Annotated in this window: 57 protein-coding genes (2 of these 57 only partly in view); 31 read left to right on the top strand and 26 right to left on the bottom strand. The window is 69.1% G+C overall.

Annotated features, from left to right (window positions below):
- The 3 genes in view from ACFYY8_RS29155 to ACFYY8_RS29145 are tightly spaced (at most 25 nt apart) and all read right to left on the bottom strand, a layout consistent with a single transcriptional unit that may run on beyond the window.
- Positions 1-1,519, bottom strand: partial view of an FAD-dependent oxidoreductase gene (locus tag ACFYY8_RS29155; RefSeq protein WP_390046339.1) — the 5' portion only. It extends 251 nt beyond the left edge of the window; 1,519 of the gene's 1,770 nt are visible here — the first part of the coding sequence; the start codon lies at positions 1,517-1,519; the stop codon falls past the left edge of the window.
- 24 nt (positions 1,520-1,543) lie between these two features.
- Positions 1,544-2,404 carry a VOC family protein gene (locus ACFYY8_RS29150; protein ID WP_390046337.1) on the bottom strand — a complete coding sequence of 287 codons (861 nt, stop codon included), beginning with the start codon at positions 2,402-2,404 and terminating at the stop codon, positions 1,544-1,546.
- 25 nt (positions 2,405-2,429) lie between these two features.
- The gene (locus ACFYY8_RS29145) at positions 2,430-3,218 is read right to left on the bottom strand and encodes an alpha/beta fold hydrolase (protein WP_390046335.1); all 789 of its coding nucleotides are present in this window, start codon (positions 3,216-3,218) and stop codon (positions 2,430-2,432) included.
- 282 nt (positions 3,219-3,500) lie between these two features.
- On the opposite strand from ACFYY8_RS29145, the gene ACFYY8_RS29140 reads away from it, so the two are divergent.
- The 3 genes from ACFYY8_RS29140 to ACFYY8_RS29130 all read left to right on the top strand — a co-directional run bounded on the left by ACFYY8_RS29140 (position 3,501) and on the right by ACFYY8_RS29130 (position 6,144).
- Positions 3,501-4,661 (top strand): PucR family transcriptional regulator, encoded by a 1,161-nt coding sequence (locus tag ACFYY8_RS29140; RefSeq protein WP_390046333.1) that lies wholly within the window; start codon positions 3,501-3,503, stop codon positions 4,659-4,661.
- A 274-nt stretch (positions 4,662-4,935) separates the two neighbouring features.
- Positions 4,936-5,640, top strand: a complete 705-nt coding sequence (locus ACFYY8_RS29135; RefSeq protein WP_390046331.1) for a hypothetical protein — start codon at positions 4,936-4,938, stop codon at positions 5,638-5,640.
- A 51-nt stretch (positions 5,641-5,691) separates the two neighbouring features.
- Entirely contained in the window at positions 5,692-6,144 is a 453-nt protein-coding gene (locus ACFYY8_RS29130) for an ester cyclase (RefSeq protein ID WP_390046329.1), read from the top strand.
- 18 nt (positions 6,145-6,162) lie between these two features.
- On the opposite strand, the gene ACFYY8_RS29125 is transcribed toward ACFYY8_RS29130, so the two are convergent.
- The 3 genes from ACFYY8_RS29125 to ACFYY8_RS29115 all read right to left on the bottom strand — a co-directional run bounded on the left by ACFYY8_RS29125 (position 6,163) and on the right by ACFYY8_RS29115 (position 9,015).
- Positions 6,163-7,509, bottom strand: a complete 1,347-nt coding sequence (locus tag ACFYY8_RS29125) for a DMT family transporter (protein WP_390046327.1) — start codon at positions 7,507-7,509, stop codon at positions 6,163-6,165.
- Positions 7,510-7,891: 382 nt separating this feature from the next.
- On the bottom strand, positions 7,892-8,467 hold the full coding sequence (locus ACFYY8_RS29120) for a hypothetical protein (protein WP_390046325.1): 576 nt from the start codon (positions 8,465-8,467) through the stop codon (positions 7,892-7,894).
- The gene (locus tag ACFYY8_RS29115) at positions 8,464-9,015 is read right to left on the bottom strand and encodes an RNA polymerase sigma factor (protein ID WP_390046323.1); all 552 of its coding nucleotides are present in this window, start codon (positions 9,013-9,015) and stop codon (positions 8,464-8,466) included. Before ACFYY8_RS29115 ends, ACFYY8_RS29120 begins: the two co-directional genes overlap by 4 nt.
- A 124-nt stretch (positions 9,016-9,139) precedes the next feature.
- Here ACFYY8_RS29115 and ACFYY8_RS29110 point away from each other — a divergent pair, with 124 nt between their 5' ends.
- From ACFYY8_RS29110 to ACFYY8_RS29080, 7 genes are all read left to right on the top strand, one after another.
- Positions 9,140-11,323: an NACHT domain-containing protein gene (locus ACFYY8_RS29110; protein WP_390046321.1), complete on the top strand. Its 2,184-nt coding sequence runs from the start codon at positions 9,140-9,142 to the stop codon at positions 11,321-11,323.
- Between the two features lie 27 nt (positions 11,324-11,350).
- Positions 11,351-12,814, top strand: coding sequence for a hypothetical protein (locus ACFYY8_RS29105; RefSeq protein WP_390046319.1), 1,464 nt, complete (start codon positions 11,351-11,353; stop codon positions 12,812-12,814).
- Positions 12,815-13,121: 307 nt separating this feature from the next.
- Entirely contained in the window at positions 13,122-13,610 is a 489-nt protein-coding gene (locus ACFYY8_RS29100; RefSeq protein WP_390046317.1) for a hypothetical protein, read from the top strand.
- Between the two features lie 165 nt (positions 13,611-13,775).
- Entirely contained in the window at positions 13,776-14,771 is a 996-nt protein-coding gene (locus ACFYY8_RS29095; RefSeq protein ID WP_390046315.1) for a helix-turn-helix domain-containing protein, read from the top strand.
- Positions 14,772-15,068: 297 nt separating this feature from the next.
- The gene (locus ACFYY8_RS29090) at positions 15,069-15,503 is read left to right on the top strand and encodes a hypothetical protein (protein ID WP_390046313.1); all 435 of its coding nucleotides are present in this window, start codon (positions 15,069-15,071) and stop codon (positions 15,501-15,503) included.
- Positions 15,504-16,301: 798 nt separating this feature from the next.
- Complete coding sequence (locus ACFYY8_RS29085; protein ID WP_390046311.1) at positions 16,302-17,282, top strand: RDD family protein; 981 nt, start codon at positions 16,302-16,304, stop codon at positions 17,280-17,282.
- Between the two features lie 48 nt (positions 17,283-17,330).
- Complete coding sequence (locus ACFYY8_RS29080) at positions 17,331-18,272, top strand: NAD(P)/FAD-dependent oxidoreductase (protein WP_390046309.1); 942 nt, start codon at positions 17,331-17,333, stop codon at positions 18,270-18,272.
- A 184-nt stretch (positions 18,273-18,456) separates the two neighbouring features.
- Here ACFYY8_RS29080 and ACFYY8_RS29075 read toward each other — a convergent pair whose 3' ends face one another.
- Both ACFYY8_RS29075 and ACFYY8_RS29070 read right to left on the bottom strand, forming a co-directional pair.
- Positions 18,457-18,831 carry a DUF1801 domain-containing protein gene (locus ACFYY8_RS29075; protein WP_390046307.1) on the bottom strand — a complete coding sequence of 125 codons (375 nt, stop codon included), beginning with the start codon at positions 18,829-18,831 and terminating at the stop codon, positions 18,457-18,459.
- Positions 18,832-18,863: 32 nt separating this feature from the next.
- Positions 18,864-19,247 (bottom strand): DUF1761 domain-containing protein, encoded by a 384-nt coding sequence (locus ACFYY8_RS29070; protein WP_390046305.1) that lies wholly within the window; start codon positions 19,245-19,247, stop codon positions 18,864-18,866.
- A gap of 95 nt (positions 19,248-19,342) precedes the next feature.
- Between ACFYY8_RS29070 and ACFYY8_RS29065 the strand changes: the two genes are divergently transcribed.
- On the top strand, positions 19,343-19,978 hold the full coding sequence (locus ACFYY8_RS29065) for a TetR/AcrR family transcriptional regulator (protein ID WP_390046303.1): 636 nt from the start codon (positions 19,343-19,345) through the stop codon (positions 19,976-19,978).
- A 212-nt stretch (positions 19,979-20,190) separates the two neighbouring features.
- On the opposite strand, the gene ACFYY8_RS29060 is transcribed toward ACFYY8_RS29065, so the two are convergent.
- Both ACFYY8_RS29060 and ACFYY8_RS29055 read right to left on the bottom strand, forming a co-directional pair.
- The gene (locus tag ACFYY8_RS29060) at positions 20,191-21,321 is read right to left on the bottom strand and encodes a serine hydrolase domain-containing protein (protein WP_390046301.1); all 1,131 of its coding nucleotides are present in this window, start codon (positions 21,319-21,321) and stop codon (positions 20,191-20,193) included.
- Positions 21,322-21,383: 62 nt separating this feature from the next.
- Positions 21,384-22,055 (bottom strand): DUF4097 family beta strand repeat-containing protein, encoded by a 672-nt coding sequence (locus ACFYY8_RS29055; RefSeq protein WP_390046299.1) that lies wholly within the window; start codon positions 22,053-22,055, stop codon positions 21,384-21,386.
- A 221-nt stretch (positions 22,056-22,276) separates the two neighbouring features.
- Between ACFYY8_RS29055 and ACFYY8_RS29050 the strand changes: the two genes are divergently transcribed.
- Positions 22,277-23,008, top strand: coding sequence for a helix-turn-helix domain-containing protein (locus ACFYY8_RS29050; RefSeq protein ID WP_390046297.1), 732 nt, complete (start codon positions 22,277-22,279; stop codon positions 23,006-23,008).
- Positions 23,009-23,122: 114 nt separating this feature from the next.
- Here the strand turns inward: ACFYY8_RS29050 and ACFYY8_RS29045 are convergent, their stop codons facing one another.
- The 4 genes from ACFYY8_RS29045 to ACFYY8_RS29030 form a co-directional block, all read right to left on the bottom strand.
- A complete protein-coding gene (locus ACFYY8_RS29045) occupies positions 23,123-23,779 on the bottom strand; it encodes a hypothetical protein (RefSeq protein WP_390046295.1) in 657 nt (218 codons plus the stop codon).
- Positions 23,780-24,122: 343 nt separating this feature from the next.
- Positions 24,123-24,347 (bottom strand): BldC family transcriptional regulator, encoded by a 225-nt coding sequence (locus ACFYY8_RS29040; protein WP_352014798.1) that lies wholly within the window; start codon positions 24,345-24,347, stop codon positions 24,123-24,125.
- A gap of 19 nt (positions 24,348-24,366) precedes the next feature.
- A complete protein-coding gene (locus ACFYY8_RS29035) occupies positions 24,367-24,600 on the bottom strand; it encodes a hypothetical protein (RefSeq protein ID WP_390046292.1) in 234 nt (77 codons plus the stop codon).
- Positions 24,601-25,067: 467 nt separating this feature from the next.
- A complete protein-coding gene (locus tag ACFYY8_RS29030; RefSeq protein WP_390046290.1) occupies positions 25,068-26,171 on the bottom strand; it encodes an MFS transporter in 1,104 nt (367 codons plus the stop codon).
- Between the two features lie 614 nt (positions 26,172-26,785).
- Here ACFYY8_RS29030 and ACFYY8_RS29025 point away from each other — a divergent pair.
- On the top strand, positions 26,786-27,364 hold the full coding sequence (locus ACFYY8_RS29025; protein WP_390046288.1) for a hypothetical protein: 579 nt from the start codon (positions 26,786-26,788) through the stop codon (positions 27,362-27,364).
- A gap of 115 nt (positions 27,365-27,479) precedes the next feature.
- Here ACFYY8_RS29025 and ACFYY8_RS29020 read toward each other — a convergent pair whose 3' ends face one another.
- The 4 genes from ACFYY8_RS29020 to ACFYY8_RS29005 are packed head-to-tail and all read right to left on the bottom strand — an operon-like array spanning position 27,480 to position 29,373.
- Positions 27,480-28,181 carry a rhomboid family intramembrane serine protease gene (locus tag ACFYY8_RS29020; RefSeq protein ID WP_390046286.1) on the bottom strand — a complete coding sequence of 234 codons (702 nt, stop codon included), beginning with the start codon at positions 28,179-28,181 and terminating at the stop codon, positions 27,480-27,482.
- 58 nt (positions 28,182-28,239) lie between these two features.
- Positions 28,240-28,722, bottom strand: a complete 483-nt coding sequence (locus ACFYY8_RS29015; protein WP_390046284.1) for a cytidine deaminase family protein — start codon at positions 28,720-28,722, stop codon at positions 28,240-28,242.
- The gene (locus ACFYY8_RS29010; protein WP_390046281.1) at positions 28,712-29,251 is read right to left on the bottom strand and encodes an NUDIX hydrolase; all 540 of its coding nucleotides are present in this window, start codon (positions 29,249-29,251) and stop codon (positions 28,712-28,714) included. The genes ACFYY8_RS29015 and ACFYY8_RS29010 overlap by 11 nt, the downstream gene beginning before the upstream one ends.
- On the bottom strand, positions 29,239-29,373 hold the full coding sequence (locus ACFYY8_RS29005; RefSeq protein ID WP_390046278.1) for a hypothetical protein: 135 nt from the start codon (positions 29,371-29,373) through the stop codon (positions 29,239-29,241). The genes ACFYY8_RS29010 and ACFYY8_RS29005 overlap by 13 nt, the downstream gene beginning before the upstream one ends.
- 240 nt (positions 29,374-29,613) lie before the next feature.
- Between ACFYY8_RS29005 and ACFYY8_RS29000 the strand changes: the two genes are divergently transcribed.
- From ACFYY8_RS29000 to ACFYY8_RS28985, 4 genes are all read left to right on the top strand, one after another.
- Positions 29,614-30,216, top strand: a complete 603-nt coding sequence (locus ACFYY8_RS29000; protein ID WP_390046276.1) for an NAD(P)-dependent oxidoreductase — start codon at positions 29,614-29,616, stop codon at positions 30,214-30,216.
- A gap of 328 nt (positions 30,217-30,544) precedes the next feature.
- On the top strand, positions 30,545-32,155 hold the full coding sequence (locus ACFYY8_RS28995; protein ID WP_390046273.1) for an ABC-F family ATP-binding cassette domain-containing protein: 1,611 nt from the start codon (positions 30,545-30,547) through the stop codon (positions 32,153-32,155).
- A gap of 117 nt (positions 32,156-32,272) precedes the next feature.
- Positions 32,273-33,076, top strand: coding sequence for a hypothetical protein (locus ACFYY8_RS28990; RefSeq protein ID WP_390046271.1), 804 nt, complete (start codon positions 32,273-32,275; stop codon positions 33,074-33,076).
- A gap of 399 nt (positions 33,077-33,475) precedes the next feature.
- A complete protein-coding gene (locus ACFYY8_RS28985; protein WP_390046269.1) occupies positions 33,476-34,534 on the top strand; it encodes an NlpC/P60 family protein in 1,059 nt (352 codons plus the stop codon).
- 34 nt (positions 34,535-34,568) lie between these two features.
- On the opposite strand, the gene ACFYY8_RS28980 is transcribed toward ACFYY8_RS28985, so the two are convergent.
- Complete coding sequence (locus ACFYY8_RS28980) at positions 34,569-35,063, bottom strand: inorganic diphosphatase (RefSeq protein ID WP_352014786.1); 495 nt, start codon at positions 35,061-35,063, stop codon at positions 34,569-34,571.
- Between the two features lie 107 nt (positions 35,064-35,170).
- Between ACFYY8_RS28980 and dacB the strand changes: the two genes are divergently transcribed.
- The 7 genes from dacB to ACFYY8_RS28945 all read left to right on the top strand — a co-directional run bounded on the left by dacB (position 35,171) and on the right by ACFYY8_RS28945 (position 43,351).
- Positions 35,171-36,535, top strand: coding sequence for a D-alanyl-D-alanine carboxypeptidase/D-alanyl-D-alanine-endopeptidase (gene dacB, locus ACFYY8_RS28975; protein ID WP_390046267.1), 1,365 nt, complete (start codon positions 35,171-35,173; stop codon positions 36,533-36,535).
- A 51-nt stretch (positions 36,536-36,586) separates the two neighbouring features.
- Complete coding sequence (locus ACFYY8_RS28970; protein WP_390046265.1) at positions 36,587-37,705, top strand: zinc-dependent metalloprotease; 1,119 nt, start codon at positions 36,587-36,589, stop codon at positions 37,703-37,705.
- A gap of 90 nt (positions 37,706-37,795) precedes the next feature.
- Positions 37,796-38,830 (top strand): tRNA lysidine(34) synthetase TilS, encoded by a 1,035-nt coding sequence (tilS, locus tag ACFYY8_RS28965; RefSeq protein WP_390046263.1) that lies wholly within the window; start codon positions 37,796-37,798, stop codon positions 38,828-38,830.
- Positions 38,831-38,843: 13 nt separating this feature from the next.
- Positions 38,844-39,401, top strand: coding sequence for a hypoxanthine phosphoribosyltransferase (gene hpt, locus ACFYY8_RS28960; RefSeq protein ID WP_390046261.1), 558 nt, complete (start codon positions 38,844-38,846; stop codon positions 39,399-39,401).
- 285 nt (positions 39,402-39,686) lie between these two features.
- Positions 39,687-41,660 (top strand): ATP-dependent zinc metalloprotease FtsH, encoded by a 1,974-nt coding sequence (gene ftsH / locus ACFYY8_RS28955; RefSeq protein ID WP_390046259.1) that lies wholly within the window; start codon positions 39,687-39,689, stop codon positions 41,658-41,660.
- Positions 41,661-41,662: 2 nt separating this feature from the next.
- Positions 41,663-42,244, top strand: coding sequence for a GTP cyclohydrolase I FolE (gene folE / locus ACFYY8_RS28950; protein WP_390046257.1), 582 nt, complete (start codon positions 41,663-41,665; stop codon positions 42,242-42,244).
- A gap of 330 nt (positions 42,245-42,574) precedes the next feature.
- Positions 42,575-43,351, top strand: a complete 777-nt coding sequence (locus ACFYY8_RS28945; protein ID WP_390046255.1) for an SDR family oxidoreductase — start codon at positions 42,575-42,577, stop codon at positions 43,349-43,351.
- Between the two features lie 144 nt (positions 43,352-43,495).
- On the opposite strand, the gene ACFYY8_RS28940 is transcribed toward ACFYY8_RS28945, so the two are convergent.
- Both ACFYY8_RS28940 and ACFYY8_RS28935 read right to left on the bottom strand, forming a co-directional pair.
- On the bottom strand, positions 43,496-44,122 hold the full coding sequence (locus ACFYY8_RS28940; RefSeq protein ID WP_390046251.1) for a class I SAM-dependent methyltransferase: 627 nt from the start codon (positions 44,120-44,122) through the stop codon (positions 43,496-43,498).
- Between the two features lie 12 nt (positions 44,123-44,134).
- The gene (locus ACFYY8_RS28935) at positions 44,135-45,112 is read right to left on the bottom strand and encodes a helix-turn-helix transcriptional regulator (RefSeq protein ID WP_390046249.1); all 978 of its coding nucleotides are present in this window, start codon (positions 45,110-45,112) and stop codon (positions 44,135-44,137) included.
- 95 nt (positions 45,113-45,207) lie between these two features.
- On the opposite strand from ACFYY8_RS28935, the gene ACFYY8_RS28930 reads away from it, so the two are divergent.
- The gene (locus ACFYY8_RS28930) at positions 45,208-45,816 is read left to right on the top strand and encodes a TIGR03086 family metal-binding protein (protein WP_390046247.1); all 609 of its coding nucleotides are present in this window, start codon (positions 45,208-45,210) and stop codon (positions 45,814-45,816) included.
- Positions 45,817-45,861: 45 nt separating this feature from the next.
- Positions 45,862-46,974: a winged helix DNA-binding domain-containing protein gene (locus ACFYY8_RS28925; protein ID WP_390046245.1), complete on the top strand. Its 1,113-nt coding sequence runs from the start codon at positions 45,862-45,864 to the stop codon at positions 46,972-46,974.
- 7 nt (positions 46,975-46,981) lie between these two features.
- Here the strand turns inward: ACFYY8_RS28925 and ACFYY8_RS28920 are convergent, their stop codons facing one another.
- The gene (locus ACFYY8_RS28920) at positions 46,982-47,365 is read right to left on the bottom strand and encodes a peptidase inhibitor family I36 protein (RefSeq protein ID WP_390046243.1); all 384 of its coding nucleotides are present in this window, start codon (positions 47,363-47,365) and stop codon (positions 46,982-46,984) included.
- A 124-nt stretch (positions 47,366-47,489) separates the two neighbouring features.
- Positions 47,490-48,260, bottom strand: coding sequence for an aminoglycoside adenylyltransferase family protein (locus tag ACFYY8_RS28915; protein WP_390046242.1), 771 nt, complete (start codon positions 48,258-48,260; stop codon positions 47,490-47,492).
- A 76-nt stretch (positions 48,261-48,336) separates the two neighbouring features.
- Between ACFYY8_RS28915 and ACFYY8_RS28910 the strand changes: the two genes are divergently transcribed.
- Positions 48,337-48,864 carry an RNA polymerase sigma factor gene (locus tag ACFYY8_RS28910; RefSeq protein WP_352014773.1) on the top strand — a complete coding sequence of 176 codons (528 nt, stop codon included), beginning with the start codon at positions 48,337-48,339 and terminating at the stop codon, positions 48,862-48,864.
- A 39-nt stretch (positions 48,865-48,903) separates the two neighbouring features.
- Positions 48,904-49,365: a peroxiredoxin family protein gene (locus ACFYY8_RS28905; RefSeq protein WP_390046239.1), complete on the top strand. Its 462-nt coding sequence runs from the start codon at positions 48,904-48,906 to the stop codon at positions 49,363-49,365.
- Positions 49,366-49,463: 98 nt separating this feature from the next.
- Here the strand turns inward: ACFYY8_RS28905 and ACFYY8_RS28900 are convergent, their stop codons facing one another.
- Positions 49,464-50,465: a helix-turn-helix transcriptional regulator gene (locus ACFYY8_RS28900; RefSeq protein ID WP_390046237.1), complete on the bottom strand. Its 1,002-nt coding sequence runs from the start codon at positions 50,463-50,465 to the stop codon at positions 49,464-49,466.
- Positions 50,466-50,517: 52 nt separating this feature from the next.
- Here ACFYY8_RS28900 and ACFYY8_RS28895 point away from each other — a divergent pair, with 52 nt between their 5' ends.
- Positions 50,518-51,663, top strand: a complete 1,146-nt coding sequence (locus ACFYY8_RS28895) for an epoxide hydrolase family protein (protein ID WP_390046235.1) — start codon at positions 50,518-50,520, stop codon at positions 51,661-51,663.
- A gap of 50 nt (positions 51,664-51,713) precedes the next feature.
- Here ACFYY8_RS28895 and ACFYY8_RS28890 read toward each other — a convergent pair whose 3' ends face one another.
- The gene (locus ACFYY8_RS28890; RefSeq protein WP_390046233.1) at positions 51,714-52,691 is read right to left on the bottom strand and encodes a GlxA family transcriptional regulator; all 978 of its coding nucleotides are present in this window, start codon (positions 52,689-52,691) and stop codon (positions 51,714-51,716) included.
- A gap of 72 nt (positions 52,692-52,763) precedes the next feature.
- Between ACFYY8_RS28890 and ACFYY8_RS28885 the strand changes: the two genes are divergently transcribed.
- The gene (locus ACFYY8_RS28885; protein ID WP_390046231.1) at positions 52,764-53,969 is read left to right on the top strand and encodes an MFS transporter; all 1,206 of its coding nucleotides are present in this window, start codon (positions 52,764-52,766) and stop codon (positions 53,967-53,969) included.
- A 132-nt stretch (positions 53,970-54,101) separates the two neighbouring features.
- Here the strand turns inward: ACFYY8_RS28885 and ACFYY8_RS28880 are convergent, their stop codons facing one another.
- A complete protein-coding gene (locus tag ACFYY8_RS28880) occupies positions 54,102-54,305 on the bottom strand; it encodes a DUF397 domain-containing protein (RefSeq protein ID WP_390046229.1) in 204 nt (67 codons plus the stop codon).
- A gap of 223 nt (positions 54,306-54,528) precedes the next feature.
- Between ACFYY8_RS28880 and dnaE the strand changes: the two genes are divergently transcribed.
- A protein-coding gene (gene dnaE, locus ACFYY8_RS28875) for a DNA polymerase III subunit alpha (protein WP_390046227.1) crosses the window boundary here: on the top strand, positions 54,529-55,547 show its beginning. Its footprint extends 2,575 nt past the window's final position; only the first 1,019 of its 3,594 coding nucleotides appear in the window; its start codon is at positions 54,529-54,531; its stop codon lies beyond the right edge, outside the window.

The following is a 55,547-nucleotide window of genomic DNA, read 5'->3' as shown; positions in this document are numbered from 1 at the left end:
AGGCGGCGCCGTTGATGCCGGTGAGCAGGGTGAACCGGCCCCGGCCACACAGGTCGAAGGTGGAGACGCGCCGCTGGTCCTTGGTCAGCCACACGTGCGGCAGGTGGCGTCCCGGACGGGTCGAGGCGAAGTAGTAGATCTCCTCGTCACGCGGCGCGGGCTGCTCGGGGGTGCCGTCGGGCACGATCGCGGCGGACGTGTAGTGCTGGTTGGTCTCGACGCCGTGCGTGTTGAAGCACATGATCGTGTTCTGCAGCGCGGTGTCGAACTCCTGCCGCAGCCGGCCGCCCTCGGCCGTCGGCTGCAGCAGGGCGTCGAGGGCGTCGTGCAGTTCCTGCGCGCCGGAGGCGGGCGGCAGGCGCAGCGCCATGAAGATCATGGGCAGCAGTCCGTCGCTGCGCTTGGCGCGCTGGACGATCTGCTTGGCGACCGGCAGCCGCTCGTCGCGGTAACTGTCGAGCAGCGTGGGTGCGGCTTCGCCGCGCAACACCATCGCGAGCTTCCAGCACAGGTTGTAGCTGTCCTGGATGGAGGTGTTAGAACCGAGGCCGTTCATGGGCGAGTGCCGGTGTACGGCGTCGCCGACGCAGATGACCCGGCCGACCACGTTGTCGGTCGCGTAGACGTCGTTGACCGCCCAGGTGGAGATCGACTCGACCTTCACCGGCACCTGGTCGTCGCCGATCAGCTGGTGCGCGATGCGGACGCCGTCCTCCTCGGTGAGCGAGGGCTGCCCGGCGTTGACGTCGTAACCCCACACGCCGACCCACTTGTTCCACGGACGCACCATGCGCAGCACGCCGATGCCGTTGCCGTCGTGGCCGACGCCCGGCTGAACGAACCAGTACATGTCGCCCGGGCGGTGCTCGACGAAGCGGGTGAGGTCCGCCTCGAACACCACGTTGATCGAGCCTCCGAGCCCCATCTTGCCGACCAGGGGCAGGCCCGCCTGCGCGGCGACCGTCGAGTTGCCGCCGTCCGCGCCGATCAGGTACTTGCTGCGGATGCCGTACTCCTGGCCGGTCAGCCTGTCCCTGACCAGGGCGGTCACGCCGTCGTCGTCCTGCGTGAACGTCAGCAGTTCGGTGTTGAAGCGGACGGACGACCCCCGCGAGGCGGCGGCGTTGACCAGGATGGGCTCCAGCACGTGCTGCGGCAGGTCGCACACGGAGCACGGGCTGGCGAGGTCGTGCTCGGCCTTGAAGTGGGGGTGGGTGTACCACGTGCGCAGCCGGCCGAGCTCGTGCCCGGCGAGGCTCGTGGCGTACACGTGCTCGCCCATCAGGTGCTGCGGAGTCGCGTTCTTGACCACCTCCCCTTCCAGCCCGAGGTCACGCAGTACCTCGACGCCGCGCTGGTTGGTGATGTGCGCGCGGGGCGTGTTCGAGACCCCGGGGTACTTGTTGAGCACCACGTTGGGGATGCCGTACGTCGAGAGCAGCGCCGCGGCGGTGGCTCCCGCCGGGCCGGTCCCGACGATCAGTACTTCCGTCTCCACGAAGGGGGTGAGGGTATCCATGTCATGGCTCCAAAAAGGGTGAGGTCAGTGCCGGTGGCCCCAGAGGTCGGGGCCGGGGATCTCGGTGACCTGCCAGGTCTCGTCGTCGATGAGGACGCCGCCGCTGCCGAACTCGGTGTGCACGCCGACGGGAGACTCGGCGTAGAAGGAGAACATCTGGTCGTTGCTGTGCCGTCCGAGCGTCATGGTGACCGGGACGTCGCGGTCGAGCACGAGGTCGTAGGTCCGGCCGACCTGGTCCATGTCGGGGACCTCAAGCATGAAGTGGTGCAGGAACGGGTGGTCGATGCCGAAGAACGGGCCGTCCACGAAGGCGATGCTGTGGTGGCGCGGGTTCGTGTGCAGGAACGTCGCCTGGAACGGCACCCGCATCGTGTCGCTGATCTTGAAGCCCAGGACGTCGGTGTAGAACCGCTGCTGGGCCGCCACGTCCGGGCTGGCGAGTACGACATGGCCCAGGCCGAGGTCACCCGTGACGAACCGCTCGATGTCCCGTGCCGAGGTGAACGATCCCTCACCCTGTGAGGCCCCGTGGAACAGCTCGACCCGGTTGCCCGCGGGGTCGAGGAAGTGCGCCATGCCGGCCACGCGCCGGATCTCCAGCTCGCGCTGCGTCGCCTCACGGGCCACGACGCCGTGGTCGCTCAGCTCGTTGAGCGCGGCGCTCAACGCGTCGCCGTCGGCGACCTCCCAGCCGTAGTAGGCGCCGCCGTCCTGCTCTCCCTCCTCGACGGTGATGCGGTGGTGCACGTCGTCGATGCGGAAGTGAGTGGCGCCGTCCTCTCCCTCGACCCGCTGCATGCCGAGGATGTCGGTGGCGTAGGTGGTGAAGGCGTCCGGCTCACGCGCGGACAGGCCAAGGTAGCCGAGCTGCTTGATGTCCATGCTGTGCTCTCCTAGTCGTACGGGGTCAGAACGCGTCGGTGAGGAAGCCGCGCAGCAGCGCCGCGTACTGGGCGGTGCGCTCGATCTGCACCCAGTGACCGCACTTCGGGAAGACGTGCAGCTGCGCGTTGGGCAGGTGCTGCTGCAGGAAGACGCTGGAGTCGGGGGTGACGAAGCGGTCCTCGCGGCCGTGCACGATGAGGAACGGATGCGGCATCCGGCGCAGCGCGGACGGTGGTACGGCCATCTCGGCGGGGGAGGAGGAGAAGAAGCGCTCGAAGGAACGTCGCGCCTCGGGCCGCATGACCTCCTTGTAACGCGTCTCGGTGATCTCCGAGATCGACCTGCCCAGGGCGTCCTCGTCGTAGACGAACCACCTGGTGAGGTTCTCCAGCGCACTGATCGTCGGGTCCTTGTAGAAGGACACCATCCGCATGACCTCAGGCGTCGGCTGTGAGTGCCCGCCCGCGCTGCCCATCAGGGAAATCCGGGCGAAACGGTCCGGCGCCGTCATCACCAGGTGCATGGCGAGGGCGCCGCCCATCGAGTTGCCGACCAGGTGTGCCCGCTCGACACCGAGGACGTCCATCAGGGCGAGCACCTGCTCGACCCGCATGCGCATCCATCCGGTCAGGCTGCCCGGCATGTCCTCGGGGTGGTCGGTGCGGCCGTAGCCGACGAGGTCGGGGGCGACCACGTGATAGTCGTCGCTCAGCGCGGGAATGAAGCTGCTCCAGTTCGATCCCGCGTTGGCGCCGGGGCCGCCGCCGTGCAGAAGAATTACGGTCTCGTGGCTCTCCTCACCGCTTTCCAAGAAGAAAGTGGAATAGCCATTGGTTTCGACGGTGCGCTCGGTCACTGGAATGGGCTCCTTCCTGTCACGCACGGGCATTGCTCAGGATGGTGCGTTGATCGGTAAACGGCCGGGATCGGGCCTGCCAGGCGACGGCGGGACTTGCCTCTTTCGCCCCTGGTATTGCTAGCTTGTGCGTTGTCGCACCACCGTAGACAGACACCACGTTGATGCGCTTCGTACGATGTGTCGTTAGTTGTCGGTGTTGATCCGACGTTGTGTCGCAGGAGAGGAGCAACCCCTGTGAGCCTTGATGACGCCGTCCAGGACCTGGCTGACCGCCTCGGCGTGGCGCTGGTGGTGCTCGACCACGACCTGAAGATCGCGGCGTTCAGCGTCCACGACACCGACGCCCGGCTCGCCCGGCTCGCCCGGTTGCTCGCGGGCTCGATGGCGCCGGTGACGAATTCGCTGGTGGAAGGGCAGCGGCTACGCTACGTGAAGCACGGTGTGCGGGTGCCTCATGCCGACGGAGAGCTGGTCGTCCTGCCGTTGCGTCACGAGCAGCAGCTGCTCGGCTACGTCTACTACGTCGAGGATCGGGAGACGCCGCGCGTCGACGATCTCGAAGTCCTGGAATCCGCCGCGCCGGAAATGGGCGCGCTGCTCTCGCTGCGGATCTCCGAGCGGAGGCACGACAAGGAGAATTCGAAGAATCTGCTCGCGGCATTGCTCGGAGAATCGCCGAGGGCCCGCTCCGAGGCGGCGGAAACCCTCGTTCGGGAAAACCTCATCGACGATGTCGAGAATTACTCGGTTCTCGTCCTCCAGGCCCCTGAGTCGTCCTCAAGGTCGGTGACGAGACTCGCCGTCGAGGCGACCCTCGAATTCACCATGAGATCGACGACCGTGAAGATCGTCGGCGCCGTTCTCGGAGCCGAGGGAATCGTCCTCTTTCCGCGTCCGGTCAACCACGACAGGCTTGAACGCGCCCTCGCCGACCACGATCTGGAGGAGGTCGTGGCAGGCGTGGGCAGCGTGAAACCGTCGTTGCCGGAGGCGGTCGACTCCTACCACGAGGCCCGGCTCGCCCTCCGCGCCTCCCGGCTGGACAGGCGTCGTTACGGCAGGCGGGTCTTCTGGGAGGACCTCGGCATCGACCGTCTGTTCCTGCAGCTGCCGCTCGACCGGCTGACACCGAGCCAGCTCCCCGCCGGAGTGCGACGCCTGCTGAGCGCGCCCCAGGGTGCCGAACTCGCGACGATACTGGAGGGCTACCTCGACAGCGGCGGCGAGATCCAGGGTACGGCGCGGCGTCTGCGCATCCACCGCAGCACGCTCTACTACCGGCTTGACCGCATCCGCGAGATCATCGACTGCGACATCACGGACGGGGCGACCCGCCTGGAACTGCACGCAGGCCTCCGCGTCGCCCGCCTCGCCGGCCTGTGGCCGAACAAGTGAGTCTCCGGCGTCCGCGTCGCGACCGGCTCCTGGTGGAGGAGCCGAGTTTCACGGAGTGGTCTCCGCGTTTTGCGGCGCGCCCTTTTCCGCACCGGTGAGCCGTACCACCACTCCACATGCCGGGCCTGGAACCGCGCTCAGATCGACATGTTTCTGGCGGAGCCAGAGCACTTCACCTCGCGTTGGACGTTCAGGGCCATGGCGACCCAAGAGAGATCGGCGGTCTGACAGTTCACATCCCGCTTATCCGGCATTCGCGCAATAGCCTCCGAGCATGGACACGTCATCTGATCTCGACCATGCGTTAGAGAGGCTTTACGCGGCCTTCTCCTCGTATCCGCTTCCAAAGAAGATCGACGTGTGCCACCACTGCGTGTCCGACGAACGGGTGCGCGCGACGCGTGCGGCACCCCTGCGGACGCTCACCGCGTCCGTGTTGGAACCGTACGCCGACAACGCCATGTCCACCTGGGGGGAAGAAGGCGAGTTCAAGCACTTCCTCCCTCGGCTCCTTGAGCTGCTCGTCATGGAAGAACTCAACGGCTTTTTCTACGCGGACATCACGATGATGAGAATCGGCAACGCGTGGAAAAGCTGGAGGCGGCCGGAGCGGGAGGCGATCGTCGCCGTCGGCGACGCCTGGTGGCGTCACACCCTGAACCACTATCCGCGCGGCGTCGACGTCATGATGATGATCGAGATCCTCGCCGATAGACTGGGATTGGACCTGGCTCCGTACCTGGCCGAGTGGGAGTCGAACAGCACCGAGGCCGCGGCCCGCCACATGGCGTGGCTCGTGAACGACTTCACCAGCAGCGTCGCCCACGACATCGAGTGGTACACGCTCCTGACCGACTGGATCACCGGGCCGACACCTGCGGCGATCATGGAACGCGCGTTCTTCGCCACCGGCTCGCCCGAAGTGCTCCAGGAGCTCTTCGACGGACTCGAAAACCACCGCCTCTGGCGCGGGCGCTGAGGCAAGCGGCTCGGGTACGGATTCGAGCCACGATCGGGCATCGTCCACCCCGTGTCACGGACCGACCACCAGGGCCTGTCGGCCAAGAAGAAAGAGAGCACCTTTGAACAGCGACGTCACCATGCGGGCCCGGCAGGCCGTGAGCCGGTACTTCGAGATGTGAACACGGGTGACTCCTCGATGGCCGCCGAAATCCTGAGCCCCGACTGGACCGACCACGCCCATCCGGAGGTGGTCGGCGTCCAGGGAGTGCGCGAGGCGATCGAGCGGATCCGCACGGCACAGCCCGACCTGAGATTCCAGATCAACGCCGTTCTCGGCGAGGGCGACCTCGTCGCCGCCGTTGGAGGCGTCGACGGGGCCGCACCCGGGTTGATCTGGCTTGTCCGGACGCACGACGGCAAGCTCGTCGAGATGTGGACCTACCGCGACAGCGGTGACCGGGGAAGGTCCGAACACCCTGAACCTCTCGAAGAAGAGCCGGCGTCCCGGCCCTCGCCGTGAGCCTGATTCCGTCGGCGGTCAGTCGGAGGGCGAACCGTTCGGCGTTCGACGGAAACGTCTCAGGTCCCTGCGGCCGTAGCGGTAGCGCAGGGTCGCTCGGTCGCCGTTGAGGATCAACGTCACATGCCTGATCAACGGGCCGCCGTGGCCGGGACGCAGGCGCAGGCGCAGCGTCCTCATGCGAAGGATCGGCCAGATCGGCCCGTTGCTCACGACCGCCTCCCACGCGGCCACCAGAACCGGCCGTATCTCCTCGAAACCTGGCAGGGGCCGTACCTCGCAGTACGTGTGGGGAAAGTCGTCACCGGTCACCTCCAACTCCGCGACCGGCCGGCGTCCTCGCAGCAGCACGAAAACCGTCATCGGGAATCCTCCAGACTCAAGCTCTCCCGCACGAGTGACGACCATCCGCCGGGATTCTGCCTCTTCGGGGCGATCGTGCCTCGTGACGGCCAGGACGACCACCGTCGAGAGCAGTACGGCCCCGCCGAACAGGGCGAGGGTCGTGAGGCGCTCACCGAGGAGGCACACCGCGATGACGGCCGCCGCCAGCGGCTCCACAAGCGTGATGATCGAGGCCGTGGTCGCGGGCACCGTCCGCAGCCCCGTGAAGAACAACCCGTACGCCAGGGCGCTGGGGAACAGCCCCAGGTAGGCCAGGAGGGCGCCGACCGTCATGGGGGCGCCACGTTCGGGCAGGATCCCCAGGGCCAGCGCGAAGGGCAGCAGGCACACCGACCCGATGGCGAATCCGATCAGCGCGTTACCGACAGGGTCGTCGCCGCCCTCCTCGGATCCGATCACCTGGCTGAGCAGTGTGGTGCCCGCGTATCCGACGGCGGACAGCAGCGCCAGCCCCACGCCGAGGAGAGGGGCGCGGGCGGTCGAGCCGGTGGCCGGGTCCCCTCCGAACACCAGTGCCGTCAGGCCGGCCAGCGCCACGACGATGACCAGGATCTTTCGGCCGCCGAGGCGCTCGGCCAGCCACAGCCGGGCGCCCAGGGCGACGAGAACCGGTCCGAATCCCAGGGTCACCACGGTGGCGACGGCGACACCGGCGAAGTTCACGGAGGCGAAGTAGGCCGTCTGGTAGACGGCCATTCCGGCGCCGGTCACGGTGAACCGCCACAGGCCTGACCTCAACCGGCCGACGAGTGAGGGGACACCCGGGGGGCGCGTCAGCGGCCAGGCCAGGGCGAGCGCGGCGGTGCCGCCGAAGAAGCGCCAGAACGACACCGTCAGCGGGTCGAGCCCGCTGGTCGAGTGGAGCACGGCGGCGACGACGCCGCCCGTTCCCCACGCGACGGCCGCCACGGCGATGGAGAACACGGCTCTGCCGATGGGCAGAGGACCTGAGTGAAGCACGATCATCTCCAGGGATCGCTGTCTCGACGGAATCCTCGGTCGCGGACAGCGAAGAAACACCCGGGTGTGATCAGCCGGGTGTGGAGACGCCGCCCGCTAGTGGGCGGGCGGCGGGGAGACGGTCAAGCGCATACCGGTGACTCTAACGCCTGCCGGTCAGCGAGCCGACGGGGCGGTTCGCGTCCGATGACCACGGGTCGCCGACGCCGCACGGCTGACTGCCCGCGTCGTGGTGGGCCGGTGGTCCGTATCCGGTGACAACGGATCGGATACGGACCACCGCGAAATGTGAACAGGTCAGGGCGTGGGGCGTCGCCTGGGACAGCCTCACGACCAGCCTCGCCGTACAGGGATCCGTGACGGCTCGGCTATCGCGGGTGCGTCAGTTCGCGACGCGGCCCTCCCAGGTGGGGTCGTCGACCGGGACGCACGGTCCGACCTGGCCGGTGACCAGGGAGGCGGTCAGGCGCCACAGCATCTCGTACTTCTTCGTCTCGGCCGTCTCCTCCTGGTCGCCGGTGAACTCCAGCAGCAGGGTCTGGTCCTGGCCGATGAGCAGGGGGTCGATGTCCAGGCCGCCCTTGACGATGCGGGCGGCCGCGTCGGCACCCGGCCCCATGGCCTTACCGCCGACCTTGCCCCTGCCCTTCTCACACTGCTTGCCCGGGGGCAGGTAGCTGACGTCGGCCCGGACACCGGCCGCGTTCAGGTCCCGCTCCAGCTGGTCGACGTCCTTGAACTCGTGGATCTGCACGTTGACCGTGCCGTCGGCCTTCTTGTTCACGGCGTAGGCGGGTGTTCCCGTCCCGGTCAGCACGGGGATCGCGACCGCCGCCGCTCCGGCGACGAGAACCGCCGCACCGCCGGCGAACAACCGGCGGGTGAGGCGGCGGCGCCGTTCGGCGCGGTCCATGATCTCGGCCTTGAGGTCCATAAGCAGCTGCTCCTCGTATCTCATCCTGATGCTCCACTCATGACGAAGGGCAGGTTCCGCAGTGTCCGGCGGGCTCGGTGCAGGCGCACCTTGGCGGTGCTCAACCGGATGCCGAGGGCGAGCGCGGCCTCCGTGACCGTGAGCTGGTCGACGACGACCAGCTCCAGTACCGCGCGCTCCCCCTTCGGCAACCCGGCCATGGCCGTGAACATCCGCCTGGCGTCCCGCTCCGCGTCTATGCGTTCCTCCAACTCGGCGACGTCGTCGCCGTCCAGCTCACGACGTCCGCCGACCCGGTCCGTCAGCCGGTGCTGCCTGTACGCCCGGCGTCGTTCGGCTGAGATCGTCTTGCGGGCCACCCCGTACAGCCAGGCGATCTCGGAACCCAGGTCGGCCCGGTAGGTGTGGGCCGAGTCGAGGACGGCCACGAACACCTCGGCCACGAGATCGGCCACGGTGTGCGGGTCGTCGACGCGACGGGCGAGGAAGCGGGTGACCGCATCGACATGTCGCCGATAGAAGGCGTCGAACGCCACAGGATCTGTGGCGATCTTCGCCTGTTTGCGAAGCACCGGTCATGCTCCCTTCGTCGATTCGTCCCTGCTTGGTGAGAATCGAGAAGAAGGGTTACATCCGCAGGTCACAGACTCGCCGAACCTCCTCTCGTCGATCTTGCCGGGGCGTGACGATGAGGTCATGCGGAGACGTGTCCTCACCCAGGCGGGCCTCGTCCTGTTCGTCGGCGCCATGGCGGGCATGCTCCTCTACTTCTGGCGGACCGACCTGGAGACGGCCGACCGGCGGGCCAGTGTGCTCGGTGTGTTCGTCGCCGTGGCCGGTCTCGCCCTGACGGTCCACGGGACGCTCCGCGACCGCCGTCCCCCGGTGACCTCGCTGGTCAGCGGGGAGACCGTCCGGGCGGCCAGGGAGGCGCTCGGGCTGCTGGTCGCCGAGCAGTGGCGCGAGGAGTCGCGGGTCCGCTCGCTGAGTGACCCGCACCCGATCCCCGTCCGCTGGCGGCTGACCGAGGACGCCGGGCTGATGGACCATCCGCACCTGGTCGGGCCGGTGCCGCTGCGGTTCACCGTCTCCAGCGGCCAGGGGGCCGAACTGGCCCAGGCCTTCAGGAAACTGCACCGGCGGCGGCTGGTCATCACCGGCGGGCCGGGCAGCGGCAAGACCACCCTGGCCGTGCGGCTGCTGCTGGAGCTGATCGACTCCGCCGTCGCCGGGGAGCCGGTGCCGGTGCTGGTGACCCTCACCGGCTGGGACCCCGCCGAGCATCCCCGGCTGCACGATTGGCTCGCCGTACGGCTGGCACGGGACTACCCCGCGCTGACCTCGGCGTTCGGCGGCGGCGTCACCGGGGCACTGGCCGGACAGGGACACGTGCTGCCCGTCCTGGACGGGTTGGACGAGCTGACCGGGGAGCACCGGGGCGCGGTGATCAGGGCGTTGAACGCCTCACTGGCCGACCGGGACGGGTTCGTGCTGACCAGCAGGGCCGACGAACTGGCCGAGGCCGTGGCGGAGGTCGGGAACGTGCTCACCGCCGCGGCCGTGATCGCCCCCCGGCCGCTCTCCCCGTCCGTGGTCGCCGGGTACCTACGCGCCTGTCTGCCGCCGCGCCCCCGGCACAGCTGGTCCCCGGTCTTCGCCGCGCTGGCCGGGGGTACGGCGCCGGGCCTGACGGAGGTCGCCTCGACCGCGCTCGGCCTGTGGCTGGTCCGCGCGGGCTACGTCGCCCCCGCCGCCGACCCCGCTCCGCTCACCGGCGATCTCGCCCAGGACCCCGAACGCCTGCGGGCGCACCTGCTGGACCGGCTGATCCCCGCCGCCGTCGCCTCCCGGCTGACCAGTCGCGACCCGGCCGAGCACTTCCGTCCTCGCAGGGCCTGGGAGGCCGAACGGATGCGCGCCCACCTGGCCTACCTGGCCCGGTTGATGACCGCCGCCGACACCCGTGACCTGGCCTGGTGGCAGCTCGCCCGGCACACCGGCGCCGGACGGCTCCGTACGGGCTTCCTGGCCGGGGTCGTGACCGCGACGGCCGCGTGGGTGGTGGTCGGGTTCCTCGGCCGGTTGGTCTACGGCGTCGTGTCCGGGGAGCCGGACTGGCTGACCTACAACGGCCGGGGGTGGTTCCTGTCCGGCGTCTGGTTCGGGCTGCTGTTCGGGATCGTGTACGCGTTCAAGATCAAAAAATGGTGTCGTGAGACACCGGGCTCCCTGTCCGGCGGGACCAGGCCTCGCGGCGGGCGCCGCGGGGGCGGGACGTTCAGAGGGGCCGCGGTCGGATTCGCGCTCGGGGTGGCCGTCGGGCTCGGATACGGCTCGGCCTCCGGCGCCCCGGCCCTGGCCATGGCGCTGTTCGGGCTCGTCATCGGCCTTCTTTTCGGCCTCGCGTCCGGCCTGGTGTACGGGCTCTCGTCCGCGATCGCCGTACGGCTTGAGACGCCGACGGCCGGTACGGCGGGCACTCCGTTGTCGAGTCTGCGGGACGACCGCGCTCTCAACCTCGTCCGCCTCGTCGTGCTCGACCTCGTGTTCACCCTGCTGTTCGGGCTCGCCTACGCGTTCCTGCCCGGGACCGTCCCCGTGGTGGAGCACAGGATCGTGGTCGGGGTCGTGAGCACGGTGGGGGTGGCGCTCATGTTCGGGCTGCTGTTCGCGGCCTCGGTGGGGGAGCACCACGGGTGGCCGGCCTATCTGGTCGCCACCCACCGGCTCGCCCGCCGCCGTCTGTTGCCCCGCGACCTGATGTCCTTTCTCGACGACGCCCACCGGCTCGGCCTGCTACGCACGGTGGGCCCGATCTATCAGTTCCGCCACGCCGCCCTCCAGGACCACCTCGCTTTGTCGGCTGATAGTCAGAAATGACGTTTTTGTCGCCAATATCATTTTCTGATGGATGTGCTGATCCTGGGGATACTGTTCGTCTTCGTATTCGCTCCCGCGTTCGGCTCTGCCAGGTTCGCCGCACGGTCAGCCCCGAACGGTCGTCACGCCCGTATGCTCCGGGTTCCTCTGGGCCGGGGGTCCGCCCTGTCGGCGTTCAACCTCGCGGTGCTGGTGTACGTCGCGTGGTGGACTCACGAGGATCGGCACTACGACGACTTCGCGGCGGGGACGACCATCCTGCTGGCCGTGACGAGCGCGTCGGTGCTCTTCCTCGGTCTCGGCCCGCTCATCTCCTGGCTGCTGGGAGTCCTGGTACGGCGCACGGTACGGCTGCCGCCCCTGATGCGTCTGGCGGTTCGTGACCTCGCCGACAACCGGGCCAGATCGGCCGCCGCCGTCGCGATGACAATGGTGCTGACGGCCATGGCGGTCATCGTGACGACCGTCGCGGTCGCGATGGCAGCGCAGGACGGCGCGAGGTACCTCCCGCAGGGGCGTCCGGGCGCCCTCCTGGTCGAGGTGTACTCCGTGGAGGAGGCGGCCGCCGTGCGCGCGGCCGTCCAGCGGGAACTGCCCGGGGTGCCCATGGTGCGGAGCTTCCGCGCGGGCGCCTGGCACTTCATCCCGGACGTGGAGAAGGTGGACCTGCCGGACCTGGAGGCTGTCAGCCCGGCCGGCGTCATCGGTGAGGGGGAACTGCTCCGCTACCTCACCGGTGACCCGGCGACGCCGTACGACGGGAACACGGCCGTGGTGGTCACGTCCGACGACGTGAGGGCCGACACGGTGACGATCTCCTACGGTCCCCTTGAGACCGATGCGCTCTCGTCCAGGAGCGTGCCCGCGATCGTCGTCAGGCCGACCGACCCCGAGGTGAAGGAGCTGTTCATCCCGGCGAAGGTCATCAGGGATCTCGGCTATCAGCCGCGGCTGGACAAACTGATCATCGACCCCTCCGTTCACCGTACTTCGCGGGCCGAGCAGGAGCGGATCGACCGTCGGCTGGACGACACCGCGACCACCTACGTCGAGCGTGGGTTCGAGGCCTCCACCGGCTGGTATCCCATCGTCGCGGTGGTGATCGTCACCGCCCTCGGCGTCGCGTTGTCCGTGACGGGCAGGGGCGGCCCTCGGACGACGCGGGTGCTGCTCCGGCTCGGCGGTGGTTCGGCCGCGGCCCCAAGGCTGTTCGCCGCCTGCAGGGCGGGGATCGGTACGGCGTGCGGCGCGGCGGCGGGAACGGTCGCCGGATGCGTTGTCGGACTGCTCCTGGCCTGGCCGTTCACCGCCCCGATCGAATGGGAGCCGGTACCACGGGTCTCCTTCGGGACGCCATGGCTGTCGATCGCCGCCCTGCCCCCGGTCCTGTCCCTCCTGGCCGCGCTCATCGCCGCTCTCGCGCCGGTTCCTTCGAAGGAAGGGGCGTCTGGACGTCGCCTTTTCGGAAACCGGAACGTCATGGCTGGTTAGAAAAATAACGTTTTTACGGCGAGTGGAATGTATCATCCGCTATATGGATTTCAACCAGAGTAAATCCATCTATGCGCGTCACAATGGGAAAATTCGTATTGGCGATGCCCCGGTCGGCTACTTCGCCCAGCTCGTCAAGACGGATGCCGCCGCCAGGGCGCGAGCCCTCCGAGAGTCCATGGCGGCCATGGTCTCCGAGGTGCCGCAGGCCGAAGGACCCCGCGACCCACGGGGGCGGGCGCTGAGAGCGGGTCCGCTTTCTCGGGCCGTTCGGTTTCTTCCTTCCGGCGCCCCTGGGGCGGCCGAGGTGTCGGAACTGTTGGAGCGGGACGACTGGGAGGCCGCTCTGCTCCTCCTTGAGGAGTCGACCGAGGCGTTTCCTCAGCCGTCCGAGTTCTGGGACCTGCTGGCGGACGCGGCGCACCTGTTGTGGCTTCACGACGACGCCCGGTGGTACGGCTGGCGGAGCACCGAGGTCGGCAGCGGAGTCGTTCTCGCCGAGCTTCGTCTCGGGGACAGGAGATCCCCCGTGCCTTCCTGCGGGCTGCTCCGTCCCATGTGGGATGTCGGTCGGACCACGCCGGACGGCGACCCCCTGTTCGGCGTCGCCGGTCTCTGGATAGACGGGGTGAGGTTCCTGGAGCCGGGTGGCCGCGGGGCGTCGAGGCTGATTCCCCTGACCTTCGAGTTCTGGGGGCATCTCAGGCCGGGTGACGTCATCACCATGCACGAGATCCGGGACCCCGTCGGGGTGGCGAGGGTGACCGAGATTCGCCTGCCCATGACTCCCGGCTAAGGGCGGCCGTTTATTGAAGGCGCGGGCCGTCGACGTCCGTGGGTTATACCGTGAAAAGACCAGAATGGTTTCGTGCCATGGGGGAGGTTTTTTCATGTGTGGCAATGGCTTTTTAGTGGGCGAAAAAGAACAAGGGGCTCCGTTGCCCGCCGTGGGGAACCGGCGATGAGCGAGGTCGTTTTCCGTATCCATGATCTGCCCGCCGCCGACCGCTTCTCCCGGCGCCGGGAGACGGCCGACGGCCCCCTGATGCCGATGGCCATCCGCAGTGACCACGAAGGGACGTTCCACGCCGTCCTGCGTCGGATCAGCCTCGGGGCGCTGTACCTGTCGCGGCTTTCGTCCCCGCCATTGCGAGCCTGGCGCACCGACGTGCTGATCCGTCGTTCCGACGCCGAGGCGTACTGTCTCTCGCTGCCCCTGCGCGGCGGCAAGATGCTGGACCAGGGCGACCGTCAGGTGACCGCGGGCCCGAGGGACCTGCTGCTCTATGACGCGGCCCGGCCCTTCCACACCCGTCTGCTGGCCGACGCGACCGGCAGTAACGAGAGCATGATCCTGCACATCCCCAAGGCGTTGATGCCGCTGCCCGCCGACTCTCTGGTACGGCTCACCGGCCGAAGTCTTCCCTGCTCATCCGGGGTCGGTGCCCTGCTGCGGCGCCACATCATCGAGCTGGCCCGGCACACTCCCGGTTACAGCGTCGCCGACGCCGCCCGGCTGTCCACGATCACCCTGGACCTGGTCGCCGCGACCTGCGCCCATGTCCTCGAAGCGGGGTCCTCCCCGCAGGCCGGATCGCCCGGCCAGGCGTTGCGGACGCGCATCCACGCCTTCATCCAGCGGCACCTGAGCGATCCGGCCCTCAACGTCGAGACCATCGCGAACGCTCACCAGATCTCCACCCGCTACCTGCACCGGCTGTTCCAGGACCAGGGAATCAGCGTGGTCGCCTGGATCCGGCGCTGCCGGCTGGACCGCTGTCGCCGCGACCTGTCCGACCCTGCCCTGCGCACCGTGCCGGTCCACGCCGTCGCCACCCGTTGGGGGTTCACCGACGGCGCGCAGTTCAGCCGGGCCTTCCGAGCCGCACAGGGCGTTCCGCCGGGGGAGTTCCGGCGCCGGGCGCTCGAAGAGCCGGACACGCACGCCGTGGAGTAGTGCGCTCCTGGCAAACCACTGAGCGCTCACAGCCAATGACGCCCCTGTTCCCGCGCTGCGAACATATGAACAGGTGCACCTGATCGTCACAGGCAAAAACAGGGGCTGTACGGCCTCCACCGCGGAACGAGGCGCGAAACGAAACGCGGAGGAACGCGTGGAACGACGCGCGGGCAACGGGGGTGGAAACCCGATCGGTGGAGGCCGTACGAAAAACGCCTGACGTTTTGGGCGGCGTGGTCCGGCATTTCTCGTGATTCGCCGGGCCGGTCGTTCACATGGCTTTCAGGAGGAGAGATGACGGTAACGAGGACGGTCACGCGGTCCGGCGCGCTGGTCGCGGCGGCCCTGCTGGTCGCGGCGGGGGCCGCGTTCCCGGCACAGGCGGATCCCGACCCGGCCGCCGGGGCGGACCAGCTGGCACCGACGTGCTCCGGCTGGATCCACCCCAACTACGACGACGCGACGGGCAGGGTGACCAGGGCCGGGAACATGAAGGTCGGTCCCTACGCCACGTGCGGTAACTCCACCTATGTGCAGACGGGCACCAACCTCTACTACTGGTGCTACGCCGTCAACGGCTACGGCCACACCTGGACGTACGCGCGGGTCGCCGGGAGCAGCAGGCAGGGGTGGCTTCCCGACGGTTACCTGAGCGACGGGGGTTCCCAGAGGTCCTGCAACGGGATCGGCGGTCCGAAGCTGCCCGATTCGTTGGAGCAGGAGGGGTAGGAGCGGGGAGGCTCCGCGTCACCCGGGCGCACAGTCACGTGGGACGTGGCTGTGCGCCGTCCCTCATGCTCGGGTCCCGAGCATGAGGGAGGCGCCCGGGACCAGGACGACGGCGAACGGGAGCGGCGACGGTGGTGATCGCCGAGCCGAGCGGGTTCATGGCCTCGGCGACCAGGAGCCCGGCCGGGGCGATCCCGCGCCGCGTCGAGGTGGAGGAGGGACTCACCCGCACAGCGTGGGCGGCACCGGGCGGAACCAGCACGAGGCCGCGCTATAAGAGTGGTTGTGGACAGAATCGACCACCGGATCCTGCACGCCCTCGGGGGTCAACGGACGGGTGCCGTTCCGTCGGCTCGCCGTGGCGCTCGGGGCGACCGAGTACACGGTCGTGCGGAGACACCGGGCGTCGGTCGAGCGCGGCGTCGTCCGTGTGGTGGTGACGCCCACGCCGCGCGAGGAGGGCATGGGGCAGATGCTCAGTCCATGTCCACCCGGGGTCGGCCGGCCGGGAGGGCTTTCCCGACCCGCTCACCGAGCGGCGGCGTGAGCTGGTCGGACCAGCCCCGATGCCGGAGAACGTCCCCGCCCTGACCACCCAGGACCGGGTCCTGCCGGACACGACGCCCACCCTCGCCGACGACCTTCGTGGCCGCGGTCACCGGGCCGGTCGACCTGTCCGCGGCCGTGGTGACCGCGACGGTTCGCGACCTACGAGCACGTCAGCACGGCCCTGGCCGGCATCGAGACCGGCGTCACCGGCCCGCGCCTCAAACACACCCCCCTGACCCGAAGGCCACGATGAGCGAGCACCGATCACCGAGAACGGCACTGCTGACCTGGGTGGTGGCCATGGCCGTCGCGGCCGTCCCGACCTGGGAGGAATGGCGCTTCCTGCTCCAGCCCGCCGAGTACAAGCTCCAGGTTTGCCTGGGCGGTGTGTCGTGGGACGGCTTCCCGTTGACCGCGCTGCGCGGCGATCTCGACCGGATCCTGGCGAACGTGATGGAGTGGGCCGTTCCCGCGGCACTGGTCCTGGTCGGGCTTCTCGCCTGCCTCGGCGGCCGGGACCCACGGAGGGTGGGACGGCGGACGGCGGCCCTCCTCGTCCTGGTCGCGGTGGCCAAGCCGCTTGTCCCTCCCTATATGTCCGACGACGGATGCGGCCTGTCGCCCCTGTTCGGCGCCGAGTGGTTCGACACGGTGCTGGGCGTCCTCGGAGAGGACCAGATCTGCCTGCTGGGCGCCGCCGTACTCGTCCTGTGGGCGAGCGCCACCATGGAACGGCCCACGGGCGTGGGCTCGACGGGGGTGACCTGGCGACGGCCGGTGGCGCTTCTGGCCGACTACGCGATCATTCTCGTGATTCTGACCTTCGTCGTCGGGCCGGTTCTGTCCCTGCTCGTTCCGGGAGGCATCGGCCTGGAATTCGGGATCCTGAACCGGGCCTCTCTCACCCTGGACCACGTGCGGCTCGAACAGCTGGTCATCCTGGCCGTGGTTTTCCTGTACTTCTGGGGGCAGCACGCCCTGTGGGGCCGGACGCCGGGCAAACGGCTGACGGGCATACACCTCGTCCGCACGGGTACGGCGAGGACGGCTCCGCGCGCGCTGTTCTTCCCGATCCTGGTCTTCGTGCCGGTCTACGGGCCGCTCGTCCTCATCGTGGACGGGGCGTGGACACTCCTCGATCCCGAAGGCCGGACGCTGCACGACCGGCTGGCGGGCACCGAGGTTTCCTTGCTGTTTCAGCAAAGACCTTTGCTAAAACTGGATGGGTGATGCATCGTCGTAAGTGACGTTCTTTCCGTACACGTGAGGTGATCTTCCATGCAGGGCAAGCAGGACGGCTACGAGGTCGTGGTGGTCGGCGGCGGGATCGCGGGGCTGACCGCGGCGATGATCCTCGGGCGGTCACGCCGTTCGGTCCTGGTGGTCGACGCGGGCGAGCAACGCAACACACCGGCCGCGCACATGCAGGGCTACCCCTCACGCGACGGCACGCCACCGGGGGAGTTCCTGGCCGAGGTGCGCCGGGAGGTCGCCGCCTACGGCGTCGAGCTCGTCCGCGACCGGGTGACGGCGGCCGAACCCGACGGGAACGGCGAGTTCGAGGTGACGCTCGGAGACGGTGGCCGGGTGCACGCCCGCCGCCTGGTCGTCGCCACCGGACTCGTCGACGAGCTTCCCGACCTCCCCGGCGTCGCCGAACGGTGGGGCAGGGACGTGATCCACTGCCCCTACTGCCACGGCTGGGAGGTGCGCGACGAACCGATCGGCGTGCTGTACGGCAGGGCCACGGGCATCCACCAGGCGCTGCTGTTCGGCCGGCTCTCGAACGACGTGGTCCTGTTCTCCGGCACCGGCGAGCTCGCCGACTCCGACCGGCGGCTTCTCAGGGCGGCCGGGGTGCGCGTGGCCGACGGCGAGGTCGAGGAGATCGTGGTCGAGGACGACCGCCTCACCGGAGTACGGCTCGCGGGCGGACAGGTGTTCCCGCGCTCGGTCGTGGTCGTGCCGACGCGCATGGTGCCCCGTGACGAACTCCTCACCAAGCTCGGCGCCAGGACGAAGGACACTCCGGCGGGGCCGTTCGTCGAGGTGGACCCCGTGGGCCTGACCAGCGTGCCGGGCGTGTGGGCCGTGGGTAACGCCACCGGACCGGCCGAACAGGTGGTGAACTCCGCCAGCGCCGGATACCGCGCCGCCACCGCCGTCAACGCCGACCTGATCCACACCGACCTGGAACACGCGGCCGCCCTGCTCGACTGACGGCTCGATCGGCTTGGGTCGTGGAGGAACCGGACGGCCGTCCACGACGGGTTCCGGTCGCGGGCGAGGACGGGCAGGAGGGGTCGGGCCGGACGAGTGACGGCCGGCACCGTCCGCCTGTCCTGAATCCCGGTGGAGTCATCGCCCCCGCGGCCTCCGGACGGAGCCGCGGAGACCCCGCCGCTTACCTGGGCCGATCCTTCAGCCTGCGCCATCCGCCGGCTCGGTTGTCGGCGATGATCTGCCGGAACATGGCGGTGAGGGCAGGGGCGTTGATCGTCTCCCCTTCGCGGAAGGCCACCGTACGGGCGGTCTTGTTGTGGTGGCCGGCCGTGATGATGCCTTCGGGGTCGGGGACGATGCCGCCGTCGTAGAGGAACACGTTGACATGGTCCTTGGCGGCGAGCAGCGCGCATACGTTGCCCTTGAGCACGAAATAGGGCCGGACGGTCCGCTTGACGGTCTCGGTGACCTCGGGGTCGGCGGCGTGGATCAGGTCTCGGACCTGCCGGCAGATGTCCTGCTGCCACTGGGGCAGGGCCTCGATGTAGTCGTCCACGCGCGGGTCTGTCTCATAGGGCCGTACGTCGTTCACAACCAGGCCCCCACGATCGCCGAGATGACGAGGATTTTGATCAGCCAGTCACCGGCGTGCAGCGCCGCGGTGACGGCGGGTGTCCTCTCCCACATCATGGAGCCGGTGAGCAGCACCGCCGGGAACCCGACCCAGAGCACCAGGCCGAGTACCACCGTCGACCACACGTCGGTGAGGCCGGCGTACCGGGCCAAGCCCGCGATCACCGCGGCGACCACGAGGCCGCGCGCCAGCTCCAGAAGAACCTTCAGCGGCGGTGGCCGGTCGCCCCGATCCGGGGCGCGCTCACCCAGCAGGCGTTTCTCGGCCGGGGTGAGCAAGGCGTAGTAGGTCGAACTGAGCACGAACGCCACGATCGACGCGGCGATGACGGAGATCACGCTACCCACGGTCCACCTCTGAGTAAACTAAACGGTACCGTTTACGTTGGCTGTAAACTAAACCGGGTAGTGTTCTCTGTCAAGGAGGTAGTTCGTTGACCGCTTCGACACGGGCCGAGGCCCGCTCGGCGCGCAAGCGCCAGGAGATCCTCACGGCCGCGCGGGCGGTGTTCACCGCACACGGCTACGTCGGCACGAGCATGGACGCGGTGGCCGCCGAGGCGGGCGCCTCGAAGCGCACGGTGTACCAGTACTTCGCCGACAAGGAGAAACTGTTCACCGGCGTCGTGCTGGACACCGTCGATCGTGGTTATGAGTACTTCAAGCCCGCGGTCCGCGCGCTCGCGGAGACGGACGACCTTGAGACCGCCTTGCGGGACCACGCCCGGATGACGCTCGCCGGGTTGACGGACCGGGAGATCCTGCAGATGCGACGCCTCGTCATCGCCGAGGCGGAGCGCTTCCCGGCCATTGGGCGTGAGTACTTCGAGCGGAGTTGGGGCCGCACCCTGAAGCTCCTCGCGGAGACCTTCGCGAAGCTCACCGAGCGCGGACTGCTGAACGTCCCCGACCCCGAGCGTGCCGCCTACATGTTCACCTGGCTGATCGTCTCGATCCCCACCAACCGGGCCGCCTTCCTGGGTGACGAGGCCGTCGGCCCTCCCGAGGAACTGACCGACCTGGCCGACGAGGGCGTCCGCGTCTTCCTCGCCGCCTTCGCCCCCCGGTAGCGCCGCACTCGACGCCGTACGGGCCAGGCTCGACGCCGTACGGCCTGAAAGCGGGGCCGGACCCACTGAGAGTGAGGCCGCACGGACCGGGTCCGGCATCGCGCGGTCCGGGCCTGAAAGCCTCGTTCCCGGCTACCACCCGAGGTTCGGTTTCGTCCCCGCCTCGCGCTTCGGCGTCCGTGCCCCTTCGTCACCCACCGGGTCGACGAGGCTCAGCTCGCGGGCTGTGCCGGGTCGGCCGTCTCGTCAGGCGATCCGGACCGCCCGCCGCAGAAGACCTCCGAGACGAGCATCCGGATCACCTTCTGGAACCCCTCGGCCAGGGACATCGCGGAGTCGTCCACGTAGTTCAGCGAGGCGGTCAGAGTCGTGCCGCCGTCGGGCGTGCTGTACATCAGCGCCGCATGGCCCACGATGCCGCCGTTGTGGGTGATGACGGTGCCGCCGCACTCCGTTTCCTGCACGAACACGCCCAGGCCGTAGCCGGCCTTGGGGTGCGGCGTGCACATCTCGGCCAGCAGCGGAGCCGGTAGGAGCCTGCCGCCCACGAGCGCGGAGACGAACGTGTGCAGATCCCGGGCGGTCGAGATCATGTCACCGCCGCTGGAGATCCAGGAGGGGTCGTGGCGGGTGACGTCGACCGTCTTCTGCAGGTCGCCGTCCTGGTAGCGGTAGTAGGCGTGGGCGTGCGGCCCGGGGATCTCCGGGCCGTCGGGCACCACGGTGTCCGACAGCCCGAGCGGTTCCAGGATCAGCCGCCGCATCTCCTCGGCGAGTGAGCGGCCGGTGACCTTCTCGACCAGCAGTCTGGCCAGCACGTAGTTGGTGTTGGAGTAGCTCCAGTCCGTCCCCGGCTCGAACCGCGCCGGCTTGGACAGCGCCAGCCGTACCAGCTCCTCCGGCCGGTAGGTCTTGAACCGGCCGTCCACCCACTCCTTGCCCTGGCAGGGGATTCCCGGTGCGAACGTCGCGTCGTCGTAGTACTCGCCGGTGAAGTTGAACACCCCGCTGGTGTGCTGCAACAGCATCCGTACGGTGATCCGCCGGTCCAGCCCGAACCCGGTCAGGTGGTCGTCCGCCGGGGCGTCCAGCTCGATCCTGCCCTCGGCCACGAGCAGCAGAACCAAAGCGGCGACGAAGGTCTTGGTGTTGCTGCCGATCCGGACGTGTCCGTTGACCGGTGGCTCGTCGGGCCCGCCCAGCTCACGTACCCCGGCGCTACCGGTCCACTCGCCCCGGTCGTCGTGCACGCGCAGGTGCACTCCGGTGAAACCCGACTCGACGATCTCCTGGACGGCCTTCCGCAGTTCCGGACGATCCTGGCTGGTGTGGGTGACGGACATGGTGGTGCGCTCCTTCTGCTGTGAACCGTGGTGAACGTCGGGCGGGCGGACGAAGGTCGCGGTCAGAGACCGCGGGCGACGATGTCGCCGTGGGCGGTGGTCGCGTGGATGACGAGCTGGGCGGCGGCGCCCTCGGTGTTGTTGAGCGAGTTGTGGACCCGGCCGTAGGAGGTGCCGGCGTCCAGGGAGGCCGAGACTCCGGGGGCGGCGCCGATCGACACCCCTCCGGCCTCGGTGCGCAGCACGACCGTGCCGCGTACGGCCTCGGTGACGCGGATGTCGCCCTTGCTGACGTTGATCTCCGCGGGACCGTTGAGCCGGCCGACCGAGACGTCGCCCGCGGCGGTGGTGATGCGGGCACTCGCGGCCTCGTCGATGACGACCGGGCCGTGCGCGCCTTCGAAGGCGACGTCGCCGAACTGTCCGACGCCCCGGAACTCGGCGTCGGCCACCTTCGCCTCGACGTGGGAATCGGCGGGCAGCCGTACCGTCACCTCGACGGATCCCGAAGGACCGAGGAACTGGTTCTTCCCCACCGGGGCCGTGACCCGCAGGACGCCGTCGCCGTATTCGACCCTGGTCTGCTCTGCCGCCTTCACGTCGCGGCCCTTCGAGGGGTCCGTGGGCAGGATCTCGACCGTGGTGTCGGCCCGGTCGGCGGCGATGAGCTGGACGCGTCCCGCGGGGACGTCCAGGACGGCGGAGATCGGGGCGGGGGTGTCGAAGGTCTTCATGTGCCCTCCTGTGGGCTGTCGTTTCGAACAATGGAAACGCTACGTTGCCTTTTGAGGTTGAGCAACGTCCTTGTTGCGTGTAGACAGCAAACTCGCAGGTAAAAGCCTATAAATCGTTGCGATGGATCCATTTTCAACGCAACGGGCATCGACTGGTGCGTTGCAATGGATCGAAATTGAACGCTATGCTGGAGAGGTCACAGGCCACGAAGGAGACCCTGATGCCAGGAGGCAGACTCACCCAGCAGGACCGTCAGCAGATCGCGCTGGGACTGGCCGACGGCCTGGCCTACGCGGAGATCGCCAGGAGTCTTGACCGTCCCACCTCGACGATCACGCGCGAGGTGATGCGCAACGGCGGTCCCGCCGCCTACCGCGCCGACCTGGCCCACCGCGCCACCGAACGCCGCGTCCGCCGCAGAAGGACCGCGCCCCGGAGCCCCGGCACACCCCCGCAGACCCATGGGCGCGATGCCGAGGCGGTGCGTGAGTACGAAGAGGAGTTCGCCACCGTCTTCATGCGATCGGGCCTGCCCAAGATGACGGCCAAGGCGCTGGCCAGCCTCTACGCCACCGACGCGGGTAGTCTCACCGCCTCCGAACTCGCCGGGCGCCTCCAGGCCAGCCCCGGGTCCGTCTCCAAGGCGATCGCGTTCCTTGAGGACCAGGGCCTTGTCCGTCGTGAACGCGACGAACGCCGTCGTGAGCGCTACGTGGTCGACGACGACGTCCTGTACCAGTCGATGATGGCCAGCGCCCGCGCCACCGCCCATCTCGGCGAGGTCGCGCGGCAGGGCGTCGTCGTTCTCGGCCCCGGCACCCCGGCCGCCGCCCGCCTGGAGAACATCGCTCGCTTCGTCACCTTTGTCTCCGAGAGCATCGTCCGCGCCGCGGACCAGGCCCGCGAGATCCTCCACACGAAGCCCAAGGCGACCTCGGACGACGCTCCCTGAACCGAACGCGGATCGCGGTGGACGGCCTTCGCGGCCGCGCGTTCGTGGTCCGGACGTCCACCGTCGAGTCCTCCGGCCGCGGGTTCTCGACGGGAGGAGGGGGCGCGCGTGCGGTCAGTCGACCTTGGCCACCTGGTTCGCGGGAGGAACGCTGACGGAGACCCGGTTTCCCCAGCCGCTGTAGGAGGTGTCGATCTCGGTGGTGCCGTTGATCGGGTTCTTGGCCTTCTTCGCCGGAACCCACTTCGTGAACAGCCGCACCACCTGGCCCTTTTCGTTGGCCCAGAGCTGCCAGGAGATGTCGGCGTCGACCTTCTTGCCGTACTCCGACCTGCATGAAGGTGAGACCGCGCACAGCGCTTTCACGGTGATGGAACCGGAATAGCGTGTTGTGGCCGTTCCCCTGTCGGACCGGGCGGATTCCAGAATTTCACGCAGGGTCGCGGGTTCGAATACGTTGATGTTCTGTTCGGAGAACTCGTACGGCTGATAATCGAGAATCGAACTGCGGGCCCACGTCTTTCCCTGGGGCAGCATGTCCGACCAGGCTCCTCCCGAGGCGTAGGTCCTTCCTCCGACGACGCGAAACCTGACCTTCCTGCCGCCGGCGAAGAGGCGGGTGACGTCCGCCGCCACCACCCGGCCCTTTCCGAAGGCCAGGACCCCCGTGGTGTGCAGGACGACCGTCGTCGTGGCCGGTCTGTCACTCAGCCAGAACTTCCATCTCGCCGAGACGGTCACCCCGTTTCCCGGGGTCATGAGCTTTCTCATGACCGTCACCGGATTCGGTGACGCGAGGGCCGTCTGGTGCGGGGCGAGCAGGGTCAGCGACGTCGTCGCGACCAGAAAAGAACACGACAGTGCCATCTCGACGCCTTTCGAGGAGAGGGGAACAGGAAAATCCTGATGTTCTCTCGTCGACTTGGGCAACTCATATTCTGGGTTCGTGAGGATGCCTGCCGGACGATGATTGCGCGGGGCGCGACTCGTGGGCTCCCCCCTCGGTCACCCGAGCGGGCCCCGCTCAACTCTCCGGCGTCAGCACATTCTTTCGACGCTCATGAATATCGATTTTTGTGACAGCCGCGATCCGGTTGGTCGGCCGTTCACACGGTCATCCCTGACGGTCGGGGTGGAGCAGGGCGCGGATGTCGCCTTCGCGGTAGCGGCGTTGGCCGCTGGGGGTGCGGACGGAGGGGATCTTTCCTGTCAGGGCCCATCGGTTGACGGTCTTGGGGTCGACGCCGAAGACGCGGGCGACCTCGGCGGGGGTGAGGAGTCGTTCCGTGGCGCCGGTTTCGGTGGTGAAGGTTCCGTCGGGGCTGACGATGCTGGTCATGGAGGGTTCCTGTACGGGGTCAGTTGCGGATGAGGTGGATGATCTCGTCCTGGTGGCCGAGGGCCTGGGCGAGACGGTGGATGGTGGTGCGAGCGACGGAGTCACGCGCCCCCGCGGCGTGCTGGGTGGGGGTGACCGGCTGGTAGCGGTGCGCCCACCACCGGGGCAGGCCGGGCAGGTCGCGTGCCTCGTAGCGCCAGCCGCGATGAATGCTGCCGAGTAGGTCGATCAGCCGCCGCTCATGGTCGGTCATGGTCGTCTCCGTTCGCGGGGCATGGGGCGTGAGGCAGGGGCGGACAGGGGCCAGAAGACGGACGGTTGACACCCGGGTGAGGGTTGCCGGATATGGCGTGTGTAATGGGACACATATGGATTTATCCGATAGCCAAGTCATGCGAACACGGCAGACACCAGGCAAAAGTGGGGAGATGTGGCTGAATCCCCCGAACTGCCACTAAAGAAACCATGGGGCGGTTTCCTTCTCTGGACGCGCCGAAAAACCCAGTTTCGGCGCACAGAAATCGCCGTGGCTGGGTGCGGTTCTCACGGGGTACGGCGTGCGTCCCGGGCGGGCGCTCCGCCGTCGGCGGGTGAACGTCGCCAACGGCTCACCGGGCGTCCGGGGACCGATGAGGGAGACCGGCGGCGCGGCGGCGGGAGGGTCTCCTCAGCCCCGCGCGGCAGGCTTGACGGGCTCGTCCGGCGCGGGGGGTTTCCGGCTCAGCCGTTGGCCGCGCGGTCGGTGAGGGCGGGTAGGAGGGCGGTCATGGTGAGGACGGCGGTCAGGGCGAAGGCGAGGGGATAGCCGGTCCGCTGGGCGACCATGCCGAAGGCGACGGCGCCGATCCCCATGCCCGCGTCGTAGGCGAAGTTCCACAGGGCGGTGACCGTGCCGTACCCGGAGGCCGTGACCCGGGCGTACATCAACGTCAGGGTGGCGTTCTGGGCGATCCCGAAGCCCGCGCTGAAAAGCACGACCCCGGTGACGACGGCGACGGCGTCGTTGGTCAGCGCGGTCAGGAGCATCCCGGCGGCCGAGGCCAGCAGGGCGGGCACCACGAGCCCGGCCGATCCGTACCGGTCGCCGTGACGGCCGGCGAGCCAGCGGGCGACGGTGGCGGCGGCCGGGTGCACGAACAGGGCCGTGGCCACCAGACCGTCAAGCTCGTCCGGTACGGCCAGCGGCAGGAACGTGACGGCGATCCCCGAGCCGAGGGCGGTGGTGGCCAGGACGGTCGCGGGCCTGACCAGGGCGCCGGTGCGGAAGCCCGCGGCCACCCCGATCGTCGGCCCCGGCAGGTCCCGGCCCTCGGGAAGGCCGGGGACCGCCAGGAGCGCGGCCAGCGCGACGAGGGCCGCCAGGACGAACACGGTCTCGTAGTTCACGCGGTTGGCCAGCCAGATCCCGAGCGGCAGCCCCACCAGGGACGGCACCCCGGACACGACGCCGACGAGCCCCAGCCCTTCGGCGCGGCGCTCCGGCGGGATCAGCGCGGCGGTCAGCGTGCCGCCCGCGACGATCGTGAGCGCGAACCCCAGGCCGCGCAGCAGGCAGATCACCACGGTCCACGTGAGGTCGTCGGAGACGGTCAGCAGCAGGGCGGGCACGCCGAGCAGGACGAGTCCCGCGGCCAGTGGGAGGCGGTGGCCGTACCGGGTGACGATGCGTGGGGCGGCCAGCTCGCCGACCACCGTGGCCAGCATCAGCGCTCCCGTGGTCAGTCCGGCGGCGTCCTGTCCGCCGGAGGCCGTCGCGCGCAGCGGCACGACCGACATCAGCAGGAACAGACTTCCCAGAGCGCCGACCACGGTTACAAAGCGCAACAAAAGCGCTCTGGACAGTAATGGTGGCCGCCCATCAAGGAGCAGGGCGGTTTCTTCGCGTGGAGGCATGGGGTGAAAGCTAGAACCTGACCAAGTACTGGCGCGTTCTTTTCCATGTCTTTGGAGAGGCCGCTTTGTTGACGGCCTTAGTGAGGCCAGGACAACTCGACCAGTTCGATGGGGTTGGCGGTGGTTTGCACCTCTGGTTCGTCCCGCCGGGTCAGGGGTGTTCGGGCGTGGATCGCTGGTCTCGTCGGACCGTTCGAGCGATCGCGGCCCCCGCTTGGTCCAGGGCATCGGCCGGGCGCACCGTCACCGGGCGCGACCGGTCCGCGCCGCGTACGAGATCGCATCCACGACGCCCCGGCGCGGACGTTCCTTTCCGCGGCCGTCCGGTGCGCGTCAGGAGCGGGGATTCGATCAGCGCCCGCCGCTCATCCGTGAGATCAGATGGTGAAAAGGGTCGTCGTGTCGTTTCCTGGTTCTGCCCGGTTGCGGGACGGCTTCACGATCGGCTCTCGAAAACGCCGTCGGTCATCGCCCGCTCTTCCAGAACAATGAGCGGCCGCCGTTCGTCTCAACAGGAAAGTCCTGACTCTCTTGAGGGGTGCGGCGTGCAGAAGGAGCGGGTTTATATCGGCCTTGCGCTTTTTGGACTGGCCGGAGTATGTGCTCTGGCGGGCTGGTTCTGGTGGCTGGACCTGTTCGGAAAGCTCGTGCTGTGGTTCGGCGCCGCGTCCTTCACCTGGAAGGGCTTCCAGGCCCTTCTGGGAAAGACCGGCTCTCCACAGGCGCGGGCCACCGCCCGGCCGGCCCCGCCCAATCTCCCTGGCTCCACGCTCCAGGCGCCGGCGAATCCCCCGTCGCCGCAGGGGCCGCCCGGGAACCCCGCGCCCCTTTCCGTCTCCCCGGACAGTCTCTCCGCGCGAACGGATCACGGAGAAGTCTGGGAGGCGGTGAAGTCCGCGACCAACGGCACCGTGCGCGGCATGCGGCGATTCTGGGTCGTGCTTGGTCTCCTTCTCCTGGTGCCGATAACGCTGGGTCTGACCATCGGTGGGATTGTCACGCTTCTCAGCGGCGACGTGCCGACGGCTGGTCTCATGTGCGCGGCGGCCGGCTTCCTGGTGTGGTACTGCTGCGGCCCGCTGCGGCGCTTCTGGAAGACGGGGGAGATCGAGGTGACCGAATGACCGGCCGACGGGTCGACGGCCCGGGTGAGTGACCCCTGGTCTTCGTGACGATGCGGAACCCGCGCGGGCCGGCGGGGGCTTGCGCCACGACGCGCACGACGCCCGGCGGAGTGGCTCAGAGGCCGAGGTCGTCCAGTTCCTTCAGCAGGGCGGCTCGGGAGTCCTCGGGGGAGGAGGGCCTGGCGGCCGGGCCCGCCTTGGAGGCGGAGGCGGAGGCGGAGGTGGAGGCGGCGGCGTGGGTACGGTTTCGGAACAGCCAGCCGCCGAGCAGACCGGCCAGGAAGCCGAACGCGTGGGCCTGCCAGCCGACGCCCTCCTGGGGCAGCAGTCCGGTGAACTGGTAGGCGAAGCACAGCGCCATGACGATGCCGACCACGATGTCGATCAGGTGCCGGTCGAAGGCGCCGCGCACCAGCACGTAGCCGAAGTAGCCGAAGACGACGCCGCTCGCGCCCGCGCCGACACTCATCGAGCTGGCGGTCAGCCAGGCGCCAAGGCCGCTGACCAGGATGATGAGGCCGGTCACGCCGAGGAACCTGACGACTCCCCGGTAGGCGGACAGGAAGCCGAAGACGAACAGCGGTCCCGAGTTGGCCTCGATGTGCTCCCAGCTCCAGTGCAGGAACGGCGACGTCGCGATGCCGGGCAGGGTGGAGGGGGTCCAGCCGCGTATGCCGTAGTGGTAGCTGAGGGAGTAGCCGGAGATCCAGTTGACGATCTGGAGCGCCCAGATGAGGGCCAGGAAGCCGACCATCGTCCAGAAGGCCTTGCGGGCCTCGGCGACCATGATCTCGGCTGACTGCCCCTTGGCTTCCATCTGACGTCCCCCCGAGGCGATCACCCGACAAGGACCAACACTGTAATGGCCGGGTATGTCAGCTTTCACCCGTCGAGCCCGTCGAGCCCGTCGAGCCCGTCGAGCCCGTCGCACCCGGTGCGCCGGTGAACGGCCGGGTGCCGGTGCGCATGTCCCACCGGCCGTTCAACGGGATCAGGTCGGTGATCCGTACGCTCCTGACCCCGTCCCCGGTGGGCAGCAGGACCCGGATGCCCGGGTGGTAGTCGGCCAGGATCTGACGGCACCGGCCACACGGCGCGATCGGGCCGCGTCCCTCGTCGCCCACGGCGACGATCGTGGTCAGCTCCCGCACCCCCAGGGCGGCGGCCTGCCCGAGCGCCACCAGCTCCGCGCACGGCCCGCCGGTGAAGTGGTAGAGGTTGATCCCGCCGTGCACCCGGCCGTCCCGGTCGCGTACGGCTGAGCCAACGGTGTGCACGGAGCCGTCGCCGCCACGCTCGACGATCCGGCGCGCGTGCTCGATCAGTTCCAGGTCGTCGGCGGTCAGGTCACGTGACATCGGCGGTCTCCGGATGAAGGCCGGGAGGCTCCGGATGGTGCCAGGGGAAGACGACGGGCTCGGCGGGTACGGCGCCGGCGAGGAGTTCCTCCAGCAGGTCGGCCAGGCCGAGGGGAATGACCCGCTCCCGGTTCGCGCGCAGCTCGGGCAGCGACCACCAGCGGGCTCCGTCGATCATCGAGCGTTCGAGGTCCTCCATGCCGGATTCGTCGATCTCGCCCCTGCTCGTCCGCAGGAAGAAGAAGCAGTCCTGGGAGAGGAACAGCCTGCCGTCCTTGTGGGTCCAGTGCCCTGAGCTGGTGGCCACGACGGGGCCGAAGTCCTCGGGTGAGGCCCGCCGCCCGGTCTCCTCGAACAGTTCGCGGGCCGCGGCCTGCCGCACGGTCTCACCGTCCGCGATACCCCCGCCGGGGGTGAACCAGGCGTGACTGGAGTCCTTCCCCATGCCGGGTCCGTGAAAGAGCAGGACGCGGTCGCGGTCGTCGACCAGGAAGATCCGTGCGGACGGCCGGACGATCACCTCGGGCATGCCGGTGATCCTACGCCTGGGGCTCCCGGCCCGAGTGGCGGCGACAGCAGCGCCGAGCGGTGGTCGCCCTTGGTGTTGATCGGGTCGAGGGCGAGGGGCTCGCCGGTCAGCGGGAGGTCCATGGATCTAATGCCACTTTGTTTCTTTGACGCATTAGATAGTTGAGCGCTATAACTAATGTGTCTTCGAACCAAAGGGGCATGTGATGAACAGCGCCCACCGGTTCGTCGACGTGGACGGGGTATGGGTCTTCTACCGTGAGGCCGGCCCCGCCCACGCTCCAACGCTGCTCCCGCCGCACGGCTTCCCTGAACAACCCCTCTTATCGCCGACTTCCTTGAGCGTGTCGGAAAGGACAACGGATGAAGATCGCAGTCGTCGGGGCGACCGGCCACATCGGCTCGGCCGTACTGAAGGAGGCCGGTGACCGTGGCCACGAGGCCGTCGGCCTGGCCAGGAACGTCTCCGGGCTGGAGAACGGCGTCGTGATCGACGTGCTCGACCCCGCTTCTGTCGCCGAGAAGCTTTCCGGCTACGACGCCGTGATCCTCGCCGTGAAGGGGGACGTGCCGGGGGCCGTACGGAACCTGATCGACGTGCTGCCCGGTGCCGGCGTGACGCGGGTGCTGGTCGTGGGTGGCGGCGGCAGCCTTGAGGCCGCCCCGGGACAGCGCTTCGTCGACGGCCCCGACTTCCCCAAGGAGTATCTGGAGGAGGCCACGTCCCAGGCGAAGGCGCTCGATCTGCTGCGGGCCGAGGGCGACGCGCTCGACTGGTCCTACGGCAGCCCGCCCCCGGCCTACCTGGTCGACGGCGAGCGGACCGGTGTCTACCAGGTGAGGGGCGGCGACACCCCGGTCGACGGCATCGCCACCCGCATCACCGTTCCCGACTATGCCGCGGCCCTGATCGACGTGCTGGAGAACGGCTCCTTCGTCAGGGAGCGCTTCAGCACCGGTTACTGACCCTCGAGGTTGGCGGACATCCGGCCCAGCACGTCGATCGTCGCCGTGCGACCAGCCGCGCTCGCGCGGTTCCTCGGGGAGGGGGGCCGGCGATGCGCGACTGGCCGGAGCACGACAGAACGGACTTCGTCGACGCCCTGGGACGGCTCGGCCTAAAGGGTCACGGAAAGCCGGACCGGTTTTGACCCAAGGGGGCTTGCCCCGGCCGTGAGAGCGGCGCTGGAGCCGGTTGACCGCCGCCGGGCGCCGCCGTGCCCGGCGGATTAATGATGTGCGAACCTCTCACATCGGCGGATACCCTGCGCGAGGACCTGAGGAGGGGTTTTGCGTGGGGCACGTTGAGGTTGGCCATCTGACCTATGTTCTCCCGGACGGACGGCCGTTGCTCGACGACGTGTCGTTCCGTGTCGGCGAGGGGGTCAAGGCCGCGCTCGTCGGCCCCAACGGGGCGGGCAAGACGACGTTGATGCGCCTGATCTCCGGCGACCTCCAGCCCGTCGAGGGCAGCGTCGCCAACTCGGGCGGCCTGGGGGTGATGCGCCAGTTCATCGGCAGCATCCGCGACGGGCGCACCGTGCACGACCTGCTCCTCGGCGTCTCCCCCCTGGGCGTACGGCAGGCCGCGGAGAAGCTTGAGGCCGCCGAACTGGTGATGATGGAGCGCGAGGACGAGAAGGCCCAGATGCGCTACGCGCAGGCCATCTCCGACTACGGGGACGCCGGCGGCTACGACATCGAGGTGCTCTGGGACACCTGCACCATGGCCGCGCTCGGCGTGCCGTACGACCGGTGCAAGTATCGCGAGGTCAACACGCTCTCGGGCGGTGAGCAGAAGCGGCTGGTTCTTGAGGCGCTGCTGCGTGGGCCCGACCAGACGCTGCTGCTGGACGAGCCGGACAACTACCTCGACGTGCCGGGCAAGATCTGGCTGGAACAGGCTCTGCGCGAGACGCCCAAGACGGTCCTGCTGGTCAGCCACGACCGGCAGCTCCTGGCCAACGCCGCCGACCGCATCGTCACCGTCGAGTCCGGAAACATCTGGATTCACGGTGGCGGTTTCGCCACCTACGCCCAGGCCAGGAAGGACCGCAACGAGCGCCTCGGTGAGCTGCGGCGCCGCTGGGACGAGGAGCACGCCAAGCTCAAGCGCCTGGTCGTCATGCTCGGCCAGAAGGCGAAGTACATGGACACCATGGCCGCCGCCTACCACTCAGCCCAGACGCGGCTGCGCAGGTTCGAGGAGGCCGGGCCGCCCGAGGTCGCGCCGAGGGACCAGAACATCAGCATGCGCCTGCGCGGCGGCCGTACCGCCAAACGCGCGGTGATCTGCGAGAGCCTCGAACTGACCGGCCTGATGAAGCCGTTCGACCTGGAGGTCTGGTACGGCGAGCGGGTCGCGGTGCTCGGCTCGAACGGCTCGGGCAAGTCGCACTTCCTGCGCCTGCTGGCCGGGGAGGAGATCCGGCACACCGGGGTGTCCAGGCTCGGCGCCCGGGTCGTGCCCGGTCACTTCGCGCAGACCCACGCCCGCCCCGAACTGCTCGGCAAGACGCCCTGCGAGATCGTCATGACCGAGCACGCGAAGCTGCGCAACGAGGCCATGAAGGCTCTTTCGCGCTACGAGCTGGCCGGTGACGTGGGCGACCAGCGGTTCGAGACGCTGTCCGGCGGACAGCAGGCCAGGCTGCAGATCCTGCTGCTCGAACTGTCCGGGACCACCCTGCTGCTGCTCGACGAGCCGACCGACAACCTCGACCTGGCCAGTGCCGAGGCGCTCCAGGAGGGGCTCAACGCCTTCGACGGGACCGTGCTCTCGGTCACCCACGACCGGTGGTTCGCCGAGGACTTCGACCGCTATCTGGTCTTCGGCTCAGACGGCAGGGTCTACGAGTCGTCGGAGCCCGTCTGGGACGAGACCCGGGTGGTCAGGAAGCGCTGAAACATGCCTTTGGGGATTCTGTACAAATAATCCGGCATAGGGAATCTCAGTTAAAGAATTCCCCCGAGGCGTGCGTGTCCGGTGTGAGCCCGAATAACCACGGGTTATCACGGCTATGTGACGCACAGTACCCGAATCGTCGGCGCCATCGCCCTGCTGCTTCTGGCCGGATGCTCCACCGGCCCCGAACAGCGGGGGGCGGCTCCGCTCAAGCCGCTCACGGTCAAGGAGCAGGTCTCGTCCGTCGTCAAGAAGGACGGGGGGTACGTGGTGAACTGGGCCGGCGTGCTCGCCAACAGCAATCCCTGGCATTTCGGGGAGAACGTGGTGGCCACGGTGATCGCCAAGGACGCCGCGGGCAAGGAGATCATCCGGCTGCAGCAGCCCCTGGACGCCGTGCCGCCCGCAGGGCTGTTGCCGTTCAGCGGTGAGGTGGTCGCCACCGAGCAGCCGACCCGGGTCGACATCGACTACCGGCCCGCCGAGTGGCGGCTCGCCGGACGGATCGTCTCGGCCTTCCAGCCGTTCCCGGTCACCGACGTGATGACCGTGCGCAGGGAGAACGGCTACGTGGTCGTCGGCTACGTCGGCACGCCGTACCGGCTGCCCGCGGGCAGCCTGGAGGTCACCGCGCTGCTTCGGGACAAGGACGGCAAACTGCTCGGCGGTGGGAGCGCGTTCGTCGACGACGTCCGCTCGGACGGCACACGGCGTTTCGTCATGCACATCGAGAGCGTCCCGAACACCAAGCAGATCGCGAAGGCCGAGGTCGAGGCGCACACCTGGGGGTCGAGCAGCCGTCCCTACGAGCAGCTCGCGCTGGGCGGCAGCGTGCCGGTGCACACGGTCAAGCCGACGACGGCCGCCTTCGCCAAGGACAGGGGCAGGCAGGGAATGGCCGCGGGGGACGCCAGGCCGTAACGTCGGGCCTTTCGGGCATTTAGTGTGTTTCACCTTTTTGGTGGGGCGCCGGGTCTTCCATAGACCCGGCGCCCTTTTTTGCGCCTGCCGTTCGACGTGAACTTTCCCGATTTTTTGGTGTTTGTAAAAGGCGGGGGAAATTTCGGGGAATGTGAGGGCAATGGGGGCCGGGTGAGAACCGGGGAATCCGCCGGTGAAAGGTCCTTCTTCGGGTGTTGTTCCCGGCATTTCCCGCGCCGGATGCGCCCGAGAAGAAATCCCGCCGAACAGCACCGATCACGTTATGTGTGTTACATGTGTGCGAAGAGTGACTATGGGGAATCTGGAGTCAAGCGAGCTGTCATGCAGTGACACATAGCGATATGCGCTGATTCGTTGGCGTTATGGGAGAGGTGAAATATGCACTCCGTACGCGGAAGGCGTTGTCACGTCGTCGCGGTGGTCTCCGGACTGGCATGCTGCCTGGTCGCGGGCGTGGAAGCCGGTTCAGGAGCCACGGCCTGGTCACAGACCCGCACCGGCCCCACGGCCGACGAGGTCGCCGAGGCGCGCTCCGAGGCCGTCGAGCGAAGTAAACAGTTGAACGACGCCACGGCCAGGCTGGACGAGGCCAGGCGGCGCCTGGAAGAACTGGTCGCCCTGGAACGCGCGGGAGGGCCGACCCCCGCCCCCTCGGCCGTCCCCGACGCCCCTGACGGCCCCGCCGCCCCTGACGCTTCCGCGGGAACGTCCGTGAGGCCGGACCTTGAGACGGACGAGGACGAGATCCTGGCCCAGGCGCGGAACGTCGGCCTCGACGGCGAGAGCGGGTCGACCGTCTCCGGATTCGGCCCTGACGTGATCGGGCAGGCGGCCGAGGTGCGCAGGTTCAGCCTGGAACGCGCCCGGCTCAGGACGGAGGCCGAGACGGCGCTGACCACCGCGCAGCGGCTGGTCGCCGAGCGGGAGGCGGCCAGGAAGAGGCGAAGGGCGGCCAGGGGGCGCTCCAGGGCACGCGCGGCGGCCCAGGAAGCCCAGAAAGCCCAGACGACCCAGCCGGTCCAGGCCGTTCAGCCGGTCCAGACGACCCAGGTCGCCGTGCTCACGGAGCAGACACGCGGGAACATCGCCGCGGACTGGGCGCTGACCCAGATCGACAAGCCCTACGTGTGGGCGAGCGCGGGACCGTCCGGCTACGACTGCTCGGGGCTGACCATGCAGGCCTGGGCCAGGGTCGGGGTCAAGATGGACCACTGGACGGGCACCCAGTGGACCGCGGGCAGGCACGTGCCGTACGACCAGTTGCAGCGTGGGGACCTGCTCTTCTTCGGCCGCGGTACCCGGAGACCCGCCGACATCCGGCACGTGGGCATCTACATCGGAAACGGCATGATGGTGCACGCCCCGCAGACCGGGGACGTGGTCCGGGTCGCGCCGATGTGGCGCAAGGACCTCATCGGCGCGACCCGCCCCGCCTGAGGGCGTGGCTCCGCAGCGTCGGACAAGCGGCGGATCAGTGCTGGTGGCCGGCCTCCTCGGCGCGCTTGATCGACCGCGCGATCTCCTCCTCGGCCTCGACACGGCCGACCCAGTTGGCGCCCTCGACGGACTTGCCGGGCTCCAGGTCCTTGTAGACCTCGAAGAAGTGCTGGATCTCCAGGCGGTCGAACTCGGGGACGTGGTGAATGTCGCGGATGTGCTCCATCCTCGGGTCGGTCGCCGGGACGCACAGCACCTTGTCGTCACCGCCCTTCTCGTCCGTCATGCGGAACATCCCGACCGCGCGGCACTTGATCAGGCACCCCGGGAAGGTCGGCTCCTGAAGCAGCACCAGAGCGTCGAGGGGGTCTCCGTCCTCGCCGAGGGTGTCCTCGATGAAGCCGTAGTCGGCGGGGTACTGCGTGGAGGTGAACAGCATCCGGTCGAGCCTGATGCGGCCGGACTCGTGGTCCACCTCGTACTTGTTCCGTTGCCCCTTGGGAATCTCAACGAGAACGTCGAACTCCACCGCGTGTTCCTCCGCTCAAGCCCCCGGGCACCCCCGGATGGGCGTTAATGTCTCGTAGAAGTATCGAATGATGAGAGGTCGGCGACATAATGCGGCGCGAGCGGGGGGTGGCCTTGGTCACTCTCGTCTTGCTGCAACTGTTCGTCGTCGCGGCCGGCGCTCACCTGCTCACCAGCGACGAGCTGAGTGAGAAGGCGCCCAAACCGGTCGCTTCGGCAGAGCCGCCTCCACCCGTCCCGGTCATCACCGCGGGTCCGGTGCTGGCCGCGCGGGGGAACGGACCTCTCCCTGCCAAGGGTACTTTGGCGGCGAAGCTCACCGAGGCGCTGGGGGACCCCGCACTGGGCGACAGCGTCGGCGCCGCGGTCGTCGACGTCGAGACGGGCGCCCTGCTCTTCGGCAGCGGAGCCGAGACGGGCGTGACCCCCGCCTCGACGACCAAGGTCGCGACCTCCGTCGCGGCGCTGGCCTCCCTGGGGCCCGACGCCACGATCAGCACCCGTGTGGTGCGCGGCCCGACGTCGAAGTCGATCACCCTGGTCGGCGGGGGCGATCCCACGTTGAGCGCCAGGAAGACCTCCGGTGTCTACCCCCAGCCCGCCTCGCTGGCCGCCCTGGCCATGCGTACGGCCAGGGCGCTCAAGGCGACCGGGATCACCACGGTGAACGTCACCTACGACGACGGCCTCTACACCGGCCCGAGAACCGCCCCGACCTGGAAGCCCGGCTACGTGCCCGAGGGCAGCGTCGCCCCCGTGACGGCGCTCGCGATCGACGAGGGCAAGGTCGCGCCGGGCAGCCACCAGCGGGTCTCCGACCCCTCCCGTACGGCCTACACCACGTTCGTCTCGCTGCTGTCGAAGTACGGCGTGAAGGCCGTCAAGGTCGCCAGGGCCAGGGTCAGGGCGGCCAAGGAGTCCCAGGAGATCGCCAGGGTCGACTCGGCTCCGGTCTACGCCCTGGTCGAACGGGCCCTGACGCTCAGCGACAACGACCTCACCGAGGCCCTCGCCAGGCAGGTGGCCATCAAGGAGGGCAGGCCCGCCTCCTTCGAGGGAGCGGCGCAGGCCGTGCTCGGGGTGCTCGGCAGGCTGAAGCTGGCTCAGGGGGTGCGGGTCTTCGACGGCTGCGGTCTGTCCCCGAAGAACCGCATCGCCCCGGCCGCCCTGGCCAGGCTCGTCGCCGTGGCCACCTCCCCGGCCAACCCCCACCTGCACTCGGTGATCAGCGGCATGCCCGTCGCCGGATTCACCGGCACGCTGGGGCACCGCTTCGTCAAGGACGACTCGGTCCACGGCCTCATCCGCGCCAAGACCGGCACCCTGGACGGGGTCAACGCGCTGGCCGGGACGACCGTGACACGCGGCGGGCGCCTGGTGACCTTCGCCTTCATGGCCGACAAGGTCCCGCCCGGCTGGGGCAAGGCGGAGGCGGCCCTCGACAGGCTCGCCGCCATCGTCGCCGCAGGCTGATTGACCACACTGACCGCGCGGCCGGTACGGATACCACGTACGGTGGACGGTATGCAGGTGATCGACTGGGACCTTGCCGTCGCGACCGGAACGCGCCTGGTGCGCCCCGGGCCGCAAGTGAGCCGAGAGGAGGCTCGCAGGGCGGTCGCCGAGCTGCGGCAACTCTCCCGAATCGCCGAGGGACACGTCCGCGAGTTCACCCGGATCGACACCGAGACCGCGCCCGTGGCCGCGACCGTCGTCGACCGGCCGGGCTGGATCAAGGCCAACGTCGAGGGCTTCCGGGTGGTGCTCGAACCGCTGACCCAGCGGATGGCCGCCCGCAAGGAGCAGACGCCCGCGATCGTGACCGCGGTCGGCGCCCGCATCACCGGGGTCGAGGTCGGCGCGGTGCTGGCCTTCCTGGCCTCCCGCGTCCTGGGGCAGTACGAGCTGTTCCTGCCCCCCGACCCCTCGGGCAGGCAGCCCGCGGGCCGTCTGACGCTGGTCGCGCCCAACATCGTCCACGCCGAGCAGGAGCTCGACGTCAACCCGCGTGACTTCCGGCTGTGGGTCTGCCTGCACGAGGAGACCCACCGGGTGCAGTTCACCGGTGTGCCGTGGCTCAGGGAGTACGTCCGTTCCCAGATGACGGACTTCCTGCTCGCCTCCGACATGGACCTGAGCACGCTCCTCGACCGGCTCCGCTCGGCGGCCGACGCGGTCGCCGACGCCGTCAGGGGCGGCGAGGGCAATCTGATCGACGCGATCCAGACCCCCGAGCAGAAGGAGATCCTCGACCGGCTCACCGCGGTGATGACCCTGGTCGAGGGGCACGGCGACTACGTGATGGACGCGGTCGGCCCCGCCGTCGTGCCGACCGTCGCAGACATCCGCGCCAAGTTCCAGCACCGCCGCGAGGGCGGCTCCCGGCTCGACCGCACGGTCCGCAAGCTGCTCGGCGTCGACCTCAAGATGAAGCAGTACGCCGAGGGCTCGACCTTCGTCCGCACGGTCGTCGAGCGGGTCGGGATGGACGACTTCAACAAGATCTGGACCTCCCCGCAGACGCTTCCGACCCAGGACGAGATCGGCGACCCCGGCCGCTGGATCGCCAGGGTCGTCGGCACCCGGGCCCTGCCCGACGTCAACGGCACCGCCGTCGCCCCGGAGGAGGGCCCGGCGGCCTGACAGGCCCTTCCCGGGCCCTGCCCGGGGTCGTTCCCGGACGCGGGCCCGGCCTGGCGTCGGAGAGGCGTCACAGGGCGGACAATGGCGGGCATGGGTCCGCCTCCCGCCGTCGCCGACGTCCGCCGGGCCGTACGGCTCGCGCTGGACGGCATGGCGCCGGGATCTCTCGTGCTGGTCGCGTGCAGCGGCGGCGCCGACTCCCTGGCGCTGGCCGCGGCGACCGGCTTCGTCGCCCCTCGCGCGGGGCTGCGCGCCGGACTGCTCACCGTCGACCACGACCTGCAGCCCGGCTCCGGTGACCGCGCCCGCGACCTCGTACGGCTCGCCCCCTCGCTGTGCCTCGACCCGGCGGAGGCGGTGCGCGTCCGCGTCGGGACGGAAGGGGGGCCGGAGGCGGCGGCCAGGCAGGCGAGATACACCGCGCTGTCCGAGGCCGCGGAGCGACTCGGGGCGACGGCCGTGCTCCTCGGGCACACCAGGGACGACCAGGCGGAGACCGTCCTGCTCGGCCTGGCCAGGGGGAGCGGCACCCGCTCACTTGCCGGGATGCCCGCACGGGCGGGGCTGTACCTGAGGCCGCTGCTCGGGCTGGGCAGGCGGACGACCGCGGCCGCCTGCGCGGGGATGGGGCTGAGCCCCTGGGAGGACCCGCACAACCGCGATCCCCGCTACACCCGGGTCAGGGTCAGGACCCGGCTGCTGCCCGCCCTTGAGGACGAACTGGGGCCCGGCGTCGCCGAGGCGCTCGCCAGGACCGCCGACCTGTGCCGGGACGACGCCGACGCCCTTGACGGCTGGGCCGGACGGGCGTATGCGGAGGCGGTCGCCCGGGGCGCGGGCGATTCAGCTCTTAGCGATATCGCGGACGGACCCGGGGCGGTGGTGCTGGCCGTACGGGAGGTGGTGGATCTGCCCTCCGCGGTGCGGCGCCGGGTGCTGCGCAGGGCGGCGATCGAGGCCGGATCGCCGCCGGGGACGCTCGCCGCCGCCCACGTCCTCCAGGTGGACCGCCTGGTCACCGCGTGGCGGGGGCAGCGCCGCGTAGAGGTCCCCGGAGGGATTGGGGTGGTGCGCCGGTATGGCACCCTGGTGTTCGCCAGACACCCAGCAAGCCCCATCTCGTAAGGAAAAATCCCAGGTGGACGCAGCCGACATGGGCAAGGACCTCGAAAGGGTCCTCATCACCGAAGAAGAGCTCCAGGCAAAGATCAAGGAGCTGGCGGGCCGCATCGACGAGGACTACGCGGGAGGGGAACTGCTGATCGTGGGCGTGCTCAAGGGCGCGGTCATGGTCATGGCCGACCTGGCGAGAGCACTGCACCTGCCGGTCCAGATGGACTGGATGGCGGTCTCCTCCTACGGCGCCGGCACCAAGACCTCGGGCGTGGTCCGGGTTCTCAAGGACCTGGACACCGACATCGCCGGACGGCACGTGCTGGTCGTCGAGGACATCATCGACTCCGGCCTGACCCTTTCGTGGCTGGTGCACAACCTGAAGTCCCGGAACCCCGCCTCGGTGGAGATCTGCGCGGCTCTGCGCAAGCCGGACGCGGTCAAGGTGCCGCTCGACGTGAAATACATCGGATTCGACATTCCGAACGAGTTCGTGATCGGTTACGGCCTCGACTACGCAGAGCGATACCGCAATCTTCCCTTCATTGGAACCCTCGCGCCCCATGTGTATGGGGCCAGCTGAAAAAGTACGCCCTGGGCGAAGTCTGCCCCTCATGCGTACGACATTCGCCATAGGGGAGGGGAACACACGCCCACCTGACGTACGTTGGTAGGGCAAAGCCGGTGCTGTCCGGGCGGTTACTCCGTGCGGCACACCGGTGTACCTTCGGACGATCAAGAGGGCGGCTTCGCCCGCCAACTCTTGGTCGTCAGTTGGAGCGGTTAGGGAGACCGCGAGCCCCGGGCTCCGTCCGGGGTTGCCAGGCCATGGTCAGGAAGGGACGGGCCCGCCGGGGTTCCGCATCGGATGGATCTCAAGCGATTTACACGTGGGCCACTGCTGTGGATCCTGGGCATCGTCGTGCTGCTCCTGCTCGTCACCACGATGTGGAACAGCGACGGCAGCATCGACAAGGCCGACACCTCACAGATCGTCAGCTGGATCGACGAGGGCAAGGTCTCCAATGCGAAGATCGTCGACAAGGACCAGCGCATCGAGGTCACTCTGACCGACGGTAAGCGCTACTACTCCTCGTGGGTGACCGGCCAGGGTGTCCAGCTCGCAGACCAGCTCCAGGCCGCAGAGAAGGCCAAGAAGCTCGCCAAGGGCTACACCGTCGACGTGCCGAGGGACAACTTCCTTCTCGGCCTGCTGATGAGCTTCCTGCCGATCGTCTTCGTCGTGCTGTTCTTCCTGTTCATCATGAACCAGATGCAGGGCGGCGGCTCCCGGGTGATGAACTTCGGCAAGTCGAAGGCCAAGCTCATCACCAAGGACACCCCCAAGACCACCTTCGCCGACGTCGCGGGCGCGGACGAGGCCATCGAGGAGCTCCAGGAGATCAAGGAGTTCCTCCAGGCCCCCGCCAAGTTCCAGGCCATCGGCGCCAAGATCCCCAAGGGCGTCCTGCTTTACGGCCCGCCCGGAACCGGTAAGACCCTGCTCGCCAGGGCGGTCGCCGGTGAGGCCGGGGTCCCGTTCTACTCGATCTCCGGTTCCGACTTCGTCGAGATGTTCGTCGGTGTCGGCGCCTCCCGGGTGCGCGACCTGTTCGAGCAGGCCAAGGCGAACGCACCGGCCATCATCTTCATCGACGAGATCGACGCGGTCGGTCGTCACCGTGGCGCCGGTCTCGGCGGCGGTCACGACGAGCGCGAGCAGACGCTGAACCAGCTGCTCGTCGAGATGGACGGCTTCGACGTCAAGGGCGGCGTCATCCTGATCGCCGCGACCAACCGGCCCGACATCCTCGACCCGGCGCTGCTGCGCCCCGGGCGTTTCGACCGCCAGGTCACCGTCGACCGCCCCGACCTTGAGGGCCGCAAGGGCATCCTCAAGGTGCACGGCAGGGGCAAGCCGTTCGCCGAGGGCGTCGACCTCGACGTCATCGCCCGCCGGACGCCCGGCTTCACCGGTGCCGACCTGGCCAACGTGATCAACGAGGCCGCGCTGCTCACCGCCCGCGCCGACCAGAAGCTCATCACGATGGAGACCCTTGAGGAGTCCATCGACCGCGTGATGGCCGGTCCCGAGCGCAAGTCGCGCGTCATGTCGGACCAGGAGAAGAAGATCATCGCGTACCACGAGGGTGGACACGCCCTGGTCGCGCACGCGCTGCCCAACTCCGACCCGGTCCACAAGATCACGATCCTGTCCCGTGGACGCGCCCTCGGTTACACGATGACGCTGCCCATGGAGGACAAGTTCCTGGCGACCCGCTCCGAGATGATGGACCAGCTCGCGATGCTGCTCGGTGGCCGCACGGCTGAGGAGCTCGTCTTCCACGAGCCCACCACCGGCGCCTCCAACGACATCGAGAAGGCCACCTCCATCGCCCGCCGCATGGTCACCGAGTACGGCATGAGCGAGCAGCTCGGCGCCCGTAAGTTCGGCGCGGGCAACGCCGAGGTCTTCCTCGGACGTGAGATGGGTCACGAGCGCGACTACTCCGAGAAGATCGCCTCCGCGATCGACGAGGAGGTCCGCCGCCTCATCGAGTCCGCGCACGACCAGGCGTGGGAGATCCTCGTCGAGTACCGTGACGTGCTCGACAACCTGGTGCTCGAACTCATGGAGAAGGAGACCCTCTCCCGCGAGCAGGTGCTGCAGATCTTCGCGCCCGTCGTGGTCAAGGAGAAGCGCCCCTCCTATTCGGGGTACGGCAAGCGGCTGCCCTCCAACCGGCCGCCTATCCTGACTCCGAAGGAGCAGTCGGGTAACGGAGCGCTCCCCGCGGGCGCCGGGCACACCGACTCTGTGGTCCCCAGGGACGGGAACTGAGTGTGAGCGTCAATCCCCTCAAGGTCGACTCCGAAAGGCTGGAGAAGGCCGTCCGCGAGATCCTCTACGCCATCGGAGAGGACCCCGACCGTGACGGCCTCCGGGACACCCCGGCACGGGTCGCGCGAGCCTACGCGGAGCAGTTCGCCGGGCTCGGGCAGACCCCCGAGGACGTCCTGACCACGGTCTTCGACGTCGACCACGACGAGATGGTGCTCGTCAGGGACATCGAGGTCTACTCGACCTGCGAGCACCACCTGGTCCCGTTCCACGGTGTCGCCCACATCGGCTACATCCCCAACGAGAAGGGGCAGGTCACCGGCCTGTCCAAGCTCGCCCGCCTCATCGACGTCTACGCCCGGCGCCCCCAGGTGCAGGAGCGGATGACCTCCCAGATCGCCGACGCGCTCATGAACGTGCTGGAGCCCAGGGGCGTCATCGTCGTCATCGAGTGCGAGCACCTGTGCATGACCATGCGCGGTGTCCGCAAGCCCGGGGCGAAGACGATCACCTCGGCGGTCCGCGGCGACTTCCGCAGCAGTGACAAGACCCGCGCGGAAGCGATGGCCCTCATCCTCCGCTGATCCTTCCGCACCGAGGCCCCTGCCTTCCTGGCAGGGGCTTCGGCGTTTCTCAGGGGGCGGAGCCCGTCGATGTCAGGAGTCGCTGCCGGGATGAGGGTCGGCCGGTATCTCGAAAGGCCTGGCCCGGGGTTCCGTCTTTCCCGGGTGATCGCCCATGTCGTTCCCTTGGTCGAGGCGCCCGGCCTCCCGGGTGTGGTTTTTGAATAAGCGGCGCGAGCCCTTTTCGCGATGGCCGCGACTGGACGGGGTTCCCGGTTCCACGAAGGCGGCAATGGAACCTCGGCCGTTCTAGTTGCTCCGACAACGTGAATATGTGTTTACCGTGATCGCGTGAAGAACGAACCGCGTACCTACGTAGTCACAGGCGCCGCCTCCGGTATCGGCGCCGTCACGGCCGACCTTCTCGCCGCAGGGGGCGACCGGGTGATCCGCTGTGACCTGAGCGACGCCGACGTGCTCGCCGACCTGAGCACGCGGGAAGGCCGGGAGCGGCTGGCCGAAGGTGTCGCCGCCGCCTCCGGTGGCACCGTGCACGGCCTGGTGGCCGTGGCCGGGGTCGGTGGCCTGAGCCCGGCCCCCGTACGGGTGAACTTCTTCGGCACCCTCGCCACACTCGACGCGGTCCGGCCGCTCCTGGCCCGCTCGGAGCGGCCCCGCGCCGTCGTCGTCTCCTCGCTGGGCGCCATCGTCGCGGCGGACGAGGGCCTGGTCGAGGCCTGCCTGTCGCTGGACGAGGAGGCCGCGGCCGAGGAAGCGGCCAAGATCGTCGAGGCCGGGAACGGCCAGACCGTCTACACGTCGAGCAAGCTGGCGCTCAACCGGTGGTTGCGCCGCGCCGCGGTCGGTCCCGACTGGGCGGGCGCCGGTATCCCGCTCAACGCCGTCGCCCCAGGCGTCGTGGACACCGAGACCGCCAGGAGGTTCGTCATCGACGACCCGGCCGCCCGGGAGCTGATAGAGGCCCTGATGCCGCAGCCACTGGGGTTCCCCGGCCCTGTCGAGGCCGTCGCCTCGCTGCTCGCCTGGACGGTGAGCCCCGGCAACGCGTTCATGACCGGGCAGATCCTCTACGCCGACGGCGGCGCCGAGGCCGTGCTGCGCCCCTAGAGTTCGCGGATACGGTTCCGGCCCGATGAGAACCGTGTCCGCGCCGGGCATATCTCGATCGTGGCGTTGGAAACGACCCTGGGCTGAGTCGGCACCTCATGACTCGAATCCCGAAATATGGCCTTAAGTCTTTTTCTGTGGTGACTAGTGCATCAATAGGTGGCCTCGGCGGAATCGTTCGCCTTCGAGGGGTTCGCGGAGCATTCGGCCTATTTCGAGGAATCCGGCGTCGGCGGCCAGTTTCGCGAGGTCGTCGATCGGCCATCGGTAGGCCGTCGTCACCTTGTGGTCGAACGGTGTGACCGGATCGCCCTCCGACTCGAAGAAGCCGAGCAACAGGTGCCCGCCGGGCGCGAGCACCCGCCGGAACTCGGCGAAGTACGCGGGCACCTCCCTGGGCGGGACGTGGATGATCGAGTACCACGACAGGACGCCCCGCAGCTCGTCGTCGGCCAGGGCCAGGGCGTCCATGGAACCGACCTCGAACCGCATGTCCGGATACGTCGCACGGGCGATGTCGATCATCACGGGTGACAGGTCGACGCCGAAGACGTCCACCCCCAGGTCCCGCAGGTGCGCGGACGTCTGTCCCGGGCCGCATCCCAGCTCGGCGACGGGGCCGGCGTCCCGTACGAGCTCGGCGAAGACGGCGAGCACCGCGCGGTCGAGCGGAAGGGGGTCGAGGTAGTTCCTGGTGAGCTCGGTGTAGAGAACGGCGACGGCGTCGTAGGCGCTCGCCGTCGTGTCGAGGTATGAGGAGGAGTCGGCCACGGGCACCAGAGCCTATGAGGCTCCGGCGTCGCCCGGTAGGGCTTCGGTGTAGCGGCGGGCGAGGGCGCGGATGTGGGCGACGAGTTCGGGCGGCCCGTCGACGCGGAAGTCCATCATCAGCATGCTGAGGTAGACGGCGATGGTCTCCAGGGCGTCGGCACCGGTGACGAGGACGCTGGTGTGGGCGTCGACGGCTTCGACGATGCCGACGGCCGGGTTGATGCGGGCGATCACGGTCTCGGCGGGGGCCAGGACGGTGACGCGGGCGTGAACCCTCCAGCCGGTCCGCGCGACCTCGCGCAGGACGAAGGCGACGAGGTCGTCGTCGGGCAGGGAGCGGGCGGCGAAGTGGCGGGACGCGGACCGGACACGGATCAGGTCGGCGACGGGCAGCGCCCGCCAGGCGTGTGTACCGAGCTCGTAGGCGACCAGGAACCAGCGGCGGCGCCAGCTGATCAGGCGGTAGGGCTCCACCTCGGTCTCGGTGCCGTCTCGGGTCACCAACAGGGTCACGCCGTCACGGATCGCGGCCGCGACGACGGTGAGGGTGGCGGCGGGCACCGGGGCGTCCGGCTCGCGGGAGCCGACCGTGGCGGGCCCGACCGCGGTGGCGGAGCGCAGGGCGGTCACCTTGCGCTGCAGGTGTCTCGGAAGGATCTGCTGGAGCTTGGCGAGCGCCCGGGTGAGGCTGGCGTCGATGTCCTCGATCCCGGTCGATCCGTCCTCGGCGAGGCCGACGGCCAGCGCGACGGCCACCGCCTCGTCGTCGTCGAGCAACAGCGGAGGCATCTTCGCGCCCTGCCCGAGCCGGTATCCGCCCACCGCCCCGCGCGTGGCGTGCACCGGGTAGCCGAGTTCGCGGAGGCGCTGGACGTCCTGTCGCAGCGTACGTTCGGCGACGCCGAGGCGCTCGGCGAGTTCACGGCCCGTGTGGGACCGGTCCTGCAACAGGGACAACAGGCGCAGCACCCGGGCCGTCGTCGAAGCCATCAATCTCTCACTCCCGGCAGTAATTAGGCATAAAACTAGCCTAATAGGCCCATAGTCTGATGTCACAGGCAAGGAAGAGACCGAAAGGCAAGATCATGAACGTCACCGTCACCTCCCTGCGGCCGGTTTGGCGTGAGGTGCTGGCCGCCTCGTACCGGGCGCTGGAGAACAGCGTCGCGGGCGTGCGGGACGGCGAGGGGGACAACGCCACCCCGTGCTCGGAGTGGACGGTCACCCAGGTGATCCAGCACGCCGCGGGCGACCAGCTCGCCTACGCGAAGACGCTCGGCGTCGGAGACGGTCCGGCCTACGACCCCTTCTCGCCCTCAGGAGCCGTCGACGGCACCGCGGTGGAGCTGGTGAGGGACGCCGTCGAGCGGACCGGCGCGGCGTGGGCGGCGGTGCCCGACGACAGCGAGACCGTCCCGACGCCGCTGCCGCACGGTGAGCTGCCCACCCCGGTCGCCGCGGTGATGTGCGCGCTCGACGCCGCCGTGCACGCGTGGGACATCGCGATCGCCACGGGCAGGCCGTCCCCGCTCGACGACGAGCTCGCGGGCCACCTTCTCGCCGCCGCGCGGGAGATCGTCGAACCGCTGCGCCAGTGGGGGGCCTACGCCCCCGTGGTAGAGGCCACCGGCGGCCCCTCCGCCACCCCGGTCGTCGACGACCTGCTCCGCTACCTCGGCCGCGTCCCGCGCTGACGGTGTGGCGGCGGGATTGTCGGTGGCGAAGGCTACGGTGATCGGGTGGAACTCACCCCTCGGCAGGCGCTCGGCCTGCGACTGTCCAGCCTGTTGCTCCGCGGGCCGTCCGGTGGCGCGGGGCGGGCGACGACCGTGGCCGAGGTGGTGACCTGGCTCGGGGCGATGCAGGCTCAAGACCTGGCCAGCGGGCTGTGGTCGTTCGGCGCGCGGCTGCCCGAACACACCGTCACCGACGTCACCGCCGCGCTGGAGCGGCGTGAGGCGCTGCGCACATGGCCGATGCGCGGCACCATCCACTTCGTCCCGCCCCGCGACGCCCGCTGGATGGTCGAGCTGATGGGCGTCCGGGTGCTGAACGGCGCGGCGAGGCGGCGCGAGCAACTCGGCCTCTCGGAGGAGACCGCCGTCCAGGCCATGGAGGTGCTGGGTTCGGCCCTGGCCGGGGGCGGGCGGCTGAGCCGGTCGGAGTGCCTGGCCGTCCTGGCGGACAAGGGCATCGACACCGCCGGTCAGCGTGGCTACCACCTGCTGTGGTACGCCAGCCAGCGGGGCGTGCTGTGCATCGCCCCCAACATCGGCAACGAACAGAGTTTCGTGCTGCTCGACGAGTGGGCTCCCGACCCGCACCGGCCGGAGCGCGACGAGGCGCTGGGCACCGTCGCCCTGCGTTACTTCCGTGGCCGGGGGCCGACCACCAGGCAGGACTTCGCGGGCTGGACCGGCCTGACCGCGGCCGACGCCAAACGCGGCATCGCCGTGGCCGGTGACGCGCTGGCCAGGGTGACCGTCGACGGGGTGGAGACATATGCCGACGCCGCGCTCCTCGACACGGCCCCCACCCCGGCCGGTGACGACGAGGTGCTCGTGCTGCCGGGCTTCGACGAATACCTCCTGGGCTACAAGGACCGTTCGCTCATGGTCGCCGACGAGCACAAGGCGGCCATCATCCCCGGTAACAACGGGGTCTTCCAGTCCACCGTGGTCCGCGCGGGCCGGGTCGTGGCCACCTGGAAACGCACCCTCGTGAAGAGCCAGGTGCGGATCACCGTCCAGCCCCTCACACCACTCCACGGAAGCGACCGGGCGGAGGTCGAGCGGGCGTTCGAGCGGTACGCACGGTTCGTGGAACGCACCCCCGAGGTGCGCTGGCCGTAGCCCGTCGTCACCAGCTGCACCACACATTTCCGCGATATGAGGAGATCTTGTCGTTGGCGGCGGCCCCGACGTTGTCCACCCATTGTCCCGGCCCGACGCCTATCAGGGTCCTGCCGCCCCAGTTCGTGTGCTCGTAGAAACACACGGCGTCATTGGTGCGGTTCCAGATGGAACTCGTCAGGTCGTTGATAAAGGCGCCGACATTGGCGTTGTCCGTTCCCGGCGCGTTGCTGTAACGGCCTCTGCCGTAGGTGTCGCCGTAAAGGCATACATAACCCTCCGGGCAGTTGTCCCAGTCCATCGCCTTCGCCTGCGCCGGTGCCGCGGTGACCACGGTGGTCATCGTGGACACCGCCATCACCGTGGCGGCCAGAACCCTTCGCTTTCTCACCCGTGTCACTCCCTTTTTTCGCCCACATCGCATGCCGTACGAAGAATCATTTTGCCGATATGCGATCGGGATGTCGTTGACGCCTCCGGTAGTCGTTGTTGATGATTTCTGCACGGCCCGGTCCTCACGGTGAATTCGGCCGGGACGACAGCCGGTCGATCTCGGCGAGCACCCTTTCCGCGTACGGTCCCGCCTGGTTTCTCAGGTCCTCAGGCCAGGTCTCCTCGGAGTACCGGTGGCCGAGATAGAGGTTCCTGGCGTGCTCCAGGACGGGACGGTGAGACGGCGGGAGGCGGGGCAGCGCCCAGTCCGCGGCGGCGTCCTTCGGCCTGATCTCACCGGTGGTGAGCGTGCTCCAGACCCGGGCGAGGGTCAGCACGACGTTGCGGGTGTCGGTTTCCAACTCCTCCAGCAGACCGGGCAGGCCCGCCAGGCTCGCCCTGACCAGGTCCGCGTGGGGGACGGGGTCGAGGACCCGCCCCGGTGGCGGGCCGGTCAGCGGGCGGTCACCGGCCAGGACCATGGTGATCAACAGGGCCAGGTCCGGCATCGGCTCCGGCCGGGGAACCGTACCGGTCGTGAACTCCGCACGCAGCCACTCGCCGTACAGGAAGTCACCGGTCGGCGGGAAACGCCACGGGCGGACCTCTGACTGGACGACGACGGTGAGTTCGACCGGCCGGAGCCCGGCGGTGAAACCCGAGAGGCCGAGCAGCCCCCGGAGGAGCGCGCCACGCTCCCGGTCGTCCATGCTCCGCCGGGAGACGACGAGAACGTCGAGGTCACTGGCCGGTCTGAGGCCGCCGAGTACCGCGGAGCCGTGGAGGTAACCGCCGACGACCCCGGAGCCAAGCACGTCGCCGACCAGACCCACGATCTCCCGAAGTTGATTCATCTCGCCAGTTTCGCGAATCCTTTCCGGACGTCGGAGCCTCTTATGGGGGACGGTCTTTTCCGGAAGGGGGTTCCAGGTGGACGGTGGCTGGGCGAGCGAGCAGCTCATCGAGGCCGCCCAGGGCGGTGACGTGGAGTCGATCGCCGCGGTGGTCTACGGCGCCCACCCGCATGTACGGCGGTTCGCCGAGCACCTGTGCGCGTCCCCGCAGGACGCCGAGGACGCGGCGCAGGAGGCGTTGATCGTCCTGTTCCGCAAGATCGGCTCGTTGCGGGCCTCGGCGGCGCTGGCCTCCTGGATGTTCAGGATCGTCAGGAACGAGTGCGTCCGCCGCGCCCGGCGGCTGCTCGACCACCACGGCGAGGAGGTCGGGGCGGGGCTGGCCGCGTCCGCCGAGGAGGAGGTCCTCCGGCGGCTGGAGGCCGGCCTGCTCGCGCAGGCGATCCAGGAACTGCCCGACGTCCAGCGCCGGGTCCTGATCATGCGGGACGTGCTGGGCTACCCGGGGCGTACGGTCGCCACCTCGCTCGGTCTGAGCACCCCGGCGATGAAGTCCCACCTGCACCGAGCCCGTACCGCCCTCCGGACCAGCCTGAGGCCGTGACTCCTGAAGACCCCCGAACGTTCGAAGGGAAGTTCCACCATGCTCGAAACCGGATCGCCCGCCCCGGAGATGGTGCTCGAAGACACCGTGGGCGACACCGTCCGCCTGTCCGACTACCGGGGTCAGCACGCCGTGCTGCTCTACTTCGTACGCGCCACCTCGTGCCCCGTCTGCAACAGGAACGTCCAGGACCTCGTCAGGAGCGGCGACGACCTGGAGGCGGAGAACGTCCGCGTCCTCATCGCGGTCCCCGAGAGCAGGGAGCGGGCGGCCACCTGGAAGGCCAGGCAGCGCGTCCCGTTCCCCGTGCTCACCGCCCGCGGCGGCACCCCCCACGAGATGGTCGGTCTCGACAGGAAGGTCTTCGGCGCGATGCAGCGGTCGGGCAGCCTGCTCGTCGACGTCCACGGCGTCATCCGGCACGTCCACAGCGCCACCCTCCCCACCGGCGGCTACGACAGAAAGGGCGTCATGCGGGCCGTACGATCCCTCGGGGTGTGAGGGTCGGTCGCCCGCGAGGGCGCGGTCGTTGAATCGTTAGAAGGCGGTGGCATATCCCGGCCGTCGTGCCGGACGGCCCGTCGCGCCGAGGCTCAGACTCATAACGGTGATTCTGCTTGATCCTTTGACACCGCCGACGGCCGGGGGCCGTACCGGGTCGCCTCACTGAGGCGGGCGGCGAGGGCGTGGATGTGCCGGACGAGTTCGGGGGGGTCGTGCACCTCGAAGGGGACACCGAGCCCCGCGACCCACATGGCCAGTTCGTCCAGGGAGTTCGATCCGGTGCTGAGGACACACGTGTCGTCACCGGTCGGCTCGACCACCGCGATCGTCGGGGGCATCCGGGCGGCGACGACGTCGGCCGGGGCGCGTACGGTGAACCGGCCGCGGTAGCGGTACGGATTGACGGAGATCCGTTCCGCGACGTACTGGACGAGGTCGGTGCCGGGCGGTTCGCGGGGCGTGAAACGCGGCCCGTTCGGGGTGCGCAGCCGCAGCCGGTCGATGCGGAACGTGCGCCAGTCGTCCCGGCCGGTGTCCCACGCCACCAGATACCACCGGCGCCCCGAGTTGACCAGCCGGTACGGCTCGGCCGCGCGATGATCCTCGGTGCCGTCGTGGGAGCGGTAGTCGAACCGCAGGCTCTCCCGGGAGCGGACGGCGGCGGCGATCGCGGTGAGGGTGGCCGGGTCGACCGCCGAGGTCTGGCCCGTCAGCGGGACCGTTACCGACCGCAGGTCACCGACGCGGTTCCGGAGCCGGGCGGGAAGAACCTGTTCGAGCTTGGCCAGGGCGCGGACGGAGGTCTCCTCGATGCCCGTCACCCCGGAGACGGCGGCGGTGCCGAGCCCGATGGCGACCGCGACCGCCTCCTCGTCGTCGAGCAGCAGCGGCGGAAGCCCGGCCCCCGCCCCGAGCCGGTAGCCGGGGGCGCCCGCGGTGGCGTGCACGACGTATCCGAGGTCGCGGAGCCGTTCGACGTCGCGGCGGATCGTGCGGGACGAGACGCCGAGCCGTACGGCCAACTCGGTGCCCGACCAGTCCTTCGGGGTCTGCAGCAGCGAAAGCAGCCGCAGCAGCCTTGCCGACGTTTCCAACACGGTGTTCATCCTAGGACCGAAGCTGTCCTAACCCATCTCTACCGTGAGAGACATGAACAACGACCTGCGAATCCACCCGTTCCGGATCGACATCCCGCAGAGCCGGCTGGACGACCTGCGCGACCGGCTGGCGGCGACCCGCTGGCCGGACGAACCGCCGGGTGTGGGCTGGTCCTACGGGGTTCCCGTCGGTTACGCGCGCAAGCTGGCCGACTACTGGCGCACCGGTTTCGACTGGCGGGCCGCGGAGGCGCGACTGAACGCGTTTCCGCAGTTCACGACAGAGATCGACGGGCAGAACGTCCACTTCCTGCACGTCCGCTCAGCGGAACCCGACGCACTGCCGCTGATCATCACGCACGGCTGGCCGGGCTCGGTCGCCGAGTTCATGAAGGTCATCGGCCCGCTGACCGACCCGGTGTCGTACGGCGGCGCCCGGTCCGACGCCTTCCACGTCGTGGCCCCGTCCATCCCCGGTTTCGGCTTCTCCGGGCCGACCACCGAGACCGGCTGGGACCTGCGCCGTGTCGCGCGGGCGTGGGCGGAGCTGATGGACCGGCTCGGCTACCGGCGCTACGGCGCGCAGGGCGGCGACAGCGGCGCGGTCATCTCGCCGATGCTGGGCCGTACCGCGCCGGAGAACGTCGTCGGCGTGCACGTCAACGGCGCGCTCGGCTTCCCGACCGGCGACCCGGCCGAGTTCGCGGGCCTCACCCCGGAGGAACTCGCCCGCCTCGGCCAGTACCAGAACCAGGACCAGGCCGGCTACGCGATCATCCAGGCGACCCGGCCGCAGACCCTCGCCTTCGGGCTGCACGACTCACCCGCGGCGCAGCTGACGTGGATCGTGGAGAAGTTCAAGGAGTGGACCGACCCGGCCCACGAACTCCCCGAGGACGCGGTGGACCTCGACCAGTTGCTCACTGACGTGAGCATCTACTGGTTCACCGGGACCGCGGCCTCGGCCGCCCGCCTCTACAAGGAGGAGCAGAAGAGTTGGGGCGCGGCGGCCGAGCACTCGGCACTGCCCCACGGGGTGGCGGTCTTCCCAGGCGACGCGGGGGTCAGGCGGATCGCGGAACGCGAGCACAACGTCGTGCACTGGTCGGAGTTCTCCAGAGGCGGCCACTTCGCCGCCATGGAGGCCCCCGACCTTCTGACGGAGGACATCAGGACCTTCTTCCGCCCCCTACGCTGACTCGGCCCCTCCCTCTCCGGAGTACGTCATGTGGGCCAGGCCGTACGGCGTCAGCGGAAGGAACGGCGGTAGGCGGCCGGGGTGGTTCGCAGGGCGGTGTGGAAGCGGCGGCGGAGGTTGACCGCCGAGGAGAGGCCGACGCGGGTGGCGATGGTCTCGACGGGCAGGTCGGTCTCCTCAAGCAGGGCGCGGGTGGCGGCCAGGCGGCGTTCCAGCAGCCAGCGGGCCGGGGGGACGCCGAGCTGGTCGGCGAACTGCCGGGTGAGGGTCCGGGGGGAGACGCCCGAGTAGGCGGCCATGTCCTCGACGGTGATCGGGTCGTGCAGGCGCGAGAGCAGCCATTCGAGCAGGGGAGCCAGGGGAGCCGGCATGGGGCCGGTGGTCGGCAGGGGAGGGTATTGCCGCTGGCAGCCCTCGCGGTGCGGGCCCGCGGCGAGCTGACGGCCGATGCGCATGGCGTGGGCGGCGCCGTACTCCTGGAGGACCTGGTGGAGGCAGAGGTCGAGGGTGGCGGCCGAGGCTCCGGCGGTGGCGACGTCGCCGTGGTCGACGTAGATGATGGTGTCGTCGAGGATGATGCGGGGGTGGCGGGCGGCGAGTTCGCGGGAGAGCTCCCAGTGGACGGAGGCCCTGCGGCCGTCCAGAAGCCCCAGGGTGGCGGGGACGAAGATCCCGGAGCCGACGGCGACGATGCGGGCGCCTCGGTTGTGGGCCTGGGACACCGCGCGGAGTACGGCGGGCGAGGGGGCGAGAGCCCAGCTCCAGCCCGCGATGATCACGGTCTTGGCGTCGTCGACGGCTTCGAGCCCGCTGTCCACCTGGATGGGGACGCCGAGGGTGGTGGGCAGGGAGCCGGGGTGCTCGGCGCACAGGCTGAAGCTGTAGTGCTGGGGGATGGCCGAGCCGTGGTAGCCGAAGACGGCCGAGGCGGAGGTGACCGGGTAGAGCTCCTGCTTCGGAGCGACCAGGGCGACCACACGATGCGGGTTGGGGGGCGTCAGGGGTGGTTCTGGACAGTCCAGGGGCATGGCTCAAATGTACCCAATGATGTCATTCGGGACACCGGCGCCCTGAGCTGGAGAAACCCAGAATGGGGATTTATGTGGACGAGGAACTTCAGCCTCTACTTCGGAGCCCGTACGATCTCACTGCTCGGTGACGCGATGATGCCCGTCGCCTCGGCACTGGCGGTCGGAAAAGTCTACGGGATCGCGGGTGTCGGCTACACGCTCGCGATCTGGACCACGTCAGCCGTGCTGGTCATGCTGTTCGGCGGGGTCTTCGCCGACCGGATCGGCGCCCGGCGCCTGATGATCGGCGCGGACGCGCTCAGGGTCGTCACCCAGGGATGTGTGGCCGTCGCCTTCCTGGACGGCGCCCCGCCGCTCGCCCTGCTGCTGACGATGGCGTTCTTCTCGGGCATCGGCGCCGGGACGTTCGAACCGTGCATCAACGGCATGGTTCCCCTGGTCGCGAAGGACCCGCAACGGGCCAACGCGACGCTGAAGATCGCCGAGGCGATCACCCAGCTGGCGGGTCCCGCGCTGGCCGGAGTCCTCATCATCGCCACCGGCCCGGTCTTCGTCTACACGGTCGACGCCGCGACCTTCCTCGTCAGCGGGGTGGCCCTGCTGCTGATCCGGGTCACCGTACCCAAGCCGGGCCCCTCCAACATGCTGAGCGATCTGCGCAGAGGCTGGGAGGAGTTCAGGGCCATGAACTGGATGTGGTCGGCCATCCTGGTCTGGGTCTTCTGGGGAGTTCTGGTGATCGGGCCGTACGTGCCGCTGTCGTCGCAGGTCATCGGGGCCGACTACGGCTGGGTGATGGCGGCGCTCGGCCTCGGCACCGTACTGGGCGGGCTGGTGGCGATCAGGCTCAGACCGGCCAAGCCGCTGGCCGCCGGGGCGATGGCGCTGAGCGGCTACATGGCCGCGCCCCTGTCGGTCGCGCTCGGGCTGCCGCTGCCGATGCTGATGGCCGGGCACCTGCTCGGAGGGGTCGCGATGGCGTTCTGGTCGGTGATGTGGTCGACCAGCATCCAGACGAAGGTCGCACCGGACGTGATGAACCGGGTCAACGCCTACCAGGTGGCCGGATCGGTCTCGGGCATGGCGGTCGGGCAGGCGATCGCCGGCCCGGTCACCACGCTGATCGACCCGCGCACCTTCATCATGGGGTCCGCCCTGGTGACGCTGGGCGTGGCGGCGGCGCTCCTGCTGATCAGGCCGATCAGGCAGCTCGGCCGGAGCGCCGAGGAGACCGGCGGCCCGTCGATCGTGGCCCCGGCCGAGTCGCTGACGTAGCCGGTCCCGAGAGGGCCGGGCCATCGTGGTGCGCGGGGGCGTCCACGGTGGCCCGTGACGGCCTGCGATGGCCACCCTGGGCCGGGTACGGCCCGCTGTTCGGCCGGAACCCGGCGAAGGCGACTCAGCCGCTCAGAAATCGAACGTTCCAATTTTCACATCGCCTATGAAGGCGTCCCATCCGGAGACGCTGAAGGCCAGGGCCGGGCCGGAGGGATCTTTGCTGTCGCGGACGGCCACCAGGCCGGGGAGGTTCACGGCGACCTCGACACAGTCGTCGTGGGTGCCGCTGATACTGCTCTTGTGGAACTCGGCGCCGGTCAGATCGGGAATCATGGGGGCTCCTTGCCTTAGGGCGGGCGGTCTGGTCCTCACTCTGCGAGGTGGTCCCAACACGCGCAAGACCTCCATGTCGTATGGGCATACCGGGGCTCGCGGAAGGGCAGGGCCGGACATACAAGTCGATCATGCGCTTCCGGGAGTAACAAGGGTCACCCACTGAGCCGCGTCGATAAGGTTGGGGCACCGACCGCTCGACCCCGAAAGGCCAAGATCAACCGTGGCTGATTCGTTCGTGCACCTGCATGTTCACACTGAGTACTCCATGCTGGACGGCGCGGCGAAGATCGGGAAGATGGCCGATCGGGTCAGTCAGCTCGGCATGCCCGCCATCGCGATGAGCGACCACGGCAACCTGTTCGGCAGCTACGAGTTCAACAAGAAGGTCACCGGCGCCGGGATCAAGCCGATCATCGGGATCGAGGGTTACGTGAGCCCCGAATCCCGCTTCCACAAGAAGCCCGTCTTCTGGGGAGAGCCGCACCAGCGCAAGTTCGACGAGCAGCGCGGGGTCGGCGGTGACGTGTCGGCGTCCGGCACCTACCTGCACAAGACGATGTGGGCCTACAACGCCCAGGGCCTGAAGAACCTCTTCAAGATCTCTTCGCTGGCCTCGCTCGAAGGCCACATGAAGAAGTACCCCCGCATGGACGACGAGCTGTTCGACCAGTACCACGAGGGGATCATCGCGACGACCGGCTGCCCGTCCGGCGCGGTCCAGACGCGGCTGCGGCTGGGCCAGTTCGACAAGGCGCTGGAGCACGCGGCGAAGTACCAGGAGATCTTCGGCAGGGAGAACTACTTCCTGGAGCTGATGGACCACGGGAAGATCCTCATCGAGACCTGTGTCCGTGAACAGCTCCTGGAGATCGGCAGGAAGCTCAACATCCCGCCGCTGGTCACCAATGACTCCCACTACGTCACCGAGGACCAGGCGACCGCCCACGACGCGCTGCTGTGCGTCGGCACCAACTCCCAGATCGACGCGCCCGACCGCTTCCGCTTCTCCGGAGCCGGTTACTACATCCGCTCCGCCGAGGAGATGCGCGGCCTGGACCACGACGAGCTGTGGAGGCAGGGCTGCGACAACACCCTGCTGATCGCCGAACGGGTCGAGTCCTACGACGAGGTGTTCGCCCACCGGGACCTCGCCGCCAAGTTCCCCGTCCCCGAAGGGGAGACGGAGATGAGCTGGCTGCGCAAGGAGTGCGCCCGCGGCGCCGTCCGCCGGTTCGGAGA

Source organism: Streptosporangium sp. NPDC001559 (assembly GCF_042893955.1).
Classification (GTDB): Bacteria; Actinomycetota; Actinomycetes; order Streptosporangiales; family Streptosporangiaceae; genus Streptosporangium.
Note: the sequence above shows the minus strand (reverse complement) of the source record. Positions and strands in the feature narration are given on the sequence as shown.

Bases quoted from the DNA above. Each gene is read 5' to 3' on its own strand.
- ACFYY8_RS29150 (WP_390046337.1), bottom strand. From the start codon at position 2,404: ATGGACATCAAGCAGCTCGGCTACCTTGGCCTGTCCGCGCGTGAGCCG.
- ACFYY8_RS29135 (WP_390046331.1), top strand. From the start codon at position 4,936: ATGGACACGTCATCTGATCTCGACCATGCGTTAGAGAGGCTTTACGCG.
- ACFYY8_RS29120 (WP_390046325.1), bottom strand. From the start codon at position 8,467: ATGAGATACGAGGAGCAGCTGCTTATGGACCTCAAGGCCGAGATCATG.
- ACFYY8_RS29110 (WP_390046321.1), top strand. From the start codon at position 9,140: ATGCGGAGACGTGTCCTCACCCAGGCGGGCCTCGTCCTGTTCGTCGGC.
- ACFYY8_RS29105 (WP_390046319.1), top strand. From the start codon at position 11,351: ATGGATGTGCTGATCCTGGGGATACTGTTCGTCTTCGTATTCGCTCCC.
- ACFYY8_RS29095 (WP_390046315.1), top strand. From the start codon at position 13,776: ATGAGCGAGGTCGTTTTCCGTATCCATGATCTGCCCGCCGCCGACCGC.
- ACFYY8_RS29090 (WP_390046313.1), top strand. From the start codon at position 15,069: ATGACGGTAACGAGGACGGTCACGCGGTCCGGCGCGCTGGTCGCGGCG.
- ACFYY8_RS29085 (WP_390046311.1), top strand. From the start codon at position 16,302: ATGAGCGAGCACCGATCACCGAGAACGGCACTGCTGACCTGGGTGGTG.
- ACFYY8_RS29080 (WP_390046309.1), top strand. From the start codon at position 17,331: ATGCAGGGCAAGCAGGACGGCTACGAGGTCGTGGTGGTCGGCGGCGGG.
- ACFYY8_RS29060 (WP_390046301.1), bottom strand. From the start codon at position 21,321: ATGTCCGTCACCCACACCAGCCAGGATCGTCCGGAACTGCGGAAGGCC.
- ACFYY8_RS29055 (WP_390046299.1), bottom strand. From the start codon at position 22,055: ATGAAGACCTTCGACACCCCCGCCCCGATCTCCGCCGTCCTGGACGTC.
- ACFYY8_RS29050 (WP_390046297.1), top strand. From the start codon at position 22,277: ATGCCAGGAGGCAGACTCACCCAGCAGGACCGTCAGCAGATCGCGCTG.
- ACFYY8_RS29045 (WP_390046295.1), bottom strand. From the start codon at position 23,779: ATGAGAAAGCTCATGACCCCGGGAAACGGGGTGACCGTCTCGGCGAGA.
- ACFYY8_RS29040 (WP_352014798.1), bottom strand. From the start codon at position 24,347: ATGACCAGCATCGTCAGCCCCGACGGAACCTTCACCACCGAAACCGGC.
- ACFYY8_RS29035 (WP_390046292.1), bottom strand. From the start codon at position 24,600: ATGACCGACCATGAGCGGCGGCTGATCGACCTACTCGGCAGCATTCAT.
- ACFYY8_RS29020 (WP_390046286.1), bottom strand. From the start codon at position 28,181: ATGGAAGCCAAGGGGCAGTCAGCCGAGATCATGGTCGCCGAGGCCCGC.
- ACFYY8_RS29015 (WP_390046284.1), bottom strand. From the start codon at position 28,722: ATGTCACGTGACCTGACCGCCGACGACCTGGAACTGATCGAGCACGCG.
- ACFYY8_RS29010 (WP_390046281.1), bottom strand. From the start codon at position 29,251: ATGCCCGAGGTGATCGTCCGGCCGTCCGCACGGATCTTCCTGGTCGAC.
- ACFYY8_RS29005 (WP_390046278.1), bottom strand. From the start codon at position 29,373: ATGGACCTCCCGCTGACCGGCGAGCCCCTCGCCCTCGACCCGATCAAC.
- ACFYY8_RS29000 (WP_390046276.1), top strand. From the start codon at position 29,614: ATGAAGATCGCAGTCGTCGGGGCGACCGGCCACATCGGCTCGGCCGTA.
- ACFYY8_RS28985 (WP_390046269.1), top strand. From the start codon at position 33,476: ATGCACTCCGTACGCGGAAGGCGTTGTCACGTCGTCGCGGTGGTCTCC.
- ACFYY8_RS28970 (WP_390046265.1), top strand. From the start codon at position 36,587: ATGCAGGTGATCGACTGGGACCTTGCCGTCGCGACCGGAACGCGCCTG.
- tilS (WP_390046263.1), top strand. From the start codon at position 37,796: ATGGGTCCGCCTCCCGCCGTCGCCGACGTCCGCCGGGCCGTACGGCTC.
- ftsH (WP_390046259.1), top strand. From the start codon at position 39,687: ATGGATCTCAAGCGATTTACACGTGGGCCACTGCTGTGGATCCTGGGC.
- ACFYY8_RS28935 (WP_390046249.1), bottom strand. From the start codon at position 45,112: ATGGCTTCGACGACGGCCCGGGTGCTGCGCCTGTTGTCCCTGTTGCAG.
- ACFYY8_RS28930 (WP_390046247.1), top strand. From the start codon at position 45,208: ATGAACGTCACCGTCACCTCCCTGCGGCCGGTTTGGCGTGAGGTGCTG.
- ACFYY8_RS28915 (WP_390046242.1), bottom strand. From the start codon at position 48,260: ATGAATCAACTTCGGGAGATCGTGGGTCTGGTCGGCGACGTGCTTGGC.
- ACFYY8_RS28905 (WP_390046239.1), top strand. From the start codon at position 48,904: ATGCTCGAAACCGGATCGCCCGCCCCGGAGATGGTGCTCGAAGACACC.
- ACFYY8_RS28895 (WP_390046235.1), top strand. From the start codon at position 50,518: ATGAACAACGACCTGCGAATCCACCCGTTCCGGATCGACATCCCGCAG.
- ACFYY8_RS28890 (WP_390046233.1), bottom strand. From the start codon at position 52,691: ATGCCCCTGGACTGTCCAGAACCACCCCTGACGCCCCCCAACCCGCAT.
- ACFYY8_RS28885 (WP_390046231.1), top strand. From the start codon at position 52,764: ATGTGGACGAGGAACTTCAGCCTCTACTTCGGAGCCCGTACGATCTCA.
- ACFYY8_RS28880 (WP_390046229.1), bottom strand. From the start codon at position 54,305: ATGATTCCCGATCTGACCGGCGCCGAGTTCCACAAGAGCAGTATCAGC.